The sequence below is a fragment of the uncultured Marinobacter sp. genome, assembly GCF_913055835.1.
In the GTDB taxonomy this organism is placed as follows: domain Bacteria; phylum Pseudomonadota; class Gammaproteobacteria; order Pseudomonadales; family Oleiphilaceae; genus Marinobacter.
The window spans coordinates 1-57,671 of the sequence record NZ_CAJXKQ010000017.1; the positions used below are offsets into that span (position 1 = coordinate 1).

Here is a 57,671-nt window from a genome sequence, read left to right on the forward strand (position 1 = left end):
CATTGGGGCGATCATTGCGGGTCTGATTCTGCTGGTGTGGAGTGCGGACAAATTTGTGGAAGGCTCGGCTACCACAGCCAGCCACTTTGGGATGCCACCTCTGCTGATCGGTATGGTGGTGGTGGGCTTTGGCACATCTGCGCCGGAGATGGCCGTTTCTGCGCTGGCCGCTTCCCAGGGCAATCCTGGGCTGGCGCTGGGCAACGCTTATGGCTCAAACATCACCAACATAGCCCTGATTCTTGGTATTACCGCACTGCTGGCTCCCATAGCCGTGCATTCGCAGGTCATGCGCAAAGAACTCCCCATCCTGATACTGGTCACCGCCTTCGCTGGCTGGCTGCTTTGGGACGGTAACCTTACCCGGATAGACGCCGTTGGTCTGATGCTGGTTTTCGTGGTGCTGATCGGCTGGAGCATCTATCAGGGCCTTCGGCAACCCGACGATGCTCTGGCAAAAGAGATGAGCGAAGAAGTGCCTGCCATGCCGTTGCGCAAAGCGCTTTTATGGCTCGTGGTCGGTCTACTGTTGCTGATTGTCAGTTCCCGCATTCTGGTGTGGGGGGCCGTTGATCTGGCCACCATGTTCGGCATCAGTGATCTGGTTATCGGCCTCACCATTGTGGCCATTGGCACCTCACTCCCGGAGCTGGCCTCGTCCATCATCGCCGCCCGCAAAGGGGAGCACGATCTGGCCCTGGGCAATATACTGGGCTCCAACCTGTTCAATACTCTGGCTGTTGTGGGCATTGCGGGGATGATTGCGCCCATGTCGGTGGCACCAGAGGTGCTTACCCGGGACTTCCCGGTTATGGCGGCTCTCACCCTGGTTCTGTTTGCTATGTGCTATGGTTTCCGTGGCCCCGGGCGCATTAACCGGCTTGAGGGCTGCGGCCTGCTGCTTGCCTTCGTGGCTTATACGGTGTATCTCTTGGCCTTTTGAGGAGCGAAAATTATGTCACTGGCAGCCTGGCTGACCTTCCTTGTTGCGGCCGTACTGATCAGCGTTTCCCCCGGCGCCGGGGCGATCAATACCATGAGCAATGGCATGCGTTACGGTGTTCGCCGTTCGCTGCCAGCCATCATGGGGCTGCAACTTGGTTTTGGCATCCAGATTCTGCTGGTGGGTGCCGGGCTGGGCGCCATCATTGCCTCCTCGAACATTGCTTTGTCGGTCATCAAGTGGCTGGGCGTTGCCTACCTGATCTGGCTTGGCATTTCCAAATGGCGCGAGCCGGTGATGGAGTCCATGGACGATGACCGTCAGCCCGTGAGCGGCCACAAAAGGTTCTGGAATGCGGTGTTCGTGAACCTGACCAACCCCAAGGCCACGGTCTTTCTCGTGGCCCTGTTCCCTCAGTTCCTCGTGGCCGGAGCACCCCATGGCCCGCAGCTGGTTACCATGGGCGCTACCCTGATCCTGGTGGATTGCCTGGTGATGCTCGGCTATGCCCTGCTCGCCAGCCAACTGTTCCGGTTCATGACCACCGCCCGCCGCCAGCGCCAGATGAACCGGGTGTTTGGCGGGCTGTTCGTCACGGCGGCTGTGGCCCTGGCCAGCTTCAAACGCGCCTGATGTCGAGCGGAATCAGCGCAGGATGCACTCGCGGCTCAGCTTCTGGCTGACCGTTCTGCGCTGCTGCCTGAGGCTATTTCCCCTGTCATTGCTATAGCCAGCCCGCAGCTTGGACTGGATCCGCTCCAGTTTGCTTCTGTAGGTTGCGCAGGTCTTCTCCAGCTCGGCATCGGCCTTTTCCTTTGCGCTTTTACCGGAGCCTCCCGGACGGCCCGAGGCAAGCAGGCCTTCAACGTCTTTACGGATCCCGGATACACGCTTCCCTTGCCTCAGGTTCTCCGACATCGGCACTGTGACAGGGGCCTGCACGTCGAGCTGCTTATGGGGGATTTCTCCCGGCGGGTAATCAGAGAAGTGTGCCACACCCCGGCTGTCTATCCAGGTATAGACCTCGGCGCTGGCGACTGAAGCGAGAAAAAAAGACAAAACAAGACCTGCCATCATCCTTGGCATACGGTTCCACTCCCTGTGGTTTGGTAATTTGGCGAGGCAGTATAACGAAAAAAGCAGTGGTCTTGGGGTCAGAAGAAGATGGGGTCAGAAGAACTTTTCTTCTGACCCCGTTTTCAGCGGTTACTGGTCGAGAAGCTCAATCCAGTGCTGCACCGGCACCGGTGACTTGGTCTCCAGGTGCATCTGGCAACCGATGTTGGCGGTTACGATGCGGGCCGGATTATCGACGGTCAAAGCCTTCAGTTTGTTGCCCAGCAGTTTCTGGCTCATCTCCGGCTGAGTCACCGAATAGGTGCCGGCAGAGCCGCAGCAAAGATGCTTGTCCTTGGTGGCAGCCAGATTGACACCGGCACGGGACAGCACCTGTTCCACCACACCGTTCTGCTTCATGGCGTGCTGCAATGTGCAGGGGCAATGGAACGCTACCTTGCCCGGGTCCTGGCGCACCTTGAGTGTCTCCAGGTCCTGTTTCAGCAGGAACGCACCAAGGTCGGTGCACAGCTCGCTCACCTTCTGCGCCTTGGCGGCGTAGACCGGGTCGTCTTTCAGAAGATGACCGTAATCCTGCACCATGGCGCCACAGCCGGAAGCCGTCATCACAATCGCTTCCGCACCCGCTTCGATGGCAGGCCACCAGGCATCAATGTTCTGGCGCATTCTTTCCAGGCCTTTCTCATGCTCGGAAAGGTGGTAATTCACGGCGCCACAACAGCCGGCCTCCGGTGCTTCCACCATGGTGATGCCGAGCCGGTCCAGAACCCGGGCTGCAGCAGCGTTGGTGTTCGGAGTGGCCGAAGGCTGCACGCAACCTGCCAGCGCCAGCACAATGCGGCTGTGGCTGGCTGCGGGCCATGGGCTGGCCTGTTTTCTGGGCGGCACCTTGGTGCGCAGTTTTTCCGGCAATACCGGGCGGAATACCTGTCCCAGGCGAAGCAAAACACCAAACAACTGGCGGTTCGGAATCACCCGGGCCAGGGACCAGCGCAGCCACTTGTCTTTTGGTTTCCGGGGCAGCTCCTTTTCCATCAGGCCACGGCTGATATCCACCAGGCGGCCATACTGGACACCCGAGGGACAGGTCGTCTCACAGCTGCGACAGGTCAGGCACCGATCCAGGTGTTCCTGGGTTTTCTCGGTGACTTCCGCCCCTTCCAGGAACATTTTCATCAGGTAGATCCGGCCCCTTGGGCCGTCCCGCTCATCGTTCAGTTCCTGGTAGGTCGGGCAAGTAGCGGTGCAGAAGCCACAATGCACACAGGCCCGCAGGATGGACTCGGCTTCCTGGCCTTCCTTGGTGTTGGCAAATTGTTGAACCAGATTCGTCTGCATAATTACAACCAGCTGTATAAACGTCCGGGATTGAAGATGTTGTCCGGATCAAAAGCATTCTTGATTCGGCGCTGGATACCCTTCAGCGCCTCCGGTTGATGGTGCATCACCTCACCGGCACGGTCGCCACCACGGAAGAGGCTGACCTGGCCACCGGCAGTACGGGCGGCGGGTTCGAGATCCTTGAGCTCACCGGCACCCCGGAACCAGCGCTGGGAACCGGCCCAGTCTATGAACCAGTTGCCTTCCAGTTTTGGCATCGCAGCAGTTGAGCCCACAGAAAAGCGCCACAGGGGCACATCGTTACCGGCAAAAAACTCGTGGTGGAAATCCTGCACTTCCTGCCAGAACTTATCGCCCTGCTCCATCACTTCACCAGACCACTTTTCAGCCGTGGCTTCCACACCGGATTTCGCACCGGCCAGGCGCAGATAAACCTTGCCGTCGACCCAGCAGGCGGCGGTGATCGGCTTGGGCTCGGCGGCGCGGCTGTTCATGTAGTGAATCACCTCGTCCATGCCCATTTCCTGGACCAGGGTCAGGGAGGCCGCCGGTTTCGGCATCACTTTCATGCTGATTTCGGTGATCACGCCCAGTGTTCCGAGCGCACCCGCCTGAAGCCGGGATACGTCGTAGCCGGCCACGTTTTTCATCACCTGGCCGCCAAAGCGAAGGTGTTCTGCCTTGCCGTTCAGCAGCCGGATACCAAGCACCTGGTCCCGCACCGATCCGGCCCAGGGTCGCCCCGGGCCAGAGAGGTTGCAGGCCAGGGTGCCGCCGATGGTGGAGGCCCCGCCAAAATGCGGTGGTTCGAAGTGCAGACACTGCCCCTCTTCGGCCAACGTCGCTTCGATCTCGCTCAGCGGCGTGCCGGCACGGACGGTCAGCACCAGCTCTACCGGGTGGTAATCCACGATGCCAGTGTGCTCGCCCACGTTGAGGGTTCCGGCATCGGTGTCGGCTTCCCGGCCCATGAAGGCCTTGGTGCCACCGCCGACAATATTCAGTTTGTGCCCGCTGTCCCGGGCCTGGAGCACCTGCTCCTTCAGTTGTTGGGAAATATCAGCCATGGGCGGCTTCCGTATGCTCGTGCGTGTGTTGTTTGTGCTCAAGGGAGCGATATTCCTGGCAGAACCGCAGGGCCGGTACGCCCTTGCCCGGGTTCAGGATACCGGCGGGATCAAACGCGGCCTTCACGTCGTGGAACTGCTGCAATTCCTCGTCATTGAACTGCACTGCCATCTGGCGGATTTTTTCAACGCCTACACCGTGCTCGCCGGTAATACAGCCGCCCACTTCCACGCACATTTCCAGAATGCGTGAACCGAAGGCCTCCGTGCGCTCGAACTCGCCGGGCACATTCGCATCAAACAGGATCAGCGGGTGCAGGTTGCCGTCACCGGCATGGAACACGTTGGCGACACGCAAACCAAACTCTTCGGACATCTTCTCCATTTCCGTGAGAACGTAGGCGATCTCGCGGCGGGGAATGGTGCCATCCATGCAGTAATAGTCCGGGGAGATCCGGCCCACGGCCGGGAACGCCGACTTGCGGCCTTTCCACAACAGGGCGCGCTCTTCCTCACTCTGGGAGGTTCGTACCGACGTGGCACCGAGTTTTCGGAACACTTCCTCGGCTTCGGCAATGTGCTCGTGGACTTCCTCCTCGGTACCGTCCACTTCACACAGCAGCAGGGCCTTGGCATCCCGAGGATAGCCAGCCTGGGCAAAGTCATCTGCCGCGATAATGGCGTGGCCGTCCATCATTTCCAGGCCACCGGGGATGATGCCGTGGGAGATAATCCCGCCCACGGCGTCACCGCCTTTCTGCACGTCATCAAACCCGGCCATGACAACCTGAGCCACTTCCGGCTTCGGCAGCAGCTTCACCTTCACTTCGGTAACCACACCCAGCAGACCTTCCGAGCCAGTCATCAAAGCCAGCAGGTCCATACCGCAGCTGTCCAGACCATCACTGCCCACGGTCACCACGTCACCCTCGGCGGTGACCATTTCCACGCTCAGGATGTTGTGAACGGTCAGACCGTATTTGAGGCAATGCACGCCGCCGGAGTTCTCCGCCACATTACCGCCGATGGTGCAGGCGATCTGGGACGAGGGATCCGGGCCGTAGTACAAACCATACTGGGCCGCTTCTTCGCTGATGGCGAGGTTGCGCACCCCCGGCTGCAGCCTTGCCGTTCGGGCCAGCGGGTCAATCTCCACGATACGGTTGAACTTGGCCAGCGACAGCACCACACCCTCCTTGTTGGGCATGGCACCGGCACTGAGTCCGGTTCCGGCACCACGGGCCACCACGGGCACTGCGTTCTCGTTGCAGATGCGCATCACCCGCTGCACCTGCTCAACGGTTTCCGGCAGCACCACCAGCAGCGGCATTTCGCAATACATCGACATGCCGTCGCATTCGTAGGGCTTCATGGTCTCGTCATCGGTGATGACATAGTTCGGGTCGATAAACGCCCGGAACTGCTCCGCCAGCTCGGCTTTGCTGACTTTCGGCTTGGTAGTCATAGCACTCTCTGGGTGTGAATTACGTCAGTCTGACAGTCATCAACCGCGTTTTGTTTCAAAGTGGTCAAGACCGGCCTGGGCGCAGTCCATATCCTGCTGGGGGGTGCCGGAACTGATTCCGATACCGCCCACCACTTCACCGTCGACAATTACCGGCAGGCCACCGCCAACCGAGCTGATGCGCCCGCCGACCTCGGTATGGATACCGAAGGCCAGGCTGCCGGGCACGTTCACCTTGTTATAGTCGTGGGTGGCCTTCTTCGCGGCCGCCGCCGTGAACGCCTTGTCCTGGGCAATGGTCACGCTGGTGATCTTGCCCCCGTCCATGCGCTCAAAGGCGATCAGGTTGCCGGACTCATCGACAATGGCGATGCACATGGGCACGCCGATTTCACGGGCCTTCTCTGCAGCGCCTTCAATCAGGATCCGCGCGTCGGCAAGGTCCAGTCGTTTGATCGTCAACATAAAGCATTACTCCTTGATTTGATTAGCCGTAAACCAGCCCTGGCAGCCAGGTCACGATGCCGGGGATCAGGATGCACATGAACAGCCCGAACGCCTGAATCGCCAGGAACACCAGGGATGACTTGAAGATGGTACCCATGGAGATTTCCGGCGGGCAAACGCCGCGGATGTAGAACAGCGCGTACCCAAACGGCGGGCTGAGGAACGACATCTGCATGTTCACCAGGTACAACACCCCGAACCAGAGCACTACGTCATCACCGGCAACCGGCGGGAAACCGAACAGGCCGGGGAATTCCAGCGCTTTTACAATCGGAATAAAGATGGGTACCGCGAGCAGCAGGATACCAACCCAGTCAAGGAACATGCCCAGGACCACCAGCAGCACCATCAGCAGGAACAGAATCCCGTAGGCTGACATGCCGGTGCCCAGAATGGCGTCGGTTACGAACTGCTGACCGCCCTGAAGGATGTAGAAGCCCACGAACACCGAGGCACCGAACATGATCCAGAGAACCATGGCAGACGCTTTTGCGGTGGTCACGGAGGCTTCACGCAGACCGGCAATCGAGAACTTCTTGTGCATCATCGCAACAATGATGGCACCGAAAGAACCGATACCCGCGGCTTCAACCGGCGTGGCAATACCACCGAACAGCAGACCCAGAACCAGACCAACCAGTGCAAGAGGCGCAATCAGGTTGCCGAGAAGCTTGATTTTCTCCTTGAGACTGATCCGGTCTTCCACCGGAATCGGCGGGCCAAGCTTCGGGTTCAGCCAGCTGCGAACCAGCACGTAGGTCAGATACAGGCCGGAGAGCAGCAAGCCCGGCAGCAGCGAGCCCAGATAAAGCTCGCCCACCGACTGCTGCGCCACAACCGCGTACAGGATGGCCAGAATGGAAGGCGGGATGAGGATACCGAGGGTACCACCAGCCATGATGGAGCCGATCGCAATCTTGTGATCGTAATGCCGCTTGAGCATTGCAGGCAGTGCGATGATGCCCATGGTGACAACAGCAGCGCCGATAACACCGACCATCGCGGCCAGAATCGTAGAGGCAACAATCGTTGCAGCGGCAAGACCGCCACTGATGCCACCCATCCACTTGTACACCACGCTGAACATCTCTTCGATCAGGCCCGCACGCTCAAGCATGGATGCCATGAAGATGAACAGGGGAATCGCCGCGATGTCCGGGTTCGCCATCAGCGGGAAGATACGCCCGGGGACGATGTTCAGCATCATGGCATCGCCCACCAGATAGATGAACAGGACCCCGAGACCACCGGTCACGAAAGCCAGGGGCAGCCCCATCATCAGAGCGACGGCCAGAGAACCGAACATCAGGTAGGTCAGCGGCCCGATTTCGACACCGGAAAGGCTACCCGACAGCCTGAAGAGGAATTTCTCGTCACTCCACGGGTCGTAAAACAGAATGTTGATCAACTCAACACAGATCATAAATGCCAGCGCCACAGTGGCGATGACCATTAACCATGTACCCAGTTTCCCGGCCATGCCGTTGCTGGGCGCTGCAGTGGTAGAACTCATGATGTGCGCTCCTGACCGAGACGAATGAACAGAACGATGTCTTTAAGCAGTTTTGAAAAACCGGCGAGCAACAACAGGATTGCGCCCACAAACATCACACCTTTCACGGGGTAGTACTGAATGCCCCAGGTCTCGACAGTTGTCTCCTGCATCATCAGTGAGTCCTGGAAGAAGGTCCAGGAGGTGATCGCAAGAACAGCCGCGAAGAGAAAGAAGAACATGGAGGTAAAGATATCCATGCCCACACGCCCGCGAACCGGCAGGAAGTTGTACACAACATCCACCCGAACGTGAGCTCCGTGCAGCAGCGCGAAGGCGCCGGCAAGAATGTATTGCATACCGAAAATCAGGAAGCTGGCTTCGTGCACCCAGATCGTCGGCATGTTGAAGAGGTAACGCATTACCACTTCGAAGAAATAGAACAGCACTGCGTTGATGGTCCAGAACGCAACGAAAAGGCCTGACTTCTCGCACATCCAGTCAACGATTTTCGTAAACCAGTTACCCTCATATTCAAACTGGGCAAGCGGATCATCTTCTTCAGACTGTAACTCGGAAACCGTTTTCTCGGGCTCGGCTTCATCCCCGCCATGCTTACTGCTCCACTTGTCCCAAGCCATCATGAGCAGTGGCATTACGGCAAGCCATCCCCAGTAGAACCAGTGCGGCATGACAAAGCCAAATGCACTCAGATCAGACATGTTGTTACCACCTAGATCAAAGAGCGGGGAAGGAAGAGTTAATCCAGAATCGGCTAACCCTGCCTTCCCCGTTTATCGTTATTGTTTAATGGTCAGACTTTACTGATAGTCCGCGATGTCTTCTTCCGTGATGTAACCAACCGTCTCGTTCATCATGTATTTGAGCTGGATATCGAGGATGGCACGTGCGTCCTCGTTCTTGTTGGCCCAATTAAACCAGATGGGAATCGCGGCCTTTCGCCAGGTTTCCAGATCTTCCTGGCTCAGACGGGTAACCGTGTCACCCTCTTCCTTGAACTTCTCCATGGCCGCAATGTTGCGTTCCTGGATGGCCAGATAATGCTTCTGGGAATAAATCCGCACTTCGTCCTCAACCAGCTGCTGAAGCTCGGGCGAGATGGAGTTCCAAGCACGCATGCTAACGGTCAGGTCCATCAGATCTACCGGCTGGTAGATGGACATGACCCCGGGAGGTCCAAAAATGATGTAATCAGTCACCTGGGAGAAGCCCAGCTCGTAGTTCACCGCAGGGCCCACGTAATCGGCTGCATCGATGGTGCCTTTCTCGAGAGCCGGGAAGATATCCGAGCCCGGAAGGCTCACAGTAGATACGCCAAACTGCTGGAATACCTCGGCCACCATGCCACCCGGGACACGAATCTTCATGCCCTTGAGGTCTTCAAGGCTGTTAACCGGCTGCTTGGAGTGGATGATGTTGGCATCGTGCTGGATGGGGCCAACGTAGAACAGACCGAACTTTTTGTAGATTTCCCGGGTCTTTTCCAGCATGCCCATGGAGTAGAACATGGTGTCCCACTGGTGGGGCTGGTCCGGACCTGCAGGATAGGAAGACAGGAACACGGAAGCAGGAATCTTTCCTGACCAGTAGAGGGTGAACGGGTTCATGCCCTGTAGAACACCGTTACGAACGGCATCAAAGAGTGCGTTGTTATCGGCGGCGACAGCCTTGGCCGGGAAGCACTGGAACTTCAGCTCTCCGCCCGATTTTTTCTCAATACTCTTACACCATTCCTCGAACAACGTGTAACCCACGGTGCCCGCATCCCAGGTTGACTGGATCTTCCAGGTAGTCGCAGCCTGGGCCTGCCCTGCCCCCATCAGCATCGCACCGGCAAGCGCGGCGCCCATGGCAGCGGTTTTGAGGAAACTTCTGCGAGGTGGAGTCTCGCCAGTGTCACAGCTATTTCGGATGTTATTCTTCGAATTCATCGAAACGTCTCCGTTGGCTTTGTTGTTATCAGCGTCTATGGCAACGCCGGCACAGGCCGACATTAGAGTGATATTCGTAGCCGAGCCGGATTTAGTCCAGTTCAGAGACCACTGGTCTGACCAGTTTTTGCAGTATTAGAAATGGACGAAATACTCTCAATCGGCCATATTTAACGGGCTCGAACACACATCCTCTGACAACGGAAATACCCACAATCAGAACCAGGCACTGGTCAGACCAGAGACCGTAAGCAGGTACTCACATGGCAATCTCCCAGGAAATCTCTTATCGGCTGGAACGCCTCATCCTCGACGGCGGACTGGCTCCGGAGCAAAAAATACCGTCGGAACGTCAGTTGGCAACGCGGCTGGGGGTGTCCCGTGCGGTCATCCGGGAAGCCCTGCATGAGCTTCAGGGCCGCGGCGTGATTGAAACCCGCCACGGCAAGGGATCGTTCGTGGCGAGCATGGTTCCGGGAGCAGACGACCTGGGGGAACACAGTCCGCTGATGCACCTTTTCGAGGGGCACCCGCGAACACTGTTTGATCTTCTGGAAGTGCGGGAGCAACTGGAAGGCCAGGCTGCCTACCTGGCTGCGCAGCGGGCGACCCGGCTGGACAGGCATCGCATTACCAAGGCTTTCCGCGCCCTCGAAGATACCGACCCGCTCAGCAATGCCCGGCTCGACCACGGTTTTCACCTGGCGATTGTGGAAGCTTCTCACAATCCGGTGCTGGTGCATGTCCTCAACAGCTTGAAAAACATGATGCTGTTGACCGTTCAGGCCTCGGTTGCCAACCTGAACCCGAGGGAAGAAATGCGCAAGAAAATCGTCCGCCAGCATCGGCAACTTTATGAAGCCGTGATTGCCGGTAAGCCTGTCATCGCTCAGAAGGCAGCGACGGCGCACGTGCGCTTTGTCAGCGAAGCCATGCGGGACATGGAAAAAGACGGCGGCAAACTGATCAGGCTACCAGTCAACCAGGAAGCAGGCGCCGAATATTCCCGGGCCACGCCTTGAGCATGGCAAAAAGCTTGCATTGAACAATCATTCGACCACAATGTCAGGCAGCGAACGGCGGTGAAATCCGGTAAAAGGCTCCCTTAAAGGGATTGATTTCCGCATCCACAGTCCGTAAAACATGCGCCTTTGAATTACAGCCCCAGGAGTCACCCATGGCGGACCAAGCGCCTTTGATCTGCAGGGACATTCACAAGACCTTTGATCAGCTTGAAGTGCTCAAAGGTATTTCACTGGAGACCCGCAAAGGCGACGTGGTTTCCCTGATCGGCAGCTCCGGCTCCGGCAAGAGCACCTTCCTGCGTTGCATCAACCTGCTGGAAACACCCACTTCCGGCGACATTATCGTGCACGGCGACCCAATAAGGTTCACAACCAACCGCAAGGGCGAACGCATCCCGGCCGACAACAAGCAGGTTGAACGGATTCGCGCCAAACTGTCCATGGTGTTCCAGAGCTTCAATCTCTGGTCCCACATGACTGTGCTGGAAAACATCATTGAAGCCCCGACCCACGTGCTCAAGGTCCCCAAGAAAGAGGCCATCGAGCGCGCCGAAGCCTATCTGAACAAGGTCGGCATCTACGAGCGCAAGGATTACTACCCCGCCCAGATGTCCGGCGGGCAACAGCAGCGAGCGGCTATTGCCCGTGCCCTGGCCATGGAGCCGGAGGTCATGCTGTTTGACGAACCCACCTCAGCTCTGGATCCTGAGTTGGTGGGTGAAGTGCTGAAGGTAATGCAAAGCCTGGCCGAGGAAGGCCGAACCATGATCGTGGTCACCCACGAGATGGCATTCGCAAGGGATGTGTCGAGTCAGGTCCTGTTTTTGCATCAGGGCGTGATCGAGGAACAGGGTACCCCCGAAAAAGTGTTTGATCACCCGGATTCGGAACGCATGAAGCAGTTCCTGACTCCCAACTTCTGACACTCGGTGCTATCTTGAACCGGTGAAGAAATAAAATGTTGGAACCAAAAACTTCCATCAAAAATAAAGCCCACAAGGCAAACCACTGGAGAAGTGACACATGAAAAAAATGATTTTTGCAGCAAGCTGCGCCCTCGCTCTGATTGCTGGTGGTGCACAGGCCCAGGACCGGGATCTGCGCATCGCATTCGACGTGCCCTACGAGCCGTTCGAGTACAAGGATGAAAATGGCGAACTGACCGGTTTCGAAGTGGAACTGGCCGAAGCGATGTGTGAAGAAATGAACGCCAACTGCGAATTCGTGATCCAGGCATGGGACGGCATGATTCCGGGCCTGCTGGCACGCAAATTCGATCTGATCATGTCCTCCATGTCCATCACGCCGGAGCGTGCCGAGCGGGTTCTGTTCTCCGAGCCGTACTACAACACCCCGGGTGGCTGGTTCGCCCGCGAGGGTTTCAGCACTGACGTCACCGACATGTCGGCAATGGAAGGCATGACCGTGGGCGTTCAGCGTGGCACAACCATGGATACCTATGTCACCGAGAACATGGGCGGCATTGTTACCATCAAGCGTTACACCACCGCCGATGACATGGTCCTGGACCTGGAAGGCCAGCGTCTGGACGTTGTGTTCGTTGACTATCCCGTTGGCGAGCAGACCATCCTGACCAAAGAAGGCTTCAAGGAAGTCGGTGAGCCGGTCAAGCTGGGCGAAGGTGTAGGCGTGGCCATGCGACAGCGTGATACCGACCTGGCCGATGAGGTTAACGCGGCCCTGGCGACGCTGAAGGAAGATGGCACCTACGACACCATCATGAAAAAGTACTTCAACTACGATATCAAGATGTAAATCTGCCGAGGGGTGGCCCGTTTGGGTCACCCCTGTTTACCGGACACTCCCATGCTTGATCTGAAAGGCTATGGCCCGGCCCTGATGGAAGGGGCAATAGTCACCATTGAACTGGCCTTCCTGTCTCTAGCTCTCTCGGTTGCCCTGGGACTGATTGGTGCGTCTGCCAAACTGTCGCAAAGCCGGGTTGCCAAAGGTATCGCGACCACCTACACCACCCTGATTCGTGGCGTGCCCGATCTGGTCATGATGCTGCTGTTCTACTATGGCGGCCAGGTGGCAGTGAATATGCTCTCGGATTACATCTGGGAAGCTTACGAAATCGACTTTTTCTTTCAGTTCGACCCGTTCATCTCCGGCGTGGTGACGATCGGGCTGATCTTCGGCGCCTACATGACCGAAACATTCCGCGGCGCCTTCCTGGCCGTTGAAAAGGGCCAGATTGAGGCTGCCCGGGCCTACGGATTTACCCGTCTTCACACCTTTCGCAGAATCATGCTGCCGCAGATGTTGCGTCATGCCCTGCCCGGCCTCGGCAACAACTGGCAGGTTCTGCTGAAGACCACCGCCCTGGTTTCTATCATCGGGCTTACAGACATGGTTCGTGTGGCCGAGGAAGCGGCCAAGGCGGAGCGCATGCCGTTCCACTTCTTTATTCCGGTAGCGGCCGTGTATCTGGCCCTGACGGCGGGCTCCGAGTTGTTTATCAAGTGGCTCGATAAACGGGCCAATGTCGGCGTGGTTCAGGGGAGTTAACGGATGCCTGATTTCATTGCCGAGTGGTTAAACCAGAACGAAATCTTTACCGCCATGACCATCATGGAATACTGGGATGGCATGGTCACTACCGTGCACCTGGTGTTCCTGTCACTGGTCATCGGTTTGTTGGTGGCGGTTTTACTGGCCATCCTGCGGACGGTTCGCAATCCGTTCGTGTCCGGCCCGGTGTGGCTTTACACCTACCTGTTCCGCGGCACTCCGTTGCTGATTCAGCTTTACATCATTTATTACGGTATTGCGCAGATTCCCGGCATCCAGGAGACCTTCTGGTGGGAGATTTTCCGGGAGCCTTTCTACCCGGCCCTGCTGGCGTTCACGCTGAACACGGCGGCCTATACCACGGAGATTATCCGGGGGGCGATTGTGTCGACGCCCAATGGTGAGATTGAGGCGGCCAAGGCCTATGGCATGAACTGGTTTATGCGGATGCGGCGGATTGTGTTGCCGAGTGCAGCACGGCGGGCGGTGCAGGCCTATTCCAACGAGGTGATTTTCATGCTGCATGCCAGTGCCATTGCCAGTGTGGTGACCATCGTGGATCTGACCGGGGCGGCGCGGAACATTTACTCGCGGTTCTATGCGCCGTTTGATGCGTTTATCTTTGTGGCGCTTTGCTATATGGCGCTTACCTTTATCCTGGTGTTCGCTTTCCGCAAACTCGAAAATCACCTGCTGAAGCATCAGCGGCCGGTTAGCGGCTGATTCCGATTATAGTGCCCGGGCAGGCAGGGTATTGCCTCCCAGTTTGGTGCCGGGTCGGTTGGCGGGCGTCTTCCCGGGAGACGCTACGAGCACATCCATGTGCGCTTGACTGAGGCCATCCATGGCCTCAGACACTCCCGGGAAGACGCCCGCCAACCGCCCTCAGACTTTTCCGTGGAGTCCCCATGACCGCTAGCTCAGATCTATTTGGCAGTTCACCTGATTGGCTCTCCCATACCCTCGACAACGCCAACGCCTCACTCCCGGAAACCAAAACCTTCCTCCCCGATGGCACCCGTATCAGCCGCAAGGCCGTTGGCGTTCTGGACATTGCACCTCCCGCTGACCGCAACAACCCGAATGCCGAAGCCATGATTGTTTCAGCCGGAGTCCATGGCAACGAGACAGCGCCGATTGAGGTTCTGAACGGGCTGGTCTCCGAGCTGATCGAGGGTAAATGGGAGCTTGCCTGTCCGGTATTGCTGATCCTCGGGAATCCGCCGGCAATGGTGGCCGGGAAGCGGTTTATGGAGGTGAACCTGAACCGGCTGTTCGATGGTGCCCACGGGCGCAGCGAATATCAGGGGCTGGCCGAGGCTGCTCGGGCTCAGGAGCTTGAGGAGGCCTGCCGGCAGTTTGCCATGGCGAATCCACAGGCGCTTTATCACTATGATCTGCACACGGCGATTCGACCTTCTCACCGTGAGCGGTTTGCGTTGTATCCGTATGTTGAGGGACGGACCGTTCCGTCAGAGCAGTGCGAATTTCTGCTGGAGGCGGAGGTAGAGACGCTTTTGCTGCAGCATAAAGCGGGCACGACGTTTTCGTCGTTTTCTTCGTCGCTGCTGAAGGCCGAGAGTTTTACCGTGGAGCTGGGTAAGGTTCGGTCGTTCGGGCAGAATGATCTGGGGCGTTTCTCGGGCATACGGAATGCCTTGCGGCGGCGGTTCCGGGGGCAACCCTCACCTGCCCCACAGCCGCCGTTTGATCACCTGACGGTGTTCGAGGTGGTGCATGAGATCCTGAACACTGGCAAGAACTTCCGGTTTCATATTCCGGACGATGTGGCCAATTTTACCGAGTACCAGCCCGGCACAGTCATCTGGGAGGATGATGAAACCAGCTACCGGGTGGGGCATTCACCGGAGGCGATTGTGTTTCCGAATCCGGAGGTGCCCGTCGGTCACAGGGTCGGGCTGATGATTCGCCCGAAAACGGGGTCAGATGAAAATTTCATCTGACCCCAAATTCAGGTACTCAGGCTGGCGCATTTTCAGGTTCCGGCACGCTGACTTTGATCAACTGTGTGCAGACAGCCGGGATAACCAGCAACGTGAGCACCGTTGAGGCCAGCAGGCCGGAAATGATGGCCCAGGCCATGGGTGGCCAGAGTGTGGAGCTTGAGAACGCCAATGGCAGCAGGCCTGCCACGGTGGTTGCGGTGGTCAGCAGGATCGGGCGGGTGCGCTGCTCTACCGCGTTGCGCATGGCATCGCGGATGTCTTTTCCTTTCTCCAGTTCCCGATCCATCACATCCAGCAGAACGATGGCGTTGTTCACCACGATACCTACCAATGCAATCACGCCCAGCAATGACTGGAAACCGAAGGGTGAGCCAGACAGAACAAGACCCGGGAAGATGCCCACGGTAGCCAGCGGCACTGTCAGCAGGATAATGCCGACCCTGCGGAAGGAGTTGAATTGCAGCAGCAGGAAGAACAGCAGCAGCAACATGCCGATGGGGGCTGCGGTGAGCAGAGCTGTGTTGGCTTCACCGGAGCCTTCGGCATCACCGCCCATGGCCATGCGGGTGCCTGCTGGCAACGGGTTTTCCTCAAGGCCCGCGTAGAGGCCATCCAGGGCCTGGCTGAAGCTATAGCCGTTTTCCAGGTTCGCCGTTACGGTGTTCATCCGCACTCCGTCCCGCAGGTATCGGGCTGCCGGTTCCCAGGTGGTGTCCACGGTAGCCACCGCTGACAGAGGCACAGCGTCACCGCGGTCGTTGTAGATGTTGACGGACAGCAACCGTGACAGTGACAGAGCCGTGCCCTCGCGGGAACGGAGCACTAGGGGAATGGGGTCCTCTTCCTGGCGATAGCGCTCGGCCACCACACCAAAGCTCTGGCCGTACAGGCTCTGGGCCACATCGGCGCGGGTCAGGCCGTATCGGGCCGCCGTCGCATCGTCGACGTTGATAGCAATACTGGGTACGCCAATATCCAGGTCGTGGCGGACGTCGACCGTACCCTCAACCCCTCGCAGGATGCTGAAGATCTGTTCCACCGCTTCTATCCGGGCGCCGTCGTCGGCGTGGTAAACCCGGACTTCTACCGGTGCAGCCCTTGGTGGCCCCTGCCCGAGAATGCCCACGGTGACATCCAGTTCCGGCATCTGCTCTTTCACATGGGCGCGAATCCAGCGGATCATGCCGGTGGTGTCTTCCAGCGTGGGTGTGGTGATGACCAGCCTGGCCCGGTTCGGCGCCTGAGGAGCGCGCTGCAAGTTGTAGTAAAATGAAGGTCCGGTGAAGCCTACGAACCGATGAACCTCCAGGGCATCCGGCTGAGAACGGATAATCCGTTCCAGACTTTCCGTGGCCTCTGCCGTGCGGGCCTGGTCGGTGCCCTCGGGCATGTAGACTTCGACAATCACCCTCGGACGGTCGGCATTGGGGAAGAACTGCTGGGCCATAAAGGGAGTCATAGCCAGGCTGATGCCCACCAGAATGACGCCGGCGGTAATCAATCGTCCGGGATAACGGGACACCAGGCTTCCGAGGAAGCGCGCCACTCCGATCAATCGGTCCTGGCCGGCTTTGCGCCGGGGTTTCAGGAACCGGGCCGCCAGAAGGGGAACGGCTGAGATGGCAAGCAGATAACTGACCGAAAGAGTCAGCATAATCATCACCGGCACACCACGGGTGAAATCAGCCGCACCGCCCTTGGCCAGAAGCAGCGGAGCGAAGGCCGCCAGTGTGGTTCCTGTTGAGGCGCCCAGCGGGCCGGCCAGTTCACTGACGGCCTTGCGCAGGGCATCCAGTCGGCGCATGCCTTCATCCAGGTGTCCCTGGATGTTTTCTACAATTACGATGGCATTGTCGATCAGGATGCCCAATGAAATGACCATGCCGATGACGGCAATCTGGTGCAGCACACCCCCTCCCAGGTCGTAGAGACCGACACTGATCAGGGCCACCATAGGCAGAATCGAGGCCACCAGCAGGCCCATGCGGATGCCCATGCCGGTAAAGACCACCGCCACGATGATCAGCACTGACAGCACCAGACTCCAGGCCAGGTTATCGAGACGTTCCTCAACCTTGTCTGGCTGGAAGAACATCTCGCGGATCTCGTAGGGTTCGAAATCACCCCGAATCTGGTCCATGCGTTCACGCACCCGCTCACCAAAACGGATGGCGTCGGTGGTGCCCTCTTCCATAATGATGGAGACCAGCACCACCCGCTCGCCGTCGTACCAGGTTTCCGGCTGCCTTGGTTCCACAGGCCCGCGCCAGACATCTGCCGCCGCGGCCAACGGCACCTGGGAGCCATCCGGAAGCTCAATGGGTGTGGCGCGAATGGCATCGATATCGGCAAACTCGCTGTTGGGAAGCACCGACAGGCGGCGACCGTTGACGACCACAAAGCCACCGGGAATGGTTTGGTTGCGCCGCGCCAACGTGTCCAGAACCCTTGCAGGAGATATGCCCAGGCGGAAAAGCGCAGCATCGTCCAGGGCCAGGGTAATCTGCTCGTCGGCATCGCCTTCCAGCTCAATCCTGGAAACACCCGGCAAATCCGAGAGGTTCTGCTTCAGCCGTTCGGCGACATCGGACAATTCCGTGACCGAGGGCGAGCCACCTACTGCCATGACAATGGCAGGAATATCGATCAGGCGATCGTCGAGCACCATCCGGCCCACGTCATCCGGGAAGTCCTGCTTAGCCCGCTCCATGGCCTGGCGTACCCGGTCCCAGGCGGGGTCGGTGTCGTAGATGTCGTCGTTCAGGCGCAGACGGACCAGGGCCACTCCGGTACGGGCCGTTGACTGGGTAAAATCCACTTCCTCCACCTGGCGTAGTTCGTCCACCAGGGGCCGAAGCACCAGCCGTTCGACGGCCTCGGCGCTGGCGCCCGGATAGTTGATGCTGATCAGACCGGCCCGGTAGGGAAACGACGGATCTTCCTGGCGCGGCATGGTGCTGTAGGCGGCAATGCCAAGCAGGCAGAGCATGGTGACCACCATGCCCAGCAGGCGCTGGCAGTTCAGAAGCCGGCGGGTCATCAGCGCACCTCCACGGCATCACCGTCCGCCAGCCGAGTCATACCGGCATACACCACCTGATCACCCGGAGACAGATCACCGGAGGTAACCACGACCCGCTCGCCAACCACCCGGTCGACTTCCACCGAAACCCTGTTGGCCACACTATCCCGTACCCGGAACACGCTGACACCTTCGGCATTGCGGATCACCGAAAGCAGCGGAACCGTGAGAGCCGACTTCCGAATCGGGGTGATACCAACCTCGACTGGCTCGCCGGGTTCCAGCGTATCTACAGGCAGACTCACCAGCACCGGATGCAGCTCACCGCGAATAGCGCTGGCCTGGGCAATCTCGACTACCGAGCCTGATTGTGGCGGGCGACTGCGATCCTGCACCGACCAGACCGGCAACGTCTGTTCCAGCTTCAAATGATCCAGCAGATACGCGGGCACCCGCACTTCCACCTCGCGCCCTTCTGGAGAGGACAACCGCATCACCGGCTGACCGGCGGCAACAAATTCATCCCGCTCAACCAGCAGGGCCTCGACCCGCCCGGAAAAGGGTGCCCGCAGTGTACTCTCTTCAAGCAGCTGGGTTGCCTCAGCCAGGGACGCCCTTGCTGTAGCCACACTCGCCTCCAGGGAGTCCCGCCGTGCAGCCAGTTGTTCCAGGGTCTGCTCGGAGACAACACCGCGCTCATGCAACCGGCTGGAACGCTCCCACTCCCTCTGTGCCTGCTGATACTGGGTTCTCAACTCTTCCAGCCGGGCCCGGGCAGAATCCCGGGCCGGCTCCAGACCGGGGTTGTAGACCCAGGCAAGCAGATCACCCGCCTGCACTTTCTGGCCCAGCTCCACCGCACGCTCCCTGAGGGTGCCGCTGACCTGGAACGTGAGTGTCGCGCGCTGGGTGGCGCGAACAATTCCGGAAAACCTCAGCGGCATATCCTGGCTTTCACCGCCGGTAACCTCTGACACACGCACTGAAACCTTCTGCTCCCCGGATTCCGGGGTTACGTCACTGGCTTTGCAGCCCGACAGAAACAGTGAGAAAACCGCAAGCGAAACGATGGCGACGGGGATTCGAAGTGGTGTCATGACTCTTCCTTTCATCCATGCTCGTGTAGTTGGCGGGGTCCAGTCCCTGGAGAAACCCGATGGCTGACTTAGACATCATGTCATTCTTTGACATTTTGTCAATAATCGGGTTTGATTCCATTTCAGGTATGCTATGCGTGCAGTTGCCAACTAACCGGATGATTGAATGAGCGAACCGCTGAAAACCCGCCGCGAGCGAGAGAAACAGGCCCGTTACGACACCATCCTGGACGCCGCCGAACTGGTGTTCTCGGAAAAGGGCTATGAGCGCACGTCCATGGACGACATTGCCCGCACCGCCAGTCTCAGCCGGGCCTTGTTGTACGTATACTTCAAGGACAAGGCGGCGATACAGCGGGGCATCATGCTCAGGGCGGGACACAGCCTGTTCCGGCGCTTCGAAGAGGCAAGACAGACCGCCGACAATGGCCTGGCCCAGATACGGGCAATGGGGGAATCCTACTATCGCTTCTATCTGGAGGAACCGGATTATTTCTCGGCGCTGACCAAGGCATCCACCGCCATGGCCGAGGCCGACGAAAGCCAGGCCGAGGAAATGCTGTGCTCCAAATCAGATCTGATGGAACTGATGGTGGGGGCTATTGAACTGGGGCTTCAGGACGGCACCATGAACCGGGACCGGATTACCGACCCCGTTCAAACCGCTTTGTATCTGCGCGGTGCCCTGCACGGGGTAATATTGCTCTGTCAGTCGGAAATGGGCGAAGGCAACCCGGACTTCCCGGCCGAACAGTTGATCCGACACACCATGGATATGCTGACGTCCTCGATTTCAGCCTGACAGCCTCAGGCTCAACAGCTGCTAGAGCTGGAAATCGTAGATGGAACCCAAGCCCATTATCCCGGTTAACTCATCCAGGGCTTTGCGGACCTCTTCCAGCAACATCGGGTCGCCCAGCTCATCCTGGCTGAGTTCATCCCGATAATGGGCTTCCACCCAGGTTGTCAGGCGCTCGTAGAGTTCGTCGGTGAGCAGCACGCCGCGGTTGATGGCCCTGAGTTCATCGTCATTCAATACCACTCGCAAACGCAGACAGGCGGGGCCACCCCCATTGCGCATGGACTGTTTGACGTCAAACACCTCCACCGAGGTAATCGGCCCGCCCGACTTCACCAGGTTGTCCAGATAACGGCTAACCGAAGCCACTTCTCGACACTCGCCGGGCACCGCCAGCAACATGCCATCCGGCGTGTTCAGTAATTGGCTGTTGAAGAGGTAGGACGCCACCGCATCGTCGAGGGGCACATCGGCACTGCTGACCCGAACCGCTTCCAACTCGGCACCGGTCAGGCGCTCACGGATATCCGCCAGCACCTGTTCTTCGTTGAGGAATGCCATGTCGTGGTAGAACAGGGTATTGCCGTTGCCAACGGCAATCACATCGTTGTGAAAAACGCCGCCATCGATGGCCTCCGGGTTCTGTTGTGCAAAGACCACATTCCGATCTTTCAGACCATGCAGTCGCGCCACCGACTGGGAGGCTTCAAGGGTCTGTCTTGCCGGGTATTTCCTGGGTGCCGGCGCCTGCTCGTTGAATGCAATCTGGCCGTACACAAAGAGTTCCACACCGGGCTCGCCGTATCCGGCGCACAACCGGGTATGGTTGGCGGCACCTTCGTCGCCGAAGTGGCTTACCGATGGCAGTGCCGGGTGGTGGGCAAAGTAGCTCTCGTCAGCAAAGATGGCCTTCAGGGAACGCCCGGTCACCGTATGTTCGATGGACCTGTGAAACTTGGCGCTCAGGTTGGCCGGGGTGAAATGCACGCGATGGTCCGACGTGTCGGCACTCGGTGATACCGTGGCGGCATTGGCCGTCCACATGGGCGACGCAGACGATACCGCCGCCAGTATAGACGGGCTGGATTTGGCCGCCTGTTCCAGTACGCGGGCATCCGTCCCTTCAAATCCGAGGGCCCGGAGTGTCGGAATATGCGGGCGCTCGTGGGGCGGCAGAATGCCCTGCACATAGCCCCGGTCCGCCAGACGCTTCATCTTGGCCAGGCCCTGCAATGCCGCCTCCTTCGGATTGGAAACGGAGCTGACATTGGACTTCGAAGCCACATTACCCCAAGACAGCCCCGCGTAATTGTGGGTGGGGCCAACCAGGCCATCGAAGTTTGCTTCTACCGCGTGTTTCACCATGGCACTGGGTCCCGTTAATCGAAATTGAGGCCGGGTGCCAGAGACTCTGGCAGCTCGCTCTTGCCGGCCTCCAGAGAGGCCATGGGCCAGGCGCAATAGTCGGCGGCATAGTAAGCACTGGGGCGATGGTTGCCGCTGGCACCAACACCGCCGAAGGGTGCCGCGCTGCTGGCGCCGGTCAGGGGCCGGTTCCAGTTCACAATCCCGGCACGCACCTCTTCCACCAGCCGATCATAGAGTTTCCGGTCATCTGTCAGAATACCTGCAGAGAGCCCGTAGCTCGTGTCGTTGGCCAGCTCCAGGGCGTCATCAAAGCTCTTGTAGCGATAGACGGTCAGCAGCGGTCCGAAAAATTCTTCGTCGGTCACATCAAGCCCGGTAGCATCGATGATACCGGGTGACAGCAGGCCGGTTCCCGATTTCAGGGACTTCATTTCCAGCAGGGATTTGCCGCCCTTCTCCAGCAGGCTGGCCTGGGCCGCCAGGAGTTTTTCGGCGGCTTCCGCGGAAATCACAGAGCCCATAAATGGCTGAGGATCAGCGTCAAACTCGCCCACCTTGATCCGGGAGGAGACTTCAACCAGCCGGTCGAGGAAAGCGTCGCCCTTCTTGCCCTTGGGCACCAGAAGTCGACGGGCGCAGGTGCAGCGCTGGCCGGCCGACAGAAATGCTGACTGCAGGGCATGATGCACTGCGCCATCCACATCGCTCACATCCTGAACGATCAGCGGGTTGTTGCCGCCCATCTCCAGGGCCAGGATTTTCTCCGGCTGGCCGCCGAACTGTTTGTGCAGCAGGTGCCCGACGGTGGAGCTGCCGGTAAAGAACAGCCCATCAATCCCGGGGTGGTTAGCCAGTGATTTACCAGTGGCCGAGTCGCCCTGCACAAGATTGACCACTCCATCCGGAATGCCGGCCTTTTCCCAGAGTTTAACCGTCAGCTCAGCCACTCCAGGGGTCAGCTCGCTGGGCTTGAATACCACCGTGTTACCGGCCAGCAGAGCGGGCACTATATGACCGTTCGGCAGGTGCCCCGGAAAGTTGTAGGGGCCGAACACCGCCACCACGCCATGGGGCCGGTGTCTGAGTACCGCATGCCCACCGGCAACATCGGATTCCGATGTACCGGTGCGGTCGTTGTAGGCTTTCACGGAAATACCGATCTTGCCGATCATGGCCGCCACTTCGGTGCGGGATTCCCACAGGGGTTTGCCGGTTTCCAGCCCGATCTGATGCGCCAACTCTTCCTTGTGGGCCTCAAGCAATTCACCAAAGGCTTCGACCACGGCCTGACGTTCGGCGAAGCTCTTGCGCTGCCACTTTACAAACGCATTGCGGGCCTCGCGAACGGCCGCATCAACATCCTCCAGGTTGGCGCTTTCGCCGTCCCAGATTGTCTCACCGGTGACCGGCTGGACAGATTCGAATACCGGCCCGTGGCCCTGTAGCCAGAGCCCGTCGATAAACAGTTCACCTGTCAGCTTTGCCATTTCGATGCACCTCCCGGTACTGAGCTTCTATAACTATGTTTGGTCAGCATCCCCGAGTCTTTCAAGGGGGCCAGACGAACCGGATCACCAGATTCAATCTGCAACGCGTCGGCCACTTCCGGCGGCAGGCTGACGGTATCCGGCCCGATGCAATCTATCGGCAGGGTGGTCACCCGAAAATCCCGGAATGAACGATTCGACACCATCACACGCTCATCGGCGGGCACGTCCAGATTCACTGGCTTTCGAGTCACCATGGCGTGCCGGTTCATGCCCTCCCGCACTGTGCGGATGTTGTGCACGAAGGCTTCAACCACCGGGCCACCATCAAAAATGTCCACCAGCCCGTTAAAGTTGAATCCTTCGGACTGGAGCATGCGAAGCGCTGGCGCGGTATTGTCATGAACCCGGCCAATCACGGCCCTGGCCGAATCCGGCAGCATGGACAGGTAGATCGGGTACTTGGGCATCAACTCGGCGATAAAGGATTTATTGCCCAGGCCCGAGAGCATGTCAGCTTCACTGAATTCCATATCAAAGAATTTGGTTCCCAGTGCGTCCCACAAAGGGCTTCGACCCTGGGCATCGGACACACCGCGCATTTCCGCGAATACTTTTTCCGAAAAATGCTTCCGGAATTCATCCAGATACATGAACCGGCAGCGGGAAAGCAGCAGCCCGTTGCCGCCGCCCTTGTACTCATCGGACAGCAGCAGCGAGCAGATTTCGCTGGTGTCGGTCATGTCGTTGGACAGATGGAGCGTAGGCGTCCGCACGTGAACACCCAACTCTTTGGAGGCATTCACCGTTACACTGAGACGGTAATTGTAGAACACCTCATCGAGACCCACCCGGGCCTGAATCCCGCTGATTCCAACCGTCTTTTTGCGCTGGATATCCTCAAGGGCAAACAGGTACAGACCCGCCTCCGGCGCGATGCGCTGGTTGAAGGTCTCGCGGGCATGGTTGATCTTCCTCTGCAGCAGCTCGTGATCCGCCGGCAAGGTGGTAAGCCCCTTCCCGGCACTCTCGGCCATGGCGTACAGGTCATCCAGATCGTTTTCCTGCAGCGGGCGGATTACCAGCATGTTATCGCCTCCCTGAAGCCTGCGGTTGTGGGCTTTCCGATTCCGACGCCTGTCATAGCGGCGCGATCCTTACCCGGTCGCCCGCGGTCCTGTTCAGAGCCTTCCAGGTGGCCACCGGAACCTTGAGTTTATCGTCCAGTGTCTCGGCTACCGGTGTCAGGGTGCAGCGGAACTGTTCCCGCTCGCCGGCGGCAATCAGGCAGGTTTCGCCCACGTCCTCATTGGTGCCATGCAGTTCCTTGGGGTGGCTGGTTACCAGGGTTTTCAGGCTGTCGGTGCGCGCTTCAAGAACCGGACCGGCATCAAAAATGTCCAGGTAACTGCCTGGCTGGAACCCTTCCCGCTGAAGCAGCTCGAAGTTGGGCACGGTTATCTGGTGCGGCTGCCCCATGGCGCTCTGGGCCGCCTCGCTCAGCAGCGTGACGTAAATCGGATTGGGCGGCATGAGCTCGGCAATAAAGGTCTTGCTCAGCTGGCCGGAGTACTGGTCCGCGGTCTCGAAATCCATATTGAAGAAGTGCCGGCCAAGGCTGTCCCAGAATGGCACACTGCCGTCTTCCAGCTGGACGCCCTGGATTTCCACCGCCATACGCTGGGTAAACCATTCCCGGTGATCGGCAATAAACAGAAGCCGGGCCCGGGACAGCAATTCAAACGCTTCGGTATCCTGGAGTTCAGGTCGGATCGAGAATGAGCACAGCAGGGAGATATCGGTCAGGGAATGGGAGGGATACAACACCTCCACCCGACGCGACACACCCAGCTCATGGGAGGCATGGATCAGGGCATCCCGCCGGTAACTGTAGAAGGGCTGGCCATTGCCAGCGCGGGCATCAATACCAGCGGTGCCTGCGATGTCTCCGGTCTCGGTGCTCTCCAGCACAAACAGGAACCTGGGCGGATCGTCCTCGGGGCTGATCCGCCCAGCAAAAGATGCCAGAGATTGCTCGATCTTATACGCCAGGGCATCGCCCTGTTTGGGCAGAGTGGAGGAAAGACGGGCACACTGGGTGCCCGCAATGGCGAGAATCTGGTCCAGATCATCCGGCTGAGCCGGACGTACCAGCCACATAAAGTCTCCTTAGGCCGTCAGTTTTTTTACCGCCGCCTCGAAACGCTCGAGGGCTTCATCGATGTCCGATTCCGGGATAATCAGGGACGGCGCCAGACGAATCACATTCGCACCGGCCACCAGAACCATCACGCCCTCTTCCAGGCCCGCGTTCAGGAAATCCTTGGCCTTGCCCTGCCATTTCTCGGTCAGCACACAACCGAGCAGCAGACCGGCACCGCGAACCTCACTGAACACACCATAGCGTTCACCAATATCCATCATGCCCTTGCGGAGCTTGTCTGAGCGGGCCTTCACACCCTTCAGAATCTCCGGCTGGCTAACGGTATCCACCACTTTCTGGGCCACAGCACAGGCCAGCGCGTTACCGCCGTAAGTGCTGCCGTGGGTACCCACACCCAGACTGGCGGCAACCTTGGCCGTGGTCAGCATGGCCGCCACCGGGAAGCCGCCACCAAGCCCCTTGGCGCTGGACAGAATGTCCGGCACCACGCCGTACATCTGATAAGCGTATAAATGGCCGCTTCGACCAACGCCGGACTGAACCTCATCGAACACCAGCAAGGCGTCATTCTCGTCGCACAGCTCACGCAGCCCCTGCAGGAACGCCTGGTCGCCGGGCATAACACCGCCCTCGCCCTGAATGGGCTCCACCACCACGGCGCAGGTTTTATCTTTGGAGATCAGATTCTTCACCGACTCCAGGTCATTGAACTCAGCGTGATGAATGCCACCCGGTGCCGGCTCGAAACCTTCCAGGTATTTCGGCTGGCCACCCACGCTCACGGTGAACAGGGTACGGCCGTGGAAGGAGTTCTTGAACGAGATGATCTCGTTCTTCTCTTTACCAAAGTGCTCCCAGGCATACCGACGGGCCAGCTTGAACGCCGCCTCATTGGCCTCGGCACCGGAATTGGCGAAGAACACGCGCTCGGCGAAGGTGAGGTCACACAGGGTTTTTGCCAGACGCAGGGCCGGCTCATTGGTCATCACGTTGGACAGGTGCCAGATTTTCTCGGCCTGATCGTGCAACGCACCAACCAGCCCCGGGTGGGAATGGCCGAGGCAGGTCACGGCGATGCCGCCCTGGAGATCAATAAACTCGCGGCCTTCCTGATCCCAGATCCGGGAGCCTTCTCCTCGCACCGGAATAATGGAACCGGGAGCGTAGTTGGGCACCATGACTTCATCGAACAGTTCGCGGCTGACGGGTTCTTTATTCATAGATCTCTCTCGGGAAAGCGGCTAGGCAAATAAAAATAGTAGAGTGACCGCGCCAGACAAGTAAGTAGGTGTGCGGACTCTTGCACCATAATACGCCACTCACGGCATAAGAACATCCGGTTCCCCGATGGCCGGCAATTCAATCACCCTGTGCGGAATGCTCCCGCCCTTATTCCTATCCATCAGTGCGCCGATCAAAAGCTTGTAGGAGTCCAGATCAAAGGTGACCGCCTGGCCACGGAGGGAGAAATCCTGCAGTTCGTCCTCCTCATGCAGGGTGGCCACATGCATCCAGTTATAAACCACCAGGATGTCCGTGCGGCCAGACCGGGCATCCTGCTCAACAATGCCCACCGGCCCTTTCCAGGGCCAGGTCTTAAGACGCAGACTGTGAAACGCAATCTGCACCCTGAGGTTGTAACGCTCGACATCCTCAAGCTCTTCGCAGGCACCTTTGCAGCGCCCGAGAGTGCGCTGGAAACAGGGCCCATCATGTTCTGGCTCCAGACCCAGCAACCGGTTGCATAATTCATTTTTCGAAGCAATGCCGCTTAATGCCCGCTCGGCATCCCGCTTGCTGCGGAACAACCCGAAATAATCCCCGAGGCGATGAGGCTCGATCTCGCGAACCAGCCGCGCCTGCAGATACCCCGCCTCGTTTTTTGCCAGCTCGATGCTTACCAGATTCTTGGCAGCCCTTGAACGGCGATTGAACAGGGGTTTGAGGGTTTTGATCTGCTTGAGCTCCAGCAGCAGTGCTCCAAGCTCACCGGCTGTTTCCGTCCATTCAACACGACGCAGACTCTCGGACATGCGCACGCCCCTGGCCGAGTTGTGATCACCGGAAAAGTGCGAAGCCACCCGCTGGGCCATGTTGGTGCTCTTGCCCACATATAAAAGCACATCGTTCTCGCCGTAAAAGCGATACACCCCCGGCCCCCGAGGCAGATCCTGGAGGATATCCGTCGGCAGATGAGAGGGAATACTCGGGCGCTGCAACAGCTCCCGCAGGGCGCCCTCGAATTGCCTGTCTCCTTTATCTGCTCGGGCATGCTCAAAGAAGGACAGCATGGCGGACACATCCCCCATGGCCCGATGCCGCTGAACCTGAGCAAGGCCATGGCGGGCAATCAGCGCATCCATATTGTGCCGCCGGAACTCCGGGTACAGACGCCTGGAAAGCTTTACCGTGCATAGCACCTTCGCCGAGAACAATCGCCCCAGCCTGCGAAACTCGGCTTTGATAAAGCCGTAGTCAAAACGGGCATTGTGAGCGACAAACACCTTGCCCTTCAGCTGCGCCTCCAGCTCGTCCGCCACCTCTTCAAACAACGGCGCATCCGCCACCATCTCGTTGGAGATGCCGGTAAAGTTCTCGATAAACGGGGATATCCGCGTTTCCGGATTCAGCAGCGTCTGCCACTCGCCCACCAGCTCGCCGGCCCGCCAGAACCGAATACCAATCTCGGTAATCCGGTCACGGGCTGAATTGCCGCCGGTGGTTTCAATATCAAGAAACGCGAACGTAGCTGACTCAAGAACTGTACTTTCGGATGTCATGGAACAACATTACGCCTCGCTGGCAACTGCAGATGTCTGTATATGAACGAAAAGCAGTTATAGACATTCGTCTAATTTCTGCATGAATTTATTTGAATTGTCACGAATTCGTAACTACCTTGTTTTTGGGTCCAACAACAAAAATGTGTGGAGACAACAACGATGCAAAGCAACAAACTGAGATTGGCAATTCGTGCGACGGCAGCAACAGTAGTAATGGGGGTTGCCTCTCAAGCGAGCGCACTTACGCTGAACGTAGGTGACGATACCGAAGCGAGCCTGTATGGCTACGCTCGTCTGAACATGAGCTACGACCTGGACGGCAACCGTGCCGTTTCTACCCGTGCAGGTTCTTTCACTCCTACCGCAAACGAAGACGTTGAAGGCCATTTCGGCGCCGACGTTCAGCAGAGCCGTCTGGGCGTCAAAGTCAAGCACGCTTCTGGCGTAGCAATTACCGTGGAAGGTGACTTCCGTGGTTCAGGCAACGGCGCAGGCAGTCTGCGTATGCGTCACGCCTATGGCGAATACAACGGATTGATGGCCGGCCGCAACTGGTCCAACTACACCAGCTTCGTGGGTAACACCCCGACTCTGGACTTCGACAGCCTGGCAGGCACCGCTGGCAGCCAGGATCGCGCCGAGCAGATCCGTTATACCACTGGCGCTCTTTCCTTCTCCCTCGAAGATCCGAGCTCACAAGGTGTTCTGGGTGCAGGCGGCAACACCCGCACTTCTGCACCAGCCCTGACCGCTCGCGTCCAAGACTCGGCTGGCGGTTTGTCCTACTCAGCTGCAGCTTTGGTCAGCCAGGTTACCGCTGACGACGGGACCAACGACGACAGCGCAATGGGTTTTGCGGTATTTGGCGCGGCCAAATTTGCCCTGAGCGACATGATCTCAATTCAGGGTGCTGCGAACTTCACTGACGGCGCTAACGGCTATCTGTGGCGCTCTGGCAGCAACTACTATGGCCCAAGTGCCTATGTCGACGGCAATAGCCTTGAGACCATTGAGGGTTACGGTTTCTCAATCGGTACAAGTGTAGCGCTCGGCGGTGGTCGTAGCATCAACCTGGGCTACGGCACCACTATGCTGGACCTGGACGACGCGATTGCAGCCGGTGCTACCACCAATGCTGACCCGGAATCCAACCAGAACGCGTTCCTGAACTACATGTGGTCGCCAGTATCCAACGTCATGTTCGGCGTTGAGTACGGCTACTTCGATCAGGAAACTGTTGCCGGTGATTCTAGCGACGCAAACCGTGTTCTGTTCGCAGCGCAGTACAGCTTCTAATCCTTCCGTTAGAAGTTAGTTAACTCAGCAGAAACCCCGGCTCCGGCCGGGGTTTTTGTTTGTTCGGATTTTATAGCGGACCTCTCTGAACATTGTTGGCCCAGAGGACTAGTGAATGGCAATCACAGGAAGACCATTGTCCTCACTGAAGGGAAAAGAAGAATGGGAAGGAGATGAAACGAGAGAGGCGGGCACTACGATTCAGGACTGTAGAGGGCCAGGGATGGCCCGAAACAAGCGCACAGGGATGTGCTTGTAGCGTGTCCTGAATCGTAGTGCCCGCCTCTCGCCGCCCCCAACCTCAAAGGCTGGGGACGAACCTACCGGCTATCACAGAAGAAGGGTGCGAATGTCCCCAAGAAGCTGACTAAGCACCGTGGTAAACCGGGCCGCATCAGCCCCATTCACCGCGCGGTGATCGTAAGACAGCGACAACGGCAGCATCAGGCGGGGCTGGAACTCCTTGCCATCCCAAACCGGCTTCATCGCCGCCTTGGACACCCCAAGAATCGCCACCTCCGGCGTATTCACAATCGGCGTAAATGCCGTGCCGCCAATACCACCAAGACTCGTGATGGTAAAACAGGCACCCTGCATTTCTGCCGGCTTCAGCTGCTTGTCCCGGGCCTTCTGGGCGAGCTCGGCGCTTTCCGCCGCCAGCTCCCACAAACCCTTCTTGTCCACATCCTTGATCACCGGCACCATCAGCCCGTGAGGCGTATCCACCGCAATCCCGATGTGGATGTACTTCTTGCGAACCACCTCCTTGCGCTCCATGTCCAGGGACACGTTGAACTGGGGCAGTTCCGCCAGCGCGGTGGCACAGGCCTTGAGCAGGAACGGCAGCGGCGTCATCTTCACGCCCTTCTTCTCGCCGGCCGCCTTCTGGGCCTTGCGGAAATCCTCCATATCGGTGATATCCGCATCCTCGAACTGGGTTACGTGGGGCACGTTCAGCCAGCTGCGCTGCATGTTGTTCGCCGTGGCGAACATCATCCGCGACATGGCCTCACGCTTCACTTCACCAAACTGGCTGAAGTCCGGCAGCTTGACGCCGGGGATACCGGAACCGGTAGCAACGCCACCGCCCTGCTGAGCCTGCTTGAGCTGGCTCTTCACGTAGGCCTGGACGTCGTCTTTCAGAATCCGGCTCTTGGGCCCGGAGCCCTTGATGCGGGCCAGATCGGCACCCAGCTCGCGGGCCAGCTTGCGCACGGCCGGGCCGGCGTGAACCTTGGCACCTGGCGTGGGCGGCTCATAGGTTGCACCCTGGGGCTCAGGGGCTGACTCTGCTTCCTGTTTCGGCTTCTCTTCAGACTTCGGCTCAGGCTTCTCTTCTTTCGCCGGTTCCTCAGACGCAGACTCCGAGGCTTCTTCCTCTTCGCCACCGTCTTCCTGAACGGTCATCTCAAGCAGTTCATCGCCCTCGGAGAGCTTGTCGCCCTCGGAGACCAGAATCTTGCCCACCTTGCCCGCGTAGGGGGAAGGAATCTCCATCGTGGCCTTGTCGGATTCCACCGTTACCAGCGGATCATCAGCCTCGATGGTATCGCCTTCCGAGACGTTGATCTCGATAACCGGAACATTGTCGAAGCCATCCAGCGCGGGAACCTTCACGGTTTCCTTGCGGGAGCCACCGGAAGCCTTCTTCGGCGCCGGCTTGCTCTCTCCGGACTTCTCTTCGGACTTCTCTTCCGGTTTCGCTTCTTCCTTCTCCTCGGTCTTTTCTTCCGGCCCGTCGTCACCACCGTCGTCAGAGCCACCGCCATCGGCGCTGGCTTCCATCATCCCGACGACGTCGCCTTCCTTCACCTTATCACCCACCTTGACGGTGATCTTGGTGATCTTGCCGGCACCGGGCGACGGCAGTTCAACCGAGGCTTTGTCTGACTCAACCGTCAGAATCGGATCTTCTGCCTCAACCGAATCCCCTGCACTGACGGTGATTTCGATGACCTCGACCTCATCCGCACCGCCGAGATCCGGAACCTTGATTTCCTGTTCACTCATGGCGGTCTCCTTAGCTCAGCACCGGGTTCGTTTTGTTGCGATCGATTCCGTACTTGCGCATGGCTTCGAGAACCACATCGTTCTTCACCTCACCGTCCTTGGCCAACGCTGACAGCGCCGTGACTGTTACGTAGTAACGGTCCACTTCGAAGAAGCTGCGCAGCTTCTCCCGGGTGTCGCTGCGGCCGAAACCGTCGGTACCCAGGGTCAGGTAGGTTTTCGGGATGAACGCCCGGAGCTGCTCGGAGTGCAGCTTGATGTAATCAGTGGAAGACACCACCGGCCCGCTCTGCTTTTCCAGACACTGGGTAACGTAGGCCTTCTTGGGCTTATCATCCGGGTGCAGGCGGTTCCAGCGATCAATGTGCTGGCCTTCACGGGCAAGCTCGTTGAAGCTGGTAACACTCCACACATCGGAGGCAACACCCCAGTCATCCTTCAGCATCTGGGCCGCCGCTCGAACCTCGTTAAGGATCGCGCCAGCACCAAGCAGCTGAACCCGCGGGGTTTTCTTGCGCCCCTTGGTTTCCACCGACTCGAACAGGTACATGCCCTTGATGATGCCGTCTTCGCAATCCTTGGGCATGGCCGGCTGTTCGTAGTTTTCGTTTTCGATGGTCAGGTAGTAGAAGACGTTCTGGTTGTCCTCGAACATCTCTTTCATACCCTTGCGCAGCACCACGGCCATTTCGTATCCGTAGGCCGGGTCGTAGGCCTTACAGTTCGGAATGGTGTTGGCCAACACATGGCTGTGACCATCCTGGTGCTGCAGGCCTTCGCCGTTCAGAGTGGTTCGACCGGCGGTACCGCCGATCAGGAAGCCTCGCGCCTGGATGTCACCGGATGCCCACGCCAGATCGCCAACCCGCTGGAAGCCGAACATGGAGTAGAAGATGTAGAACGGGATCAACGGGAAGTTGTTGGTGCTGTAGGAGGTTGCCGCTGCCATCCAGGCGGCCATGGAACCATCCTCGTTGATGCCTTCCTCAAGGATCTGGCCTTTCTTGTCTTCCCGGTAGTACATGATCTGGTCACGGTCTTCCGGCACGTACTTCTGGCCCTCGGCCGTGTAGATACCGAGCTGACGGAACATGCCTTCCATACCGAAGGTACGAGCTTCATCAGGCACGATCGGCACCACGCGCTTGCCAATGCGCTTGTCCTTGGTCAGGGCTGTGAGGATACGGACGAACGCCATGGTGGTAGAAATCTTCCGGTCGCCGGAACCGTCCAGGACCGCCTTGAAGATGTCCAGATCGGGAATCTGCAGTGGCTGGCAATCCTTCCGACGTTTGGGATAGAAACCGCCCAGCTCCTGCCGGCGCTTCTTCATGTAGACAATTTCCGGGCTGTCCGGTGCCGGCCGGTAATAAGGAACGTCCTTCAGCTCGTCATCCTTCAGCGGCACGGCAAAGCGGTCGCGGAACGACTTCAGCTGCTCGATATCCAGCTTCTTCAGGGAGTGAGCGGTATTCTGCGCCTCGCCGGCTTCGCCGAAGCCGTAGCCCTTGATGGTGTGAGCCAGGATAACGGTCGGCCGACCACCGTTCTTGTGAACGGCGTGATGATAGGCCGCATAGATCTTGTAGGGATCGTGGCCGCCGCGGTTGAGCTTGTTGATTTCCTCGTCGGAGAGGCCCTCAACCAGTTTGGCGGTTTCCGGATACCTGCCGAAGAAGTGCTTGCGGGTGTACGCCGGGCCGTTGCTCTTGAAGTTCTGCAACTCACCGTCGCAGACCTCATCCATGGCCCGCTGCATTTTGCCGTCCTTGTCCTTCTCGAACAGGGGATCCCAGTGGCGGCCCCAGACGACTTTCAGCACGTTCCAGCCGGCACCCCGGAAGACACCCTCAAGCTCCTGCATGATCTTGCCATTACCACGGACAGGACCGTCCAGGCGCTGGAGGTTGCAGTTAACAACGAAGATCAGGTTGCTGAGGTTTTCCCGGCCGGCCATGGAGATGGAACCCAGGGTTTCCGGCTCGTCGCACTCGCCGTCACCAACAAAGCACCACACCTTGCGATCGCCCATCTCGATGAGTTCACGGCTATCCAGGTACTTCATTACGTGTGCCTGGTAAATCGCCTGAATCGGGCCCAGGCCCATGGAAACCGTGGGGAACTGCCAGTAATCCGGCATCAGCCAGGGGTGGGGATAGGAAGAAAGACCAGTGCCATCGACTTCTTCGCGGTATTTGTCGAGGTCTTTCTCGTCGAAACGCCCTTCAAGGAAGGAGCGCGCGTAAATGCCCGGTGAAGAGTGACCCTGGAAGTAAACCAGATCGGACTCGCGCTTCTCGTCGCCGCCGTGGAAGAAATAGTTGAACCCGACATCGTAGAGCGTCGCTGCCGACGAGAACGATGAAACATGCCCGCCGAGATCACCGGGACGCTGGTTGGCACGCATAACCATGGCCATGGCGTTCCAGCGGATCAGGGAGCGGATTCGGCGCTCCATAAAGAGATCACCAGGCATCGGCGCCTGCTGGGAAACCGGAATGCTGTTCCGGAATGGCGTGGTAATGGAATACGGTAGCTCGGTTCCATCGCGGCTCGCTCGTTCGGAGAGCCTCTCAAGAATGTATTTGGCCCGGTCTACGCCCTCGTTCTCGATCAGAGATTCCAGCGCGTCCAGCCATTCACTGGTTTCAATGGGATCATCGTCCTGGTACATCAAACCCTCCCCTTGGCATCAAAAAGTGCAGCGCCGCCACGATCAGCAGCCTGGCGCGTTGCGGTGTCGATAAGCTGCGATGGAATGCAGTGTTTTGTTGTGGGTATTTTCAGCCTGACAGGTGTACCGGCTCCCAGTACACAGAACCTGTACAAAGCATAGAACAGCTTTCACACTTTTCCTGCCTGATCGCCCTCGATTCACGGGCTTTTGGCCCAAAGGTCGAGCGGCTCGCCGGCGAAGTGCGCGGATTAGCCCACCTGATCTCGTAGTATTTTTACTACATTTTGGCTGTCAAGTTCAATTAGAGCCCTACGAACATCCTTTCCGAGCGGACTTCTTTCGGTTACTTACGGAAGAATGACCGTTTTTGGACCAACAGACAACCAGGCTGCGACCAATGTCGTAGCATTCTTATCAACCGGAAAATTAATTACCGCGCTAAACGATCCACTTGCTGTCATTCGCCGCTTATTCGACGCAGTTGGCGATTTTTACTGAATTTTCCATCTCGAGCCCCTCCACACTCTCCTGATTTACCGAGACTTTTTAATTAGACCTGAAAATAAATTCCGATTTATGTATACTCGCCTGCCTGATTTTTAACCACCGAAAAAGTGGTCGGACCACTTTTTCTGTCATTGGCACCAACAGAGGGCGATCTATGAACTCCATCGTCACCTTTCCAAACCGGATTCCGACTACGGAGTTCGAGGAACGGCGTTTCAAGGTCTACACAGACCGCCAGCTCGACAAGATTGAAGTCATTCAGAACCTCCCTGAGGAGACCCTGTTTGAGATGAAGGTGGTAGCCAGTGTGCTGCCGTTCCGGGTCAACGAGTATGTGATCAATGAACTGATCAACTGGGACAAGGTACCCAACGATCCGATCTATCAACTTGTCTTCCCCCAGAAAGGCATGTTGAAAGACGAGCATTACGAGCGCATGGCAAAAATGCACCGGGAAGGTGCCGACAAAAAAGAGATCCAGGCAGTTGCCAAGGAAATCCGGGACGAACTGAACCCGCACCCGGCCGGCCAGATGGAAATGAACATGCCGGAGCTCGACGGTGAAGTTCTGGACGGCGTTCAGCACAAGTACCGCGAGACGGTGCTGTTCTTCCCGGCCCAGGGTCAGACCTGCCACTCCTACTGCACCTTCTGTTTCCGCTGGGCGCAGTTTGTCGGTGACAAGGACCTGAAGATGGCCAGCACCGAAGCAGAGAAGCTTCATGGCTATCTGCAGGAACACACGGAGGTGACAGACCTGCTGGTTACCGGTGGTGATCCGATGGTCATGAAGACCAAAAACCTGGTCCAGTACCTGGAGCCGCTACTCCAGCCGGAGTTCGACCACATCCAGACCATCCGCATCGGCACCAAGGCCCTCACTTTCTGGCCCTACCGCTTTGTGACTGACAAGGATGCCGATGAGCTGATCGACCTGTTCGCGAAACTGGTCGACGCCGGGAAGCACGTGGCCATCATGGCCCACTACAACCACTGGCAGGAAATCACCACCGAGATTGCCGAAGAGGCCATCCGCCGCATTCGCGCCACCGGTGCCGAAATCCGCGCCCAGGGCCCGCTGATCAAACACGTCAACGACGATGCCGAGGCCTGGGCCAAGCTGTGGAAGAAAGAAGTGCAGCTGGGCATCATCCCCTACTACATGTTCGTGGAGCGGGATACCGGCGCCAAGAACTACTTCGAAGTACCTCTTGTCGAGGCTTTCCACATCTATCGGGAAGCAATGAAAAAAGTCAGTGGCCTGGCCCGCACCGCCCGTGGCCCCTCCATGAGCGCCGGACCCGGCAAGGTGGAGATTCAGGGGATCACAGAAATCAACGGCGAGAAGGTGTTCGTTCTGCGCTTCCTCCAGGGCCGCAACCCGGACTGGGTACAGCGCCCGTTCTTTGCCAAATACAGCGAGACGGCTACCTGGCTGCACGAGCTGGAACCGGCCTTCGGAGAGGAGAAATTCTTCTTTGAGGATGAGTATGAAGAAATGAAGAAAGGTAACGGCTAAAGGCTCATACACCATATGGGTGATGCCTGGCTTTTGTGGCTCTTCTAGCTTTGGTTTGTCGGAAACCGATAAAAACCAAGAATGAGGAATCACCAAATGATCAGGCAACACTCCCTTCGTTTATGGTTGTTGCTGTGCACCATGGCAGCAGCACTCATTATCAGTGGATGCGGAGGCGGCAGCAGCTCCGGCTCCGCAACCACACCTCCCACCGATGATTCTGCAACCATCTCCGGCACCGCAGCGGCCGGGGCACCTGTATCGGGTGTTGTGGGCGCCCGGGACGCCGCAGACAATACGGCAACAGCAGCCATCAATGCCGATGGCAGCTTCGAGCTGGACCTCTCCGAACTGACGACACCAGTTCTGCTCTACGCCAGCGGTATTGCCGGCGGTAATGCCTACCAGATGCTTTCCGTGGCGTTTGCCGATGATTTGAATGGCACGGCAAACATCACACCACTAACAGACCTGATTGTTGGTAACGCTGTGGGCCGAAGCCCCCAGGGGTTTTTCAACAACCCGGATTTCGACCTGATCCAACAGGCAGCTATCGAGACTCAGGAAGAGGCGCTGAAGACGCGTTTAAAGCCCTTGCTTGATGCCCTGGGCGTTGAAGACGATTTCGATCTTCGCAACTCACCCTTTACTGCTAACCGCTCAGGGTTCGACGCCGCTCTGGATGTAATCGAGGTACAGATCGATCCGGGCACGAATACGGCGACCATTACCAACCGGGTAAATCCGACCCAGACCATAACCAACAGTTTTGTTCAGCCGGAAAGCGAGGAAACCACGCTGGAGGTGAACGAGACCGAAATCAGCGATGGTGTTACCACATTGCAGGCGCTGAACGCCCTGGCAACTTCCTTTGCCAACGCGCTAGAAAGCCAGGATGAAACTGCTCTGCAGAACCTGGTCACCAACGACTTCCTGAACAACGGCGAGACACTTAGCGGGTTTGCAACGCGGTTGGCCGGCTCTCCGGAAGGTATTGAAGATGCAGGGGAACTGGCGGCAGACATTCGCAACTGGTCCCTGGCAGAGCTTGGCGAAGGTACCGCGAAGCTGAACGTTGGCCAGGCCCAGGGACCATGGCAGGCTATCAATGATAACGGCGATTGGAAACTCCAGGGCAACCAGCTGGAATTTTTCGTCTTTGTTGAGCCTACCCACCGATACGAGAATGGCGCTGACAGCCTGGTGATTGAAGAAATCGCAACGCTGATTTATGCCGGCTTCCCCTCAGCAAGCCTGGGCTCAGTGGCCGATTCCAGCGTTACCGTTTCCGGTGACCTGGAGAGCTTTAACGGCGGGCTGCCCATCGACTCCGAAAACAACCGTTTTGCCGACTTCCAGGGTCTGCCGGCTGGCTCCATCAGCTCCGGCGATCAGGTCACGTTTGCCTGGAATAACCCGGTCGAAGGGGTTGTCGATTCCACAGCGACCTTTACCATTCGCCGTGGCAGCCCCGACTTCAGCAATGGCGCGCCGGAAATCACTACGGCTTCAGCTGATCTGGCGGCCGATGAGTACAGCTTCCAGTGGACTCTGCCTCCGGGCTACGACGCCGTATCCGTGCGCAACAACTTTACCGGCCAGACCTCAGGCGGCCAGGGCGGCGGCTTTACTGGCAATCCGCTGGCAAACGATGCCACCAGCTTTACCGGCACTTTGCCTGAAAGCTATGTACCCGCCGAAACAGATCAACTCCGGTTAATTGCCCGGGATCCATTCGGTGTCTTCGTCTCCGCAAGGCTGGCAAATCCATTCCCGGACCAGGTGCCAGCGCCAATGGCAGAAAACGCTCTGATCGGCAGCTGGATCGCACGCAATGGCGATCGGGCGGATAACGCCCCATGGGTCCAGATTACCTTCCTGGAAAGCGGTTATTACATGCATCAGGAGCTGGATCTGCCTTACCGCCCCGCGGAGGATACTTCTGGCGAGCAGGGCCTGGAGCTGGGTCAGTACCAATGGGATAACCAGACCGGCGAGATTACGGTTTCTCAAATCGTACGGGACGACAACGGCGCATGGGGACTGACCGACGTCGAGAACGGTAGTGAGCGGCTCGCCCTGCGAATCGACGGTGACACTCTTACCGCTTATGATCCGGATGTTGGCCTGACAGAAACAACGGAGTTTACCCGGGTCCCGCTGAATCAGTCGGGCATCACCGGAACTTGGCTCGTGCAGGATTCTGCGGACCCCACCAACGTCTCTGTATTGACGGTTCTGGCGGATGATTTCTACTTGCTGGGCACGACCCAGCCAGCCGATCAAACGGGTTCCCCCGGTCTCGAATTTGGCACCTTCACCTACAACAGTGAAACGCTAGTGCTAAATCCCAGCCCGCTCCTCGACCAGAACGGCGAATATGGTCTGTCAGATCCGATGCAGGGTTTTGACTATGTCACCGTGATTGAAGGCGCCCTGATCATTGATGATGGAGAAGTCTTCCAACTGAGTGAGATCGCCCCGGGCGTAGCGCCCAGTGACGGCACACTCACGGTCAACTATGTGAGCCCGGATGATGAAATCACTGCGGGCCCTGCCGTCACCGGAGACTTCCATTACCTTCGGGCAGCCGCTGGGCTTGAAAGTTCAAGGGTGAACAATCCACCAACGGTGTTTCAGGCACACTATGCGCATCTGGGCGCCAGCATCGCGGACAATTCCGATGGAACCGGGACACTCAGCTGGTCGAACTTTTGTGTAGGCGACCTGCTGATCGATTCAGGTGCTAGCGAGGACGGACGGGATGCTGTGTTCGATTCCATCAGTGAATGCTTCGGCTTAAGCAGCAGTTTCGACCTAACCTTCACCGAAACCGGGCTTTTCGCAGCTGTTCCGGAAAGCACCATGATTGACCCCGAGGACGGCTCCCAGATTGTCACCGGCGCGACAGAGATTGACTTCCGGGCGCTTGATGCTGGTCGCAGCCTCTTTATTGCCACTGAGGCGAATACCTTCCAGTTCGAGGAGAGTGACGGAAGTTTCACCGAAGGTCGTGACATGAATACCCATGTACTGAGCAAGACAGATCCGTCGCTGACCGTCGATTCGCTCGCCGGGGACTGGGGCTTCGCCACCTTGCGCATCTCCAACATCGTTGATGATTTCGACGCAGTCGTACCGAACGAGATGGAGTACGGAGCAGGGGCCCTTAACATCAGCGTTGATGCCGCTGGCAACGCCACTCTGACCGACGAAGTACAGCTGAATGTCGGCCAGGGCCTGAAACCCCTGGTGAATAGCGATATCTTCATTGATACAAGGAACGAAGAAACCGCACTCAACGTTGATCTTGGCGCTTTCGGGCTCACAACTGATGGCACGCTGGACCTGCTGAATGGCGAGCTCGGCGGATTTGTGTCGCAGGGCAGCGACGTAATGACACTGGGGCTTCCCAATCCATTCACGCCCTATACCGTGCAGACCGAAGAATCGTCGTTCCTCATCGGTGTAAAACTGGACCCGAACTTCCAGGCCACCGACCTCGCCGGAAAGTCCTACGACATAATGTTGAAAGGCTATTTCGCCGGACAGAATTATTTTGAAACGGACATCTTCCTGCCAGGTGCAACACTGGAATTCGACGCCAGTGGCACAGCAATCTCACAAAGGGGCCTTACCTTTGCCTATTCCAATTTCGGTCTGAACACCGACGTTGTGGATGTAACCCGGCAATCTGCAGGCCTCCCTGCCAACACCTGGACTTATCAGGTCGACGGCCCGACTGGGCTGATCAGAATGGAATCCCCTCAATACACGTATTCTGGCGGGGACGTTGGCTATGGTGAACAGTTCGGTTATTCCTCTGCAGACAACCGGTTGCTGGTACTGGTCTCGCGCTTCTACGACAACTCTGGAGGTGTACCAATGGGACCCGCTGGCGTTTACATAGCCTACGCCATCTGCAACAACTGCAACTGACTCCTCAACTGATTTTTCTCTTCAGCCCCGCCAAGTGCGGGGCTTTTTTATGGATGTTTGGCACAGACTGCAAGCCTGTGCTTTACTTGCAGGACGCAACCAATATGTACAAAAAAGCAACAGGGAGCGATTGGTTTGAAGGATCCGGGGTCGGAAGTCCCTCACTTGCTGGATGATCTGTATGAGCGAGCGACCGCCCCGGACCAGTGGCCGGAGTTCCTTGCCAAGCTTATGGTTCTGTTCCGTGGAGAAACCGCCACCATACGTCTGAGCGACCTGGACAATCCGGTAATTCACCAATCCTATACCACCGGCTTCCGACAGGAAATCAATCAAATATACGAAGCCGAGGGCGTTGAGCGTGATCCCTTCAGGGATGCATTGGCGGCGTTGCCGGTCGGCAAGGCGCTAGAGAGTACCGCGGTTATTGAAGACCGGGCGTTCGAAGGTTCCGTCCACTACCAATCCGTGTTTCGGCCCAACGGCAACTTTTATGCGTTGGGCACCCAATTCGAGCGCCAGAACGGTCAGGCAATGCATGTGGGCATTCACCGACCGAAACAAAAGGGCCCCTTCAGTAACGACGAACTCAAACTGCTGGAGCTCTTCAGCCCCCATCTTCGTCGAGTCGTGAAACTATCGCGCATGATGGCCGACCTGAACGAAGCACTCTCTGTCGCCAGGCACGCCCTTGACAGATTACCGTTCGGAGTCTGGTACATGGACAGCGAATTACGGGTGCAATGGATGAACGCCAGCGCAGAAGAAGCCTTTGCCACCAACAGTTTTGGCCTGAAAGTCCAATACAATCGTCTTCGAATGCTGGCCGCAGGCGCATCCACAACCCTGCGAGCCATGGTACGACGTCTGACTGAGCATCGCTCGCTCACGGAAACCGTAAAACTCGGGCAAACCGGTGCCTGCCTGCTCATGGTGCCAACCTGCACCTCCGGAACCAGTCTTCACATAATCCGCTCACCGGCACCCAAGATTCTCTGCTTTCTGCTGGACACCACCCGGCCAGCAGAACTGGACGAGAATCGGCTGACCACGATGTATCACCTCACTCCTGCGGAGTACCGGCTTGCAAACCTTCTGGTAACCGGCCTCGATGTCAACGAGGCCAGCGCAGTGCTTGAGATTTCTCCTCACACCGGCAGGACACAGCTCAAATCCATCATGCGCAAGACCGGCGTTCGCCGTCAGGCGAGCCTGCAGCGAATACTGCTCCTCTGCGCAGATACGCTAAGGGCTTCTGATGACTGATGCCGCAAGAAACCAGAACCTGCAACTTTCAGACGGCCGAAGCCTGAGTTTTTCAGACACCGGCACCGGCGAAAATGGCACTTGGATCCACTGCCATGGAATTCCGGGATCCCGTAACGAACTGCGTCACCTCGAGAGCGCTCTGTTCCATGCCGGGGTTCGAGTCATTGTTCCGGATCGCCCCGGCTATGGACAGTCCAGCCCCTGCCCCAGTTATGGATTTTCACACCATTCGGATGATCTGAGGCAACTGGCCGACTATCTGGAACTGGATGATTTCCTGCTATCCGGGTTCTCCGGGGGCGGCGTATTCGCCATGGCCGCCGCCCATGATCTGGGTAAACGAATCGAGCAACTGGTGATCGCAGCAACACCAGCGGTTCCTCTGATGGACAACCCCTTCGATTATGCCTCAGAACTTACCGCCAGTACCTGGCGAGCAGCGCTGGACGATCGCGATGCGCTGGCAAAAGAATTGGAGCTCATTACTGGTTCTGTGGATGTGCTATTGGAAGCGCTCATAGGGGCCGCAGGCGATCAGGAGGAGCACTACCTGTCATCAAACTCTATTCGTCCGGGCTTTACGGAGAACCTTAGCGCCGCGCTGGAACAGGGATCCAAAACGGCAGCCGATGCGCTTGCCAGGGATTCGTTTCTGACAGCCCAATCATGGCCTTTTTCACCCCAGGACATACACCTTCCAGTGCGGGTGATTCATGGCTCGGGGGACAGGCTTGTGCACATAGAGCACCAGAGCACGTTGTCCAGCAACTTTCCGGACGGTTCCCCCGAGGTCATCAGCGGCGCTCACTACGGCGCTCTTTCGGCTATCTGGAACTGAATCTGCGGCTGTGCCCATCAGAAAAGCTGATGCTCAATAATTGTAAGAAAGCCCCAGACTGATGGCGCGAACGCTGGACCACGTTACCTCATCGGCAGATACCATTGCCTGCCATTTCCCTCTGGTCAGTTCCAACCGTATCGATTCCAACTCCGGCCAGTAGCTAGCCAGTATCCGTGCGCCACCTGCGAACGTTCGCCCGAAGCCGGCGCCATAGAGCCCATAACCGAATTGATAGTGGCCGTGCACGACTGCGAGCCAAGCGCCCTCTTGCCACTGGGCCGTACCATAAAACCTGGGATCCAGATCCTGATAAAAAGTGTCCCGATACCCTTCCGTGCCAGATATCGTTGGGGCAAATACAGCGTAGCCATCGTCATCGAAGGACTTATTGTCGGTGTTTGCCTGGGCTCGCGTGAAAGGCGCATCCTTCCATCGAATCCGTGAGAAAAGATCCTCGGCCCGGAGGTTCAAATCGAGCTTTTCCATGGGTTGCCAGCTGGCGGCAATATCAAAAGCCCAACCGATGCCACTGGCTTTCTCTACATCCGGCCGATCAAAGATCACGTCCCGGTAGTAGAGATAGTCAACGTCTGCGCTGAAGTCGTAGTCATTCTCGGCGGCCGCTACAAACTCCCCATCAAGGGTGCCGCTCATCAAATGGCGGGTTTTGAAGACGGAAATGCCGCCGGAAATCGTCCAGGATTCGTCGCTATGTCGATAGCCAGACCGGATTCCGGACCCCGAAAAACCATTAACGCGCAGAGCAACGGGAATCTGCTCGCCTTCGTTCAGCGGCTCCTTGCGGGCAATCCGTCCATAAAAGCTCACGGCCTGAGAATTCATCCTCAGATCCGCCAGCGCACGGGTGAAAACCGAAACCTCGATTCCTTGCTCCCGAAAACCGGCCTCCGCATGGCTGATCGCCCATTGGCGGCTACCTGAATCGAATTCACTGCCCCAATCGCTCAGTGTGGTTTTGATTGGCTCCGGCTCACTGACCAGTTGGGTCTCGAACCTGCCAAACATCTCCACGGCCAGCACTGTATTGGCATTAACACTCGCTATAACGAAAAAAAAGGCGGGGCCGAAGCCCCACCTTTCTTTCCGGTTTCCCGGCACTTTCATCAGAACAATGTCTCGAACACGGTTTCTTCGCCGTTCGGATAGGTGATGACCGGAACGCCGTTTCGCAGTTCTACGTCACCGATGTCCTCACCGTTAACGAAGACATTACCTGTCAGACTCTGCTCTCCACTGGCCGCTTCCGAACCAACCGCTTCCAGTCGGAATCCTTGCGGGTTCCAGAATGCCAGGCTGATTTCCGGGTTTTCAGCGTTCAGCTCATCGGTGCTGACCTTGAGGCTGTAGCTGCCGCCATCCCAGCTGACGTTTGCGAGCACGCTGCCACCGTTCAGAGTTGAACGTGTCAGGGTAGCCACAGCTGTTGCTTTTGGCATATCAACCAGAGAAACGCCTGCCGCGATGTTGAATGACAGGTTGACGAAGTTGTCGGCGGTCTCAAGGTCGGGGAAAGCAATGTCAGCATACACCTCGGCGAAATCTGACGTGCTGTTACCGTATACAGAGACATATTCAACCTGGGACTGTCCGGCAACGGTGGCACCAACGGCGGTCTCGAGTTTGCCAAGGATCAGTTGATCAAGTGCAGCTGTTTCAGCATCGTCGAGCACGTTGCAATTGAAATCGTCGTAACCAAGCTCACTGTCAAACCAACCGGAGAACGCAACCCTTTCGCCATACGTTTCCGTTCCGGTCTCATAATCGTAGCACGACCAGTCAGACACGATATCGAACCAGAAGTCCTGTGCAGTTTCGTCATACTCAACAAACTGCGCCACCTCAGCACGATCCACTTCAAAATCAAACGAAGCGGTTGTGTTGTTGTAGTCTAGGTATGTGAACAGGTTAAAGCGCTGGGCGGTGCTGCTGTTCAGGGATGTCGAGAGATTGAAGGTGCGCCCGGAAGTCGCTGTAAAATCACCCGAGAGAGCAAAGGACTCCGGCGAGAACGGCTCATCCAGCTCGCCAAAACTGGAGCCCGTCATGTTTACAGCCTTCACCGAGATTTCACCGTCGAAGCTGGCCGCCTCTGGGTTGGCAAGCGCAATGGAACCGTTCAGGGCAATGGCACTGAATTTTTCCAGAACGGCATCGGCCGCCGTAACCTCCCCTACAATCTCTTCGGAAAGTTCAAGGGTGGCAACCAGATCCAGCACTGCTCGATTAAAGCCGGTGCCATCACCGATCGTGCCACTGACAGTGACATTGTTTTGTGTGAGCAATGACAGAACCTTCTCGGCATCGTAGGTGAGGTCCAGATCGTCCTGAGCAAGGCTGGTGCCGATGACCAGATCAAAATCTCGGGTCTCTCCACCGATCTGGGAAACACTGCCAGTGGCCGTAGCCTTGAGGCCGGATTCTGTATCCTCAAAAACGAGCGTGGCGTCCATGGTACCTGTGGCAGTTGGATCTTCTTCATCAGTCCAGCTCTGCTGAGCTGTGAACTGCGTGCCACTTTCCAGAGCTTCCAACAGCGCTGCTCGTCCTTCGGTACCGGCCAACTGCTGGGAGAAAACATCCAGTACCTTACTCACCAGATCACCAGTTACGCCAGCCTGAGCGAATACGTCACTGACGGTTTCTGCGTCCGCATCCAGCGCAACAGAAACGGCAGACGTTTCGTCCTGCAGAGCAGCAGCAGTTTCATCGATAGAGCCGGCCCAGCTGCGGAACTGGGAAACAAACGACTGGAAGGCCGCAATCTTGTCTGCTTGCGTGGCACCCTCATCAAGATCCAGGTCTTCGTCATAGCTGGGAGCAAGGTTATCCCCTGCAGCATCAAACTGCGCGGTCTGGTTGTTCAGGGACTCTTGAGTCTCGTCATTCAGGCCGTCCGTTGTCTCGACAACAGTTTTCACAGCTGAAGAAAGGCTTGTCGCTGTAAACGCATCTTCGCTATTAATCGCCCCGTCACTAAGGGCATCGGAGAAGCTGTCCAACGACGCGGCTGCGCCATCAGTTCCACCAGCAAAGACCAACTCGGCGACGGCCGCATTCATCACCGCTGCCTGAGCTTCAGCGGCACTGGCCCCAGACAGGTCGTTCACGTCTCGAGCTACGGTGTTTTCAATATCGAAGCCCGCCACCTGGCTTACTTCTGCTTTTGCCTGTCTCGCCGCATCTGCAACACTTTTGCCGCCAGCAACGAGGGTCTTAGCACGCTTGGCGGCCATGGTTGACCAGGCGGTTACCGGGACGCTTACGGTGCTACCTGCCGAACTGGCTTTACCAATGGCATTCAACTTAAAGTCATTTGGTAGTTCGACATCCGCGCCTTTCGTGCCGCAGGCAGAAGCATCACAAACCATGCGGGTTTCAGAGCTGACGGTGATCTCGATCTCAACGAGCCCACCCTCGTAGTTGTCGTCAAGCTCAATACGGTATTGGCCTTTGCTGTCGGTTGTTGTCGAGCCAACCGGGGTTTCCAGGCGCTCACCTGAATCATCCAACTCGTAAGCAGTTACAACAGCGTTTTTCATAATACCTTTGACAGCGGAACCGGCTACCACAGAGGTATCACCAGCGGGGCCGCTAGTTGAGGGTGACGAAGAACCGCCTCCACCACAACCGGTTACAACCAGGCCTGAGGAAACTGCAACAGCAAGCGCTAACCTTTTGAACTTATCCAAAGTGTCTCTCCTTGAGATCCTTATTTTATGACGGTCGGCTACGACAAAATTAAAATTCAGCAATGTCGCAAACCGTCAAAGAGGCTAATCCAAGGAAAGACCATGCGATAGGCAGGGTTTTGTTCACAAAACACTCAAAACGAGAACAAATTCCACACTGCATTGTTTTTATTAAGTTTTTATACCGATCAACAAATGTGAAACATTATAAAAGATCATTCTATATGTGAGTTTATGAACTAAATAGAACAGAGCATCTCTAACCTGCTCATTTCTTAGGGACAAACCCCTCCGGCTTGTCCCTGAGCCACTCAACAAAAGTCCGCAACTCCTCCAACTCCAGCAACTTTTCCCGAGTATTGAAGTACAAACCCAGCTCATACTCGGAACGGGCCTTGTGGATAGCGTTATGGCATGGACGGCATACCCAGAGTGTTCGGGTGATCAGCTCCTCCTTGGTGAACAGTTTCTGAAAACGCTTTTTGCGGTGCAGATGCTTGGGGATCAGGTGGTGCCGGGTGAGCTTGGCCACCGGTCGTTCGCAGAGTTCGCAGTTGTCAGGTTGGGGTGGGAGTTTGAGCATTGCGGAAGTACCAGTCGGGTTTCGCCTTTGGCTCCACCCGACCTACATTGTGTTTGACCGCCGCCAAACGGTCAGTGCATCAGGGTATAGAGCTTCCGGCGATAGGTCCGTACATCCGGGTTGTTATTACCCAGCTTGTCGAACAGCTCGATCAGCGTGGTCTTGGCCACTTCGTCCTTGTATTTGCTGTCTACCTGCATCAGGCGGATCAGAAGATCCATGGCCTCGGCGTTGTTTTCCTGTAATACGTGGTGAAGCGCCAACTGGTGCAATGCGTTCGGGTCTTTCGGATCCTGCTCCAGAGCCATTTCAAGATCCTTGACCGGTGGCAGCTCGGCAGACTGCTTGAGAAACTTCAGCCGGGCAGCCAGCTGCTTCGCCTGGTGCTGCATTTTCTCTTCCGGCGGCAGGCTTTCCAGCACCTGCTCAGCAGTCTCGATATCACCCATTTCCGCCTTCAGCTGGGCGAGATCGATCAGGACCTTCAGGTTTTCCGGATCCTCCTGGTTCATCTGGGAAAGAATGGCCAGCGCTCCTTCAACATCGCCCTCTTCCCAGATTCGATGGGCCTTATCGTAGGGATCTTCCTTGGGCGCCTCTACATGCTTGTCCAGAATCTTGCGGATTTCGCTCTCTGGCAGGGCGCCGTTGAAGCCATCCACGGCCTGACCGTTCTTGACCAGGATAACGGTGGGCAGGCTGCGCACGCCAAGGCTTGAGGTAAGCTGTTCCTGCTCGTCAGCGTTCACCTTGGCCAGCATGAACGCACCCTGGTAATCCTCCGCCAGTTTATCCAGCAGGGGCATCAACTGCTTGCAGGGGGCACACCACTCGGCCCAGACATCCACCAGGATGGGCGTGCTGGCAGAGGCTTCCATCACCTTCTGCTGAAAGTTTTCCATGGTGGCGTCGAAAATATACGGAGAGTTGCTCATGCAAGGCACCTGAAAAGTCGTAGGAATCGTCGGAAACTGCCAGAGACATGGGGCCTACTCCCGGAAATTCAAGCACCAGCGGTGTTAACCCAAGTCCTTGAAATCACCGTATCTGCCGTTACATAGCTACTAAGCAATGCTTCGGGACAACCACTCAGCAGCCTGTCCCGGGCAGACTCACAACCTTTCCGGATGGATACTCGCGGCATGAATGACGAGACGCAAAACGATTCACTTGAGGAATTCGAAGAGGACGTGACCGAATACATCGGCAAGGACGAGCACAGCAAAAGTCTTGCTCTGCCCCAACAGATGATGCCCCGGCGCATGTATGTACTGCCGGTTTCCAACCGGCCTTTCTTCCCGGCGCAAGTTCAGCCGGTAGTCGTGAACCAGAACCCGTGGCAGGAAACCCTGAAACGGGTCGGTGAAACCGACCACAAGGTGATGGGGATCTGCTTTGTGGAAGAACCGGAGGCAGAAGACGGCACACCCGCCAGCGAACAACTGGAAACGGTGGGCTGCGCCGTACGCGTGCACCATGCCCAGAATGACAGTGGCAAGGTCCAGTTTATTGCCCAGGGCCTCCAGCGCTTCCGGATTGTCCAGTGGCTGCGCCGCAAGCCGCCCTATCTGGTGGAAGTGGAATACCCGGCAGAACCGGAAGAAGACGCAGACGAGCTGAAGGCCTACACCCTGGCCATCATCAGCGCGATCAAGGAGCTGCTGCGCACCAATCCGCTCTATGGCGAAGAGGTGAAGCAATACCTGTCCCGATTCGGGCCGGACGACAGCTCACCGCTGGCCGATTTCGGCGCCTCGATGACCAGTGCGCCTGGCAACGAGCTTCAGGATGTGCTGGACACGGTTCCCCTGCTCCGCCGCATGGAAAAGGTCCTGCTGTTGATGCGCAAGGAACAGGAAGTCGCGCGGCTACAGTCGGAAATCAGTGAAGAGGTGAACGCCAAGGTTCAGAAGCATCAGCGCGAGTTCTTCCTGAAGGAACAGCTGAAGGTGATCCAGCGTGAGCTGGGGATGGCCAAGGACGACAAGACCGCCGACGTGGAACGCTTCGAGCAGCGCATGGCGGAACTCAATCCGCCCGAGGCCGTCCAGGAGCGTTTCAACGATGAGGTTGAAAAACTGCAGGTATTGGAACAGGGCTCGCCGGAATACGGCGTCACCCGCAATTACCTGGACTGGCTGACCCAGGTTCCCTGGGGCGTTCATTCGGAGGACCACTTCGATCTGGCGGAAGCCCGCCGGATACTGGACCGTGATCACGATGGTCTGGACGATGTAAAAGACCGCATCGTCGAGTTCCTGGCCGAAGGTACCTTCAAGGGCGAGGTCAGCGGCTCAATCCTGCTGCTGGTAGGCCCGCCTGGCGTGGGCAAGACATCCATCGGCCATTCGGTGGCGGATGCCCTGGGGCGGAAATTCTATCGGTTCAGCGTTGGCGGCATGCGGGATGAAGCTGAAATCAAAGGCCACCGCCGCACCTACATTGGCGCCATGCCCGGCAAGTTTGTCCAGGCGTTGAAAGACACAAAGGTGGCGAACCCGGTCATCATGCTGGATGAGATCGACAAGATCGGTGCGTCCTTCCAGGGCGATCCCGCCTCCGCCCTGCTGGAGACCCTGGATCCGGAGCAGAACCGCGAGTTCCTGGACCACTATCTCGATGTGCGCATGGACCTGTCCAAAGTTCTGTTCATCTGCACGGCCAACCAGCTCGATACGATTCCGCGGCCTCTGCTCGACCGGATGGACGTAATTCGCCTTTCCGGTTACATCGCGGAAGAAAAGCTGGCGATCGCCAAACATTACCTGCTCCCCCGGCTGCTGAAGCGGGCCGGGCTGCTGAAAAAGCAGTTCAATATCACCGACGCAGCCATCAAACAGGTGATTGAGGGCTACGCCCGCGAGGCTGGCGTGCGGAGCCTGGAAAAGCTGCTGCACAAGATTCTGCGCAAGGGCATCGTGAAGTTGCTGGAAAAGCCGGACGAACCTGTGAAGGTAGGCGTCTCTGATCTGCAGAGCTACCTCGGGCAGCCTTCGTTCAAGAAAGAGAAATCACTCAAAGGCACCGGTGTCGTGACCGGTTTGGCCTGGACCGCAATGGGCGGGGCTACCCTGAGCATCGAGGCCTCCAGGATTCACAGCGCCCAGCGCGGCTTCAAACTGACCGGCCAATTGGGGGATGTGATGAAGGAGTCCGCCGAAATCGCCTACAGCTATGTGTCCTCGAACCTCAAGCGCTATAAAGGGGACCCGGCCTTCTTCGACAAATCTTTCGTGCACCTGCACGTACCCGAGGGCGCTACGCCCAAGGACGGCCCCAGTGCCGGCGTCACAATGGCTACGGCGCTACTGTCCATCGCACGCAGGGAAGCGCCGCAACAGAACATTGCCATGACCGGTGAACTCACCCTTACCGGGCAGGTTCTACCGGTGGGCGGTATTCGCGAGAAGGTGATTGCGGCGCGGCGGCAGAAAATCACCAACCTGATCCTGCCGGAAGCGAACCGGGGCGATTACGAGGAACTGCCGGGGTACCTGAAGGAAGGCTTGGTGGTGAACTTTGCCAAGCACTACAACGATGTGTTTCAGGTGTGTTTTGGCAATAAGCCCAGGAGCGGGTCTTCGGTGCATTAATCGTGGGGGGGGGTTGTCGGATTACGCTTTGCTAATCCGACCTACGGGTTGAGGGTTTGTCGGATTACGCTTCGCTAATCCGACCTACGAGTTTGGAAAGCTGCTTTGTAGGTCGGATTAGACCCAATGGGTCGTAATCCGACACCCCTGTTCAGGCTTTCTCCTTCCAGCCGTCGTCCTTCAGAACCGACCCCACGGTCAGCACCGGTGACGCATCAATATCATCGGCATCCATCATGTTGGCCACGCGCTGAAGCGAGGCCAGGATCATGGTCTGCTCCCATTCCGCCAGGTTCTGGAATTTCTGGATGAAATCCTCCTGTAGCGGGTTTGGTGCGCGGGCCAGCAGATCTGCCCCCTCATCGGTCAGGTGCGCGTGTACCTTGCGCTTGTCCCGGGTGCTGCGAACCCGGTATACCAGGTTCCGGTGTTCCAGCCGGTCGAGAATCGTGGTTACCGTGGCCTGGCTGAGACTGACCTTTTCCGCAATGGTGCCGATGGTCACTTCTCCAAGATCCCGAATCGTTCTCATGATCAGCAGCTGTGGCCCGGTAAGTCCGGCATGCTTGCTCAGGCGCTTTGAGTGAAGGTCTGTTGCCCGGATTACCCGCCTGAGAGCCACCAGTACATCTTCATAACTGTTCACAGCAATACTCCGATTCGGTATTGGTAATTTATTTATACCCCTAACTATTAGAGGTCTTTGCACCATGGATTGCAAGTCAGGGAGATTCCCTGCATTTTTTCGGCCAGCCACTATGCTAAGGTCACGACTTTATTTCTTTTCGACAGACGGACGGACTGCGCCCGATGACCAAGTTTTTTCTGCCTTTTCTTTTCATGATGACATTCGCCGGCACCCTTTACGCTCAGGACCAACTGGGGCCAGAGAAAGAGCTCACCGCGGAGGATCTGGAAGAAAGTATCAAGACGCTGGAAGAACCCATGTACACACCCTTCGTCGAGCTTTATCTGCTGGAGGAGAGTAAGGCGCTCCGCAAAGAGATGCAGAACACCCGGGCAGAGCTGATCGAAAAGGTGGTGGACAAAGAACTGTCCGTTGCCGACAAAACCATGTCCTACGCCACCGACACGGTTACCTACTTCTTCTACCTGATTGCCGGCGCCACATCCATTCTCGTGGTTATCGGCTGGAACTCCATCCGGGATATGCGGAACCAGCTCACCAGCCTGGCGGAAAAGCGGGTTAACGAGCTTGTGGTCGAGTACGAGAAGCGTCTCGAATCCATCGAAGAGCAGCTCAAGCAGAAATCCGACATCATCCACCAGAACCAGGCCGAGATTGAACGCACCAACGAAGTGCACTCACTCTGGCTCAAGGCCAGCCAGGAAACCTCTCAGCAGAACAAGATTGCTGCCTACGACCAGATCCTCGACCTTCGCCCGGATGATGTGGAGGCTCTGAGTTACAAAGCGGACGCTGTCCTGGAAATGCAGGAACCACTCTGGGCCATCAGTCTATGCCAGCGGGCGCTGAAGCTTGCACCGGACAATGGCCACGCGCACTATCAGTTGGCATGTGCCTATGCGGAAATCGGCCGCTGGGAAGACGCAGTCAGTACCTTGAAGAAAGCTATTGAAATTTCGGAAGCATACCGCGACGATGCGTCTGTAGACGTGAGTTTTGACCAGCTCCGCGAACATGAGAGCTTCCGGGCACTGGTCTCAGAGGATGAAGAAGACGGCAGGGATGCGTGACACCGCTCAGAGCGGCACGGGATTTGCCTCTGCAGGCAAGCCCGTGTTCCGGAGCAAACTCCAGAGCCATCCGCTTGACAAGCAGAGAGGTGTGGTGTTTGTTTAACTCTCTGAGAACACAAGAATAACCCTGAAATAAAACAGGACAGACTCAATGAGAACTTCAGTAAAAAAACTCGTAACCGCTGTAAGTACCTCCGTAGCCCTGATGGGCGCCGGCCACGCCGCCGCAGAAATCCAGATCGGTATTGCCGGCCCCATGACAGGCCCCGTTGCCCAGTATGGTGACATGCAATTCTCCGGTGCCCGCATGGCGATCGAGCAGATCAACGCCAACGGCGGTGTGATGGGTGAAGAGCTGGTTGCCGTTGAATACGACGACGTGTGTGACCCCAAGCAGGCCGTAACCGTTGCCAACAGCCTGGTTAACGACGGCGTACGCTTCGTTATTGGCCACCTGTGCTCCAGCTCTACCCAGCCCGCATCTGACATCTACGAAGATGAAGGCATCCTGATGGTTACCCCGGCTTCTACCAGCCCGGAAATCACCGAGCGTGGCTATGAGCTGGTGTTCCGTACCATCGGCCTGGACAGCATGCAGGGTCCGGTCGCAGCTCGCTACATTGCCTCCCAGAGCCCGGAGCGCGTCGCCATTGTTCACGACAAGCAGCAGTACGGTGAAGGTATTGCCACCGCTGTTCGTGACACCTTGAAGGACGCTGGCGTTGAAATCGCCATGTTTGAGGGTATCACTGCCGGTGACAAGGATTTCTCTTCGCTGGTCACCAAACTCAAGCAGGCCGATGTGGATTACGTCTACTACGGCGGTTACCACCCGGAACTGGGTCTGATTCTGCGCCAGGCTGACTCCGCTGGCCTGGATGCCCGTTTCATGGGCCCCGAGGGCGTGGGTAACAAGGACATCAACACCATCGCCGGCGAAGCCGCCGAAGGCCTGCTGGTAACCCTGCCACCTGCATTCGACCAGAAAGCTGAAAACCAGGCGCTGGTGAAGGCATTTGAAGACAAGGGCGAGGATCCTTCCGGTCCGTTCGTTCTGACCTCCTACACCGCCGTGCAACTGGTTGCCGAAGGCATTGAAGCGGCCGGCTCCACCGATCCGTTTGACGTTGCTGCCGCCCTGCGCGAAGGCACCTTCCAGACTCCGATCGGCACCGTTGAGTACGACCAGGCCGGCGACATGAAGTCGTTCGAGTTTGTTGTGTACGAATGGCATTCAGATGGAAGCAAAACTCCGGTAAACTGAGCCGCAATCGTTAACAAACGGTAATCATGAGAGCACCTTCTCACCGCGATCCGGGAGAAGGTGTTTTTCTAGGCTCCTGTTGATCCTCCCCCACTTCCTGCCCGGATATCCCGGGCATGGGGGTGTGGTAGCGGAGGGAGCAGGCTTTCGGAGTCCCATAACAATGCAAGACCTCCTGTATTTCTTTCAACAGCTCATCAACGGGCTGACGATCGGGAGCACCTACGCCCTGATCGCCATCGGCTACACGATGGTTTACGGCATCATCGGCATGATCAACTTTGCCCATGGTGAAATCTATATGATCGGTGCCTACACGGCGCTGATTGCCATTACCGGCCTCGCCGCTCTTGGTATTGCCTGGCTACCCCTGATACTAATCGTCGCGCTGATCTGCGCCATGATCGTCTCCAGCTCCATGGGCTGGGCGGTGGAACGGGTGGCCTACCGGCCCGTGCGGGGGCGTCACCGCCTGATCCCGCTGATCTCCGCCATCGGTATGTCCATCTTCCTGCAGAACTATGTTCACCTGGCACAAGGCTCCCGGAATATCGGTTTCCCGGCGCTGATCGACGGCGGTTTCAACTTCGGTTCCGGCGACGGTTTCCAGATGTCCCTGTCCTATATGCAGATCACCATCTTCATCACCACATTGATCTGTATGACAGCCCTGTCCCTGTTCATATCCCGCTCCCGTACTGGCCGAGCCTGTCGTGCCGTATCCCAGGACCTGGGCATGGCCAACCTGTTGGGCATCGACACCAACCGGATCATTTCCGCAACCTTTGTAATTGGTGCGGCTCTGGCAGCGGTTGCCGGCCTGCTTCTGGGCATGTACTACGGTTCGGTTGACCCTCTGTTCGGCTTCATTGCCGGCTTGAAGGCCTTTACCGCGGCGGTACTTGGCGGCATTGGCAGCATTCCCGGCGCGATGCTGGGCGGATTGATACTGGGCGTGGCAGAGAGTATGACCTCCGGCTACCTCAGCGGTGAATACAAGGATGTGATCTCCTTCAGCCTGCTGATCCTGATTCTGCTGTTCAAACCCACCGGCCTGCTTGGCAAACCGGAGGTTGAGAAGATCTGATGGCTGCTAACAATTTCAGACACGCGCTTTTTTGCGCGATCATTACACTGATCATTTCCTACCCGATTATTGGCTTCAATCTTGAGGCCCAGGGCATTGACGTCACTCTGACCGGCGCCGATGCCAGCACCATTGTTATGGTGTTGCTCGCAGCGGTAATCGTATTCCTGTTCCAGATGTTCCGGGAACAAATCATGGGGGGCCTGAAGAGTCTTCCGCATCCGCTGCCCCAGTCCAGCAAGGAGCCAATGGCGGAAAACCGCCGGGCAAAAATTGAGTCATGGGTGCTCACAGGCATCGTGGTTCTTGCCCTTTTCTGGCCTTTCTTCGTGTCCCGTGGCGCGGTGGATCTGGCCACGCTCGTGCTGATCTATATCATGCTGGCCCTCGGCCTGAACGTGGTGGTTGGCTTGGCGGGGCTGCTGGATCTTGGCTATGTGGCGTTCTATGCTGTCGGTGCCTATACCTTTGCGCTCCTCTCCCAGTACGTCGGAATTTCATTCTGGCTGGCCCTGCCCATCGGTGCCCTGCTTGCCGCCCTGTTCGGTCTGGTGCTCGGCTTCCCGGTACTCAGGCTACGAGGCGATTATCTGGCGATCGTTACCCTCGGTTTCGGCGAGATTATCCGGATATTGCTGAATAACTGGACAACCCTGACGGGCGGCCCCAATGGCATTGGTGGCATTCCGGATCCGACGCTGTTCGGTATGGAATTCGGTCGCAGGGTGAAAGAAGAGGGCAACACCTCGTTCCACGAAACCTTCGGTATCGCCTACAGCGGAGAACACAAGGTGATCTTCCTGTACCTGATTGCCCTGGTTCTCGCGGTGTTCACAGCCCTGGTCATCCGTCGCTTCATGCGGATGCCGGTAGGCCGTGCCTGGGAGGCCTTGCGGGAGGATGAGATCGCCGCCCGCTCCCTGGGCCTGAGCCGCACCGCAGTCAAGCTGTCCGCCTTTACCATCGGCGCCTTCTTTGCCGGTTTCGCGGGCACGGTGTTTGCCTCCAAGCAGGGCTTTATCAGCCCGGAATCGTTTGTCTTCCTGGAATCCGCCATCATCCTGGCCATCGTGGTTCTCGGCGGCATGGGCTCTCAGATCGGTGTGGTACTGGCGGCAATCGCCGTCACCATTCTGCCGGAGCTTGCCCGTGAGTTCTCCGAGTACCGGATGCTGATTTTCGGCGCCGCCATGGTGCTGATGATGGTCTGGCGTCCGCAGGGCCTGATGCCCATGCGCCGCATTCACATTGAACTGAAAAGGCAGGAGTGACAGACGATGCTTGAAGTACAGAATCTGTCCATGCGCTTTGGCGGCCTGCTGGCGGTAGACGAAGTGTCTCTGGACGTTCAGGAACACGAGATTGTATCCATCATCGGCCCCAACGGGGCCGGCAAAACCACCGTATTCAACTGCATGAGCGGTTTCTACAAGCCCACGGGCGGCAAGATCCTGTTCGAAGGGAAAGAGGTTCAGGGCAAACCTGACTACAAGATTTCCCGACTGGGAATGGTGCGCACCTTCCAGCACGTGCGCCTGTTCAGCCAGATGACAGTGGTGGAAAACCTGCTGGTTGCGCAGCACCGGCATCTGAACACCAACTTGATTTCCGGGCTTCTGAAAACCCCGAACTATCGGGAACGGGAACAGAAATCCCTGGATCGCGCCGCCTATTGGCTGGACCGGGTAGGCCTGTTGGATCTGGCCAACCGGGAGGCTGGCAATCTGGCCTATGGTCAGCAACGGCGTCTGGAGATCGCACGCTGCATGGTGACCGAGCCCAAGCTGTTGATGCTCGACGAGCCCGCGGCTGGCCTCAACCCGGCGGAAACCAAGGAACTCAATCAGCTGATCGTGAGCCTGAAAGAGGACTACAACGTTTCCGTGGTGCTGATTGAGCACGACATGAGCCTGGTAATGGATATTTCCGACCGCATCAACGTCATCAACCAGGGGCGCCCCCTGGCCAGTGGCACGCCGGAGGAAATCCGCCAGAACGACGACGTGATCAAAGCCTATCTGGGCGAGGCCTGAGGTAAACACATGCTAGTACTAGAAGATGTCCATACCCATTATGGCAAGATCGAGGCCTTGCACGGGGTGTCAGTTGAAGTCAAAAAGGGCGAGATCGTCTCCCTAATCGGCGCAAATGGCGCTGGCAAGACTACCCTGCTGATGACCGTTTGCGGTAATCCCCAGGCCAGTTCAGGTCGAATTTTCCTGGAGGGCCGTGAGATTACCCGCGAGCCCACTGCCCAGATCATGCGCTCCGGCATTGCCATCGTTCCCGAGGGACGGCGGATATTCTCCGGCCTGACGGTGGAAGAAAACCTCCACATGGGTGGTTTTTTCAACACCAAGGCAGAAATCCGAAAAAGTATCGATCACGTCTATGAACTCTTCCCGCGCCTTCAGGAACGGGAACATCAGCGTGCCGGTACCATGTCTGGCGGTGAACAGCAGATGCTCGCTATCGGGCGGGCACTGATGAGTAAGCCCCGCATGATCATCCTGGACGAGCCCTCACTGGGACTGGCGCCACTGGTGATCAAGCAGATTTTCGAGATTATCGGCCAGCTTCGCGAGGAAGGCATCACCGTCTTCCTGGTGGAGCAGAACGCTCACCAGGCGCTGAATCTCGCCGACCGGGGCTACGTACTGGAAACCGGCAAGATTCGCCTGCACGACACGGGCAAGAATCTGCTGGAAAACCCGGATGTCCAGAACGCCTACCTGGGCGGTTGATCTTCGGCTATTGCCTGGAGAAAACGAAAGTCGGGGCATGCCAGCGTGCCCCGACTTTTTTTTGGCCAAATCAAATACTCACCAATCTTTAAACTTGCGTTGGCAGGATATCAACTATACTCAGACCAACGGTCAACCTGTCTCCACAAGACCAGTCAGGGCCGTTTTCGCAATGCTGCTCCACGTCAAGGGCAGCATTGTGTATTGCGACGACAGCTTTAAACCACAGAAAGGAGTGGATAATGAAAAAACTGATCGCAGGTGCAATTCTTCTTGGTGCCTCTTCTATGGCCTTTGCCCAACCGGGCTGTGGCGTTGGTGCCATGATCTGGAAAGGACAATCCGGCATTGCCCCCCACGTATTGGCTGCAACCACCAACGGGACCTTTGGTAACCAGACCTTCGGTATGACCACAGGCACTCTTGGTTGCCAGACCAACCAGTCTGTTCAGTCCATGGCCATGTACATGGACAGCAACATCGATAAGGTTGCCCGGGACATGTCCCGCGGTTCCGGCGAGAACCTGGACACGCTGGCAGTACTTTTGGGTGTGGACGAAGCGGATCGCGATGCCTTCCGCAAAGTCCTGCAGGACAACTTTGCCACCATTTTCCCGAGCTCTGACACCACCTCTGGCGAAGCGGTCGATGCCATCGTCGCGCTGCTGGAGCAAAACGAGTCGCTCAGCAAATACGTAGCAGCCTGATCAAGGCCCACTGAAGGGACGCGCTCTTGCGCCAGGGACGGCGCATCGCTCCACTCTATACCGTTCAACCCCGGATGCAGCACATTCCATGGGCAACATGCTTCGCATTGGG

At 57.5% G+C, this 57,671-nt stretch carries 46 protein-coding genes (1 of these 46 running past the window's edge); 23 read left to right on the forward strand and 23 right to left on the reverse strand.

Annotated features, from left to right (window positions below):
- The first annotated feature begins 1 nt into the window (after nucleotide 1).
- Together QZ534_RS10755 and rhtB are read left to right on the forward strand one after the other, a co-directional pair.
- Entirely contained in the window at nucleotides 2-943 is a 942-nt protein-coding gene (locus tag QZ534_RS10755; RefSeq protein WP_296934402.1) for a calcium/sodium antiporter, read from the forward strand.
- 12 nt (nucleotides 944-955) lie between these two features.
- Nucleotides 956-1,576, forward strand: coding sequence for a homoserine/homoserine lactone efflux protein (gene rhtB, locus QZ534_RS10760; RefSeq protein ID WP_296934404.1), 621 nt, complete (start codon nucleotides 956-958; stop codon nucleotides 1,574-1,576).
- A gap of 12 nt (nucleotides 1,577-1,588) precedes the next feature.
- Here the strand turns inward: rhtB and QZ534_RS10765 are convergent, their stop codons facing one another.
- The 8 genes from QZ534_RS10765 to dctP all read right to left on the reverse strand — a co-directional run bounded on the left by QZ534_RS10765 (nucleotide 1,589) and on the right by dctP (nucleotide 9,844).
- Nucleotides 1,589-2,029: a DUF4124 domain-containing protein gene (locus tag QZ534_RS10765; protein ID WP_296934407.1), complete on the reverse strand. Its 441-nt coding sequence runs from the start codon at nucleotides 2,027-2,029 to the stop codon at nucleotides 1,589-1,591.
- Between the two features lie 120 nt (nucleotides 2,030-2,149).
- Entirely contained in the window at nucleotides 2,150-3,358 is a 1,209-nt protein-coding gene (gene glcF, locus QZ534_RS10770; RefSeq protein WP_296934410.1) for a glycolate oxidase subunit GlcF, read from the reverse strand.
- Between the two features lie 2 nt (nucleotides 3,359-3,360).
- Nucleotides 3,361-4,428 (reverse strand): glycolate oxidase subunit GlcE, encoded by a 1,068-nt coding sequence (gene glcE, locus QZ534_RS10775; RefSeq protein ID WP_296934412.1) that lies wholly within the window; start codon nucleotides 4,426-4,428, stop codon nucleotides 3,361-3,363.
- A complete protein-coding gene (locus QZ534_RS10780; protein ID WP_296934415.1) occupies nucleotides 4,421-5,893 on the reverse strand; it encodes an FAD-linked oxidase C-terminal domain-containing protein in 1,473 nt (490 codons plus the stop codon). Before QZ534_RS10780 ends, glcE begins: the two co-directional genes overlap by 8 nt.
- Before the next feature lie 39 nt (nucleotides 5,894-5,932).
- A complete protein-coding gene (locus QZ534_RS10785) occupies nucleotides 5,933-6,358 on the reverse strand; it encodes a heme-binding protein (RefSeq protein ID WP_296934417.1) in 426 nt (141 codons plus the stop codon).
- Between the two features lie 22 nt (nucleotides 6,359-6,380).
- Nucleotides 6,381-7,913: a TRAP transporter large permease subunit gene (locus tag QZ534_RS10790; protein ID WP_296934419.1), complete on the reverse strand. Its 1,533-nt coding sequence runs from the start codon at nucleotides 7,911-7,913 to the stop codon at nucleotides 6,381-6,383.
- Nucleotides 7,910-8,614 carry a TRAP transporter small permease subunit gene (locus QZ534_RS10795; protein WP_296934421.1) on the reverse strand — a complete coding sequence of 235 codons (705 nt, stop codon included), beginning with the start codon at nucleotides 8,612-8,614 and terminating at the stop codon, nucleotides 7,910-7,912. Before QZ534_RS10795 ends, QZ534_RS10790 begins: the two co-directional genes overlap by 4 nt.
- A gap of 99 nt (nucleotides 8,615-8,713) precedes the next feature.
- Entirely contained in the window at nucleotides 8,714-9,844 is a 1,131-nt protein-coding gene (dctP, locus tag QZ534_RS10800; protein ID WP_296934424.1) for a TRAP transporter substrate-binding protein DctP, read from the reverse strand.
- Between the two features lie 263 nt (nucleotides 9,845-10,107).
- On the opposite strand from dctP, the gene QZ534_RS10805 reads away from it, so the two are divergent.
- The 6 genes from QZ534_RS10805 to astE all read left to right on the forward strand — a co-directional run bounded on the left by QZ534_RS10805 (nucleotide 10,108) and on the right by astE (nucleotide 15,368).
- Nucleotides 10,108-10,866, forward strand: coding sequence for an FCD domain-containing protein (locus tag QZ534_RS10805; RefSeq protein WP_296934428.1), 759 nt, complete (start codon nucleotides 10,108-10,110; stop codon nucleotides 10,864-10,866).
- A gap of 155 nt (nucleotides 10,867-11,021) precedes the next feature.
- Nucleotides 11,022-11,792 carry an ABC transporter ATP-binding protein gene (locus QZ534_RS10810; protein ID WP_296934430.1) on the forward strand — a complete coding sequence of 257 codons (771 nt, stop codon included), beginning with the start codon at nucleotides 11,022-11,024 and terminating at the stop codon, nucleotides 11,790-11,792.
- A gap of 100 nt (nucleotides 11,793-11,892) precedes the next feature.
- The gene (locus QZ534_RS10815) at nucleotides 11,893-12,645 is read left to right on the forward strand and encodes a transporter substrate-binding domain-containing protein (RefSeq protein ID WP_296934432.1); all 753 of its coding nucleotides are present in this window, start codon (nucleotides 11,893-11,895) and stop codon (nucleotides 12,643-12,645) included.
- A gap of 51 nt (nucleotides 12,646-12,696) precedes the next feature.
- Nucleotides 12,697-13,401, forward strand: a complete 705-nt coding sequence (locus QZ534_RS10820; protein ID WP_296934435.1) for an ABC transporter permease — start codon at nucleotides 12,697-12,699, stop codon at nucleotides 13,399-13,401.
- Nucleotides 13,402-13,404: 3 nt separating this feature from the next.
- Nucleotides 13,405-14,127 (forward strand): ABC transporter permease, encoded by a 723-nt coding sequence (locus QZ534_RS10825; protein WP_296934437.1) that lies wholly within the window; start codon nucleotides 13,405-13,407, stop codon nucleotides 14,125-14,127.
- 185 nt (nucleotides 14,128-14,312) lie between these two features.
- Nucleotides 14,313-15,368, forward strand: coding sequence for a succinylglutamate desuccinylase (gene astE / locus QZ534_RS10830; protein ID WP_296934439.1), 1,056 nt, complete (start codon nucleotides 14,313-14,315; stop codon nucleotides 15,366-15,368).
- 16 nt (nucleotides 15,369-15,384) lie between these two features.
- Here the strand turns inward: astE and QZ534_RS10835 are convergent, their stop codons facing one another.
- Nucleotides 15,385-18,411 (reverse strand): efflux RND transporter permease subunit, encoded by a 3,027-nt coding sequence (locus tag QZ534_RS10835; protein ID WP_296934441.1) that lies wholly within the window; start codon nucleotides 18,409-18,411, stop codon nucleotides 15,385-15,387.
- Nucleotides 18,411-19,490, reverse strand: coding sequence for an efflux RND transporter periplasmic adaptor subunit (locus tag QZ534_RS10840; protein WP_296934445.1), 1,080 nt, complete (start codon nucleotides 19,488-19,490; stop codon nucleotides 18,411-18,413). The genes QZ534_RS10835 and QZ534_RS10840 overlap by 1 nt, the downstream gene beginning before the upstream one ends.
- 166 nt (nucleotides 19,491-19,656) lie before the next feature.
- Between QZ534_RS10840 and QZ534_RS10845 the strand changes: the two genes are divergently transcribed.
- Nucleotides 19,657-20,292: a TetR/AcrR family transcriptional regulator gene (locus QZ534_RS10845; RefSeq protein ID WP_296934448.1), complete on the forward strand. Its 636-nt coding sequence runs from the start codon at nucleotides 19,657-19,659 to the stop codon at nucleotides 20,290-20,292.
- 21 nt (nucleotides 20,293-20,313) lie between these two features.
- Here QZ534_RS10845 and astB read toward each other — a convergent pair whose 3' ends face one another.
- The 6 genes from astB to QZ534_RS10875 form a co-directional block, all read right to left on the reverse strand.
- Nucleotides 20,314-21,654, reverse strand: a complete 1,341-nt coding sequence (astB, locus tag QZ534_RS10850; protein WP_296934451.1) for an N-succinylarginine dihydrolase — start codon at nucleotides 21,652-21,654, stop codon at nucleotides 20,314-20,316.
- Between the two features lie 14 nt (nucleotides 21,655-21,668).
- The gene (gene astD / locus QZ534_RS10855; protein WP_296934453.1) at nucleotides 21,669-23,144 is read right to left on the reverse strand and encodes a succinylglutamate-semialdehyde dehydrogenase; all 1,476 of its coding nucleotides are present in this window, start codon (nucleotides 23,142-23,144) and stop codon (nucleotides 21,669-21,671) included.
- On the reverse strand, nucleotides 23,132-24,232 hold the full coding sequence (gene astA, locus QZ534_RS10860; RefSeq protein ID WP_296934455.1) for an arginine N-succinyltransferase: 1,101 nt from the start codon (nucleotides 24,230-24,232) through the stop codon (nucleotides 23,132-23,134). Before astA ends, astD begins: the two co-directional genes overlap by 13 nt.
- A 52-nt stretch (nucleotides 24,233-24,284) precedes the next feature.
- Entirely contained in the window at nucleotides 24,285-25,304 is a 1,020-nt protein-coding gene (locus tag QZ534_RS10865; RefSeq protein WP_296934457.1) for an arginine N-succinyltransferase, read from the reverse strand.
- A gap of 9 nt (nucleotides 25,305-25,313) precedes the next feature.
- Entirely contained in the window at nucleotides 25,314-26,528 is a 1,215-nt protein-coding gene (locus tag QZ534_RS10870) for an aspartate aminotransferase family protein (protein ID WP_296934459.1), read from the reverse strand.
- Nucleotides 26,529-26,627: 99 nt separating this feature from the next.
- Nucleotides 26,628-28,088: an exonuclease domain-containing protein gene (locus QZ534_RS10875; protein WP_296934462.1), complete on the reverse strand. Its 1,461-nt coding sequence runs from the start codon at nucleotides 28,086-28,088 to the stop codon at nucleotides 26,628-26,630.
- Between the two features lie 162 nt (nucleotides 28,089-28,250).
- Here QZ534_RS10875 and QZ534_RS10880 point away from each other — a divergent pair, with 162 nt between their 5' ends.
- Entirely contained in the window at nucleotides 28,251-29,387 is a 1,137-nt protein-coding gene (locus tag QZ534_RS10880) for a DcaP family trimeric outer membrane transporter (RefSeq protein ID WP_296934465.1), read from the forward strand.
- A 330-nt stretch (nucleotides 29,388-29,717) separates the two neighbouring features.
- Here the strand turns inward: QZ534_RS10880 and aceF are convergent, their stop codons facing one another.
- Both aceF and aceE read right to left on the reverse strand, forming a co-directional pair.
- Nucleotides 29,718-31,397: a dihydrolipoyllysine-residue acetyltransferase gene (gene aceF, locus QZ534_RS10885; protein WP_296934468.1), complete on the reverse strand. Its 1,680-nt coding sequence runs from the start codon at nucleotides 31,395-31,397 to the stop codon at nucleotides 29,718-29,720.
- Nucleotides 31,398-31,407: 10 nt separating this feature from the next.
- Nucleotides 31,408-34,071 carry a pyruvate dehydrogenase (acetyl-transferring), homodimeric type gene (gene aceE / locus QZ534_RS10890; RefSeq protein WP_296934470.1) on the reverse strand — a complete coding sequence of 888 codons (2,664 nt, stop codon included), beginning with the start codon at nucleotides 34,069-34,071 and terminating at the stop codon, nucleotides 31,408-31,410.
- Nucleotides 34,072-34,735: 664 nt separating this feature from the next.
- Here aceE and QZ534_RS10895 point away from each other — a divergent pair.
- The 4 genes from QZ534_RS10895 (at nucleotide 34,736) to QZ534_RS10910 (ending at nucleotide 42,146) form a co-directional block, all read left to right on the forward strand.
- Nucleotides 34,736-36,100, forward strand: a complete 1,365-nt coding sequence (locus tag QZ534_RS10895; protein ID WP_296934472.1) for a lysine 2,3-aminomutase — start codon at nucleotides 34,736-34,738, stop codon at nucleotides 36,098-36,100.
- A gap of 96 nt (nucleotides 36,101-36,196) precedes the next feature.
- Complete coding sequence (locus QZ534_RS10900; RefSeq protein ID WP_296934475.1) at nucleotides 36,197-40,039, forward strand: hypothetical protein; 3,843 nt, start codon at nucleotides 36,197-36,199, stop codon at nucleotides 40,037-40,039.
- A gap of 135 nt (nucleotides 40,040-40,174) precedes the next feature.
- Nucleotides 40,175-41,305, forward strand: a complete 1,131-nt coding sequence (locus tag QZ534_RS10905) for a helix-turn-helix transcriptional regulator (protein WP_296934477.1) — start codon at nucleotides 40,175-40,177, stop codon at nucleotides 41,303-41,305.
- Nucleotides 41,298-42,146, forward strand: coding sequence for an alpha/beta hydrolase (locus QZ534_RS10910; protein ID WP_296934480.1), 849 nt, complete (start codon nucleotides 41,298-41,300; stop codon nucleotides 42,144-42,146). The genes QZ534_RS10905 and QZ534_RS10910 overlap by 8 nt, the downstream gene beginning before the upstream one ends.
- Before the next feature lie 33 nt (nucleotides 42,147-42,179).
- Here QZ534_RS10910 and QZ534_RS10915 read toward each other — a convergent pair whose 3' ends face one another.
- The 4 genes from QZ534_RS10915 to trxA all read right to left on the reverse strand — a co-directional run bounded on the left by QZ534_RS10915 (nucleotide 42,180) and on the right by trxA (nucleotide 47,377).
- Entirely contained in the window at nucleotides 42,180-43,175 is a 996-nt protein-coding gene (locus QZ534_RS10915) for a hypothetical protein (protein ID WP_296934481.1), read from the reverse strand.
- 98 nt (nucleotides 43,176-43,273) lie between these two features.
- The gene (locus tag QZ534_RS10920; RefSeq protein ID WP_296934484.1) at nucleotides 43,274-45,709 is read right to left on the reverse strand and encodes a hypothetical protein; all 2,436 of its coding nucleotides are present in this window, start codon (nucleotides 45,707-45,709) and stop codon (nucleotides 43,274-43,276) included.
- A gap of 418 nt (nucleotides 45,710-46,127) precedes the next feature.
- A complete protein-coding gene (locus QZ534_RS10925; protein ID WP_296934486.1) occupies nucleotides 46,128-46,442 on the reverse strand; it encodes a hypothetical protein in 315 nt (104 codons plus the stop codon).
- A 71-nt stretch (nucleotides 46,443-46,513) separates the two neighbouring features.
- Nucleotides 46,514-47,377: a thioredoxin gene (gene trxA / locus QZ534_RS10930; RefSeq protein WP_296934489.1), complete on the reverse strand. Its 864-nt coding sequence runs from the start codon at nucleotides 47,375-47,377 to the stop codon at nucleotides 46,514-46,516.
- Between the two features lie 207 nt (nucleotides 47,378-47,584).
- Between trxA and lon the strand changes: the two genes are divergently transcribed.
- The gene (gene lon / locus QZ534_RS10935) at nucleotides 47,585-50,035 is read left to right on the forward strand and encodes an endopeptidase La (protein WP_296934491.1); all 2,451 of its coding nucleotides are present in this window, start codon (nucleotides 47,585-47,587) and stop codon (nucleotides 50,033-50,035) included.
- A 151-nt stretch (nucleotides 50,036-50,186) separates the two neighbouring features.
- On the opposite strand, the gene QZ534_RS10940 is transcribed toward lon, so the two are convergent.
- The gene (locus tag QZ534_RS10940) at nucleotides 50,187-50,681 is read right to left on the reverse strand and encodes a MarR family transcriptional regulator (protein WP_296934494.1); all 495 of its coding nucleotides are present in this window, start codon (nucleotides 50,679-50,681) and stop codon (nucleotides 50,187-50,189) included.
- A gap of 164 nt (nucleotides 50,682-50,845) precedes the next feature.
- On the opposite strand from QZ534_RS10940, the gene QZ534_RS10945 reads away from it, so the two are divergent.
- From QZ534_RS10945 to QZ534_RS10980, 8 genes are all read left to right on the forward strand, one after another.
- A complete protein-coding gene (locus QZ534_RS10945) occupies nucleotides 50,846-51,754 on the forward strand; it encodes a tetratricopeptide repeat protein (RefSeq protein WP_296934497.1) in 909 nt (302 codons plus the stop codon).
- Between the two features lie 154 nt (nucleotides 51,755-51,908).
- Nucleotides 51,909-53,021 carry a branched-chain amino acid ABC transporter substrate-binding protein gene (locus tag QZ534_RS10950; protein WP_296934499.1) on the forward strand — a complete coding sequence of 371 codons (1,113 nt, stop codon included), beginning with the start codon at nucleotides 51,909-51,911 and terminating at the stop codon, nucleotides 53,019-53,021.
- Between the two features lie 163 nt (nucleotides 53,022-53,184).
- Nucleotides 53,185-54,108, forward strand: coding sequence for a high-affinity branched-chain amino acid ABC transporter permease LivH (livH, locus tag QZ534_RS10955; RefSeq protein WP_296934502.1), 924 nt, complete (start codon nucleotides 53,185-53,187; stop codon nucleotides 54,106-54,108).
- On the forward strand, nucleotides 54,108-55,379 hold the full coding sequence (locus QZ534_RS10960) for a high-affinity branched-chain amino acid ABC transporter permease LivM (RefSeq protein ID WP_296934505.1): 1,272 nt from the start codon (nucleotides 54,108-54,110) through the stop codon (nucleotides 55,377-55,379). Before livH ends, QZ534_RS10960 begins: the two co-directional genes overlap by 1 nt.
- Before the next feature lie 6 nt (nucleotides 55,380-55,385).
- Nucleotides 55,386-56,141: a high-affinity branched-chain amino acid ABC transporter ATP-binding protein LivG gene (livG, locus tag QZ534_RS10965; RefSeq protein WP_296934507.1), complete on the forward strand. Its 756-nt coding sequence runs from the start codon at nucleotides 55,386-55,388 to the stop codon at nucleotides 56,139-56,141.
- Nucleotides 56,142-56,150: 9 nt separating this feature from the next.
- Nucleotides 56,151-56,852 carry an ABC transporter ATP-binding protein gene (locus QZ534_RS10970; RefSeq protein WP_136631388.1) on the forward strand — a complete coding sequence of 234 codons (702 nt, stop codon included), beginning with the start codon at nucleotides 56,151-56,153 and terminating at the stop codon, nucleotides 56,850-56,852.
- 242 nt (nucleotides 56,853-57,094) lie between these two features.
- Nucleotides 57,095-57,559 carry a DUF3015 domain-containing protein gene (locus QZ534_RS10975; RefSeq protein ID WP_296934512.1) on the forward strand — a complete coding sequence of 155 codons (465 nt, stop codon included), beginning with the start codon at nucleotides 57,095-57,097 and terminating at the stop codon, nucleotides 57,557-57,559.
- 88 nt (nucleotides 57,560-57,647) lie between these two features.
- Nucleotides 57,648-57,671: the 5' portion of a DUF4105 domain-containing protein gene (locus QZ534_RS10980; RefSeq protein WP_296934515.1), read on the forward strand. Its footprint extends 1,842 nt past the window's final position; the window shows 24 of its 1,866 coding nt (coding positions 1-24); the start codon lies at nucleotides 57,648-57,650; its stop codon lies off the right edge, out of view.

Coding starts and splice junctions, on each gene's coding strand:
- QZ534_RS10945 (WP_296934497.1), top strand. CDS start 50,846: ATGACCAAGTTTTTTCTGCCTTTTCTTTTCATGATGACATTCGCCGGC.
- rhtB (WP_296934404.1), top strand. CDS start 956: ATGTCACTGGCAGCCTGGCTGACCTTCCTTGTTGCGGCCGTACTGATC.
- QZ534_RS10845 (WP_296934448.1), top strand. CDS start 19,657: ATGAGCGAACCGCTGAAAACCCGCCGCGAGCGAGAGAAACAGGCCCGT.
- QZ534_RS10875 (WP_296934462.1), bottom strand. CDS start 28,088: ATGACATCCGAAAGTACAGTTCTTGAGTCAGCTACGTTCGCGTTTCTT.
- QZ534_RS10815 (WP_296934432.1), top strand. CDS start 11,893: ATGAAAAAAATGATTTTTGCAGCAAGCTGCGCCCTCGCTCTGATTGCT.
- QZ534_RS10840 (WP_296934445.1), bottom strand. CDS start 19,490: ATGACACCACTTCGAATCCCCGTCGCCATCGTTTCGCTTGCGGTTTTC.
- QZ534_RS10785 (WP_296934417.1), bottom strand. CDS start 6,358: ATGTTGACGATCAAACGACTGGACCTTGCCGACGCGCGGATCCTGATT.
- QZ534_RS10950 (WP_296934499.1), top strand. CDS start 51,909: ATGAGAACTTCAGTAAAAAAACTCGTAACCGCTGTAAGTACCTCCGTA.
- dctP (WP_296934424.1), bottom strand. CDS start 9,844: ATGAATTCGAAGAATAACATCCGAAATAGCTGTGACACTGGCGAGACT.
- livH (WP_296934502.1), top strand. CDS start 53,185: ATGCAAGACCTCCTGTATTTCTTTCAACAGCTCATCAACGGGCTGACG.
- QZ534_RS10825 (WP_296934437.1), top strand. CDS start 13,405: ATGCCTGATTTCATTGCCGAGTGGTTAAACCAGAACGAAATCTTTACC.
- trxA (WP_296934489.1), bottom strand. CDS start 47,377: ATGAGCAACTCTCCGTATATTTTCGACGCCACCATGGAAAACTTTCAG.
- QZ534_RS10920 (WP_296934484.1), bottom strand. CDS start 45,709: ATGAAAAACGCTGTTGTAACTGCTTACGAGTTGGATGATTCAGGTGAG.
- astE (WP_296934439.1), top strand. CDS start 14,313: ATGACCGCTAGCTCAGATCTATTTGGCAGTTCACCTGATTGGCTCTCC.
- QZ534_RS10780 (WP_296934415.1), bottom strand. CDS start 5,893: ATGACTACCAAGCCGAAAGTCAGCAAAGCCGAGCTGGCGGAGCAGTTC.
- astD (WP_296934453.1), bottom strand. CDS start 23,144: ATGGCAAAGCTGACAGGTGAACTGTTTATCGACGGGCTCTGGCTACAG.
- lon (WP_296934491.1), top strand. CDS start 47,585: ATGAATGACGAGACGCAAAACGATTCACTTGAGGAATTCGAAGAGGAC.
- QZ534_RS10895 (WP_296934472.1), top strand. CDS start 34,736: ATGAACTCCATCGTCACCTTTCCAAACCGGATTCCGACTACGGAGTTC.
- QZ534_RS10835 (WP_296934441.1), bottom strand. CDS start 18,411: ATGACCCGCCGGCTTCTGAACTGCCAGCGCCTGCTGGGCATGGTGGTC.
- QZ534_RS10900 (WP_296934475.1), top strand. CDS start 36,197: ATGATCAGGCAACACTCCCTTCGTTTATGGTTGTTGCTGTGCACCATG.
- livG (WP_296934507.1), top strand. CDS start 55,386: ATGCTTGAAGTACAGAATCTGTCCATGCGCTTTGGCGGCCTGCTGGCG.
- QZ534_RS10925 (WP_296934486.1), bottom strand. CDS start 46,442: ATGCTCAAACTCCCACCCCAACCTGACAACTGCGAACTCTGCGAACGA.
- QZ534_RS10975 (WP_296934512.1), top strand. CDS start 57,095: ATGAAAAAACTGATCGCAGGTGCAATTCTTCTTGGTGCCTCTTCTATG.
- QZ534_RS10910 (WP_296934480.1), top strand. CDS start 41,298: ATGACTGATGCCGCAAGAAACCAGAACCTGCAACTTTCAGACGGCCGA.
- aceF (WP_296934468.1), bottom strand. CDS start 31,397: ATGAGTGAACAGGAAATCAAGGTTCCGGATCTCGGCGGTGCGGATGAG.
- QZ534_RS10765 (WP_296934407.1), bottom strand. CDS start 2,029: ATGCCAAGGATGATGGCAGGTCTTGTTTTGTCTTTTTTTCTCGCTTCA.
- QZ534_RS10790 (WP_296934419.1), bottom strand. CDS start 7,913: ATGAGTTCTACCACTGCAGCGCCCAGCAACGGCATGGCCGGGAAACTG.
- QZ534_RS10870 (WP_296934459.1), bottom strand. CDS start 26,528: ATGAATAAAGAACCCGTCAGCCGCGAACTGTTCGATGAAGTCATGGTG.
- QZ534_RS10795 (WP_296934421.1), bottom strand. CDS start 8,614: ATGTCTGATCTGAGTGCATTTGGCTTTGTCATGCCGCACTGGTTCTAC.
- astB (WP_296934451.1), bottom strand. CDS start 21,654: ATGGTGAAACACGCGGTAGAAGCAAACTTCGATGGCCTGGTTGGCCCC.
- QZ534_RS10960 (WP_296934505.1), top strand. CDS start 54,108: ATGGCTGCTAACAATTTCAGACACGCGCTTTTTTGCGCGATCATTACA.
- QZ534_RS10820 (WP_296934435.1), top strand. CDS start 12,697: ATGCTTGATCTGAAAGGCTATGGCCCGGCCCTGATGGAAGGGGCAATA.
- QZ534_RS10865 (WP_296934457.1), bottom strand. CDS start 25,304: ATGTGGCTGGTACGTCCGGCTCAGCCGGATGATCTGGACCAGATTCTC.
- glcE (WP_296934412.1), bottom strand. CDS start 4,428: ATGGCTGATATTTCCCAACAACTGAAGGAGCAGGTGCTCCAGGCCCGG.
- glcF (WP_296934410.1), bottom strand. CDS start 3,358: ATGCAGACGAATCTGGTTCAACAATTTGCCAACACCAAGGAAGGCCAG.
- astA (WP_296934455.1), bottom strand. CDS start 24,232: ATGCTGGTAATCCGCCCGCTGCAGGAAAACGATCTGGATGACCTGTAC.
- QZ534_RS10915 (WP_296934481.1), bottom strand. CDS start 43,175: ATGTTTGGCAGGTTCGAGACCCAACTGGTCAGTGAGCCGGAGCCAATC.
- QZ534_RS10970 (WP_136631388.1), top strand. CDS start 56,151: ATGCTAGTACTAGAAGATGTCCATACCCATTATGGCAAGATCGAGGCC.
- QZ534_RS10880 (WP_296934465.1), top strand. CDS start 28,251: ATGCAAAGCAACAAACTGAGATTGGCAATTCGTGCGACGGCAGCAACA.
- QZ534_RS10805 (WP_296934428.1), top strand. CDS start 10,108: ATGGCAATCTCCCAGGAAATCTCTTATCGGCTGGAACGCCTCATCCTC.
- QZ534_RS10810 (WP_296934430.1), top strand. CDS start 11,022: ATGGCGGACCAAGCGCCTTTGATCTGCAGGGACATTCACAAGACCTTT.
- aceE (WP_296934470.1), bottom strand. CDS start 34,071: ATGTACCAGGACGATGATCCCATTGAAACCAGTGAATGGCTGGACGCG.